53 protein-coding genes, 15 tRNA genes and 1 pseudogene (2 of these 69 running past the window's edge) are annotated in these 57,671 nt (G+C 41.5%); 61 read left to right on the forward strand and 8 right to left on the reverse strand.

The window, feature by feature from the left end; all coding sequences use genetic code 11:
* On the forward strand, positions 1-315 hold the final stretch of the coding sequence (locus INF20_RS01045; protein ID WP_226384539.1) for an aspartate kinase. 1,020 nt of this gene lie to the left of the window's left edge; only the last 315 of its 1,335 coding nucleotides appear in the window; its start codon lies beyond the left edge, outside the window; the stop codon is at positions 313-315.
* Positions 316-812: 497 nt separating this feature from the next.
* Here INF20_RS01045 and INF20_RS08020 read toward each other — a convergent pair whose 3' ends face one another.
* The gene (locus INF20_RS08020; protein WP_226384540.1) at positions 813-941 is read right to left on the reverse strand and encodes a helix-turn-helix domain-containing protein; all 129 of its coding nucleotides are present in this window, start codon (positions 939-941) and stop codon (positions 813-815) included.
* Positions 942-1,254: 313 nt separating this feature from the next.
* On the opposite strand from INF20_RS08020, the gene INF20_RS01055 reads away from it, so the two are divergent.
* Both INF20_RS01055 and INF20_RS01060 read left to right on the forward strand, forming a co-directional pair.
* Complete coding sequence (locus INF20_RS01055; protein WP_226384541.1) at positions 1,255-3,141, forward strand: LPXTG cell wall anchor domain-containing protein; 1,887 nt, start codon at positions 1,255-1,257, stop codon at positions 3,139-3,141.
* Positions 3,142-3,359: 218 nt separating this feature from the next.
* Positions 3,360-4,910, forward strand: a complete 1,551-nt coding sequence (locus INF20_RS01060) for an LPXTG cell wall anchor domain-containing protein (protein ID WP_226384542.1) — start codon at positions 3,360-3,362, stop codon at positions 4,908-4,910.
* 399 nt (positions 4,911-5,309) lie between these two features.
* Here INF20_RS01060 and INF20_RS01065 read toward each other — a convergent pair whose 3' ends face one another.
* Positions 5,310-6,524: an IS30 family transposase gene (locus tag INF20_RS01065; RefSeq protein ID WP_226384543.1), complete on the reverse strand. Its 1,215-nt coding sequence runs from the start codon at positions 6,522-6,524 to the stop codon at positions 5,310-5,312.
* A gap of 229 nt (positions 6,525-6,753) precedes the next feature.
* On the opposite strand from INF20_RS01065, the gene INF20_RS01070 reads away from it, so the two are divergent.
* On the forward strand, positions 6,754-8,013 hold the full coding sequence (locus tag INF20_RS01070) for an LPXTG cell wall anchor domain-containing protein (protein WP_226384544.1): 1,260 nt from the start codon (positions 6,754-6,756) through the stop codon (positions 8,011-8,013).
* 421 nt (positions 8,014-8,434) lie between these two features.
* Here the strand turns inward: INF20_RS01070 and INF20_RS01075 are convergent, their stop codons facing one another.
* Together INF20_RS01075 and INF20_RS01080 are read right to left on the reverse strand one after the other, a co-directional pair.
* Complete coding sequence (locus INF20_RS01075; protein ID WP_226384545.1) at positions 8,435-8,935, reverse strand: SEC-C metal-binding domain-containing protein; 501 nt, start codon at positions 8,933-8,935, stop codon at positions 8,435-8,437.
* Between the two features lie 37 nt (positions 8,936-8,972).
* A complete protein-coding gene (locus INF20_RS01080; protein ID WP_226384546.1) occupies positions 8,973-9,953 on the reverse strand; it encodes a homoserine dehydrogenase in 981 nt (326 codons plus the stop codon).
* Positions 9,954-10,066: 113 nt separating this feature from the next.
* Here INF20_RS01080 and trmL point away from each other — a divergent pair, with 113 nt between their 5' ends.
* The 10 genes from trmL to INF20_RS08025 all read left to right on the forward strand — a co-directional run bounded on the left by trmL (position 10,067) and on the right by INF20_RS08025 (position 20,112).
* Positions 10,067-10,534, forward strand: coding sequence for a tRNA (uridine(34)/cytosine(34)/5-carboxymethylaminomethyluridine(34)-2'-O)-methyltransferase TrmL (trmL, locus tag INF20_RS01085; RefSeq protein ID WP_226384547.1), 468 nt, complete (start codon positions 10,067-10,069; stop codon positions 10,532-10,534).
* A gap of 48 nt (positions 10,535-10,582) precedes the next feature.
* Positions 10,583-11,887, forward strand: a complete 1,305-nt coding sequence (gene rpoN / locus INF20_RS01090; protein WP_226384548.1) for an RNA polymerase factor sigma-54 — start codon at positions 10,583-10,585, stop codon at positions 11,885-11,887.
* Positions 11,888-11,939: 52 nt separating this feature from the next.
* Positions 11,940-12,956 (forward strand): type I glyceraldehyde-3-phosphate dehydrogenase, encoded by a 1,017-nt coding sequence (gap, locus tag INF20_RS01095; protein ID WP_226384549.1) that lies wholly within the window; start codon positions 11,940-11,942, stop codon positions 12,954-12,956.
* 71 nt (positions 12,957-13,027) lie between these two features.
* Positions 13,028-14,212 (forward strand): phosphoglycerate kinase, encoded by a 1,185-nt coding sequence (locus tag INF20_RS01100; protein ID WP_226384550.1) that lies wholly within the window; start codon positions 13,028-13,030, stop codon positions 14,210-14,212.
* A gap of 20 nt (positions 14,213-14,232) precedes the next feature.
* Positions 14,233-14,979 carry a triose-phosphate isomerase gene (gene tpiA, locus INF20_RS01105; RefSeq protein ID WP_226384551.1) on the forward strand — a complete coding sequence of 249 codons (747 nt, stop codon included), beginning with the start codon at positions 14,233-14,235 and terminating at the stop codon, positions 14,977-14,979.
* Positions 14,980-14,988: 9 nt separating this feature from the next.
* A complete protein-coding gene (eno, locus tag INF20_RS01110; protein WP_226384552.1) occupies positions 14,989-16,278 on the forward strand; it encodes a phosphopyruvate hydratase in 1,290 nt (429 codons plus the stop codon).
* Positions 16,279-16,346: 68 nt separating this feature from the next.
* Positions 16,347-16,583: a preprotein translocase subunit SecG gene (gene secG / locus INF20_RS01115; protein ID WP_226384553.1), complete on the forward strand. Its 237-nt coding sequence runs from the start codon at positions 16,347-16,349 to the stop codon at positions 16,581-16,583.
* 165 nt (positions 16,584-16,748) lie between these two features.
* The gene (gene rnr / locus INF20_RS01120) at positions 16,749-18,728 is read left to right on the forward strand and encodes a ribonuclease R (protein WP_226384554.1); all 1,980 of its coding nucleotides are present in this window, start codon (positions 16,749-16,751) and stop codon (positions 18,726-18,728) included.
* 82 nt (positions 18,729-18,810) lie between these two features.
* Positions 18,811-19,836 carry an SPFH domain-containing protein gene (locus INF20_RS01125; RefSeq protein ID WP_226384555.1) on the forward strand — a complete coding sequence of 342 codons (1,026 nt, stop codon included), beginning with the start codon at positions 18,811-18,813 and terminating at the stop codon, positions 19,834-19,836.
* Between the two features lie 18 nt (positions 19,837-19,854).
* Positions 19,855-20,112, forward strand: a complete 258-nt coding sequence (locus tag INF20_RS08025; RefSeq protein WP_404812905.1) for a hypothetical protein — start codon at positions 19,855-19,857, stop codon at positions 20,110-20,112.
* 22 nt (positions 20,113-20,134) lie between these two features.
* On the opposite strand, the gene INF20_RS01135 is transcribed toward INF20_RS08025, so the two are convergent.
* From INF20_RS01135 to trkA, 3 genes are read right to left on the reverse strand one after another with little or no spacing between them, the layout of a single operon-like run.
* The gene (locus INF20_RS01135) at positions 20,135-21,622 is read right to left on the reverse strand and encodes a TrkH family potassium uptake protein (RefSeq protein WP_226384556.1); all 1,488 of its coding nucleotides are present in this window, start codon (positions 21,620-21,622) and stop codon (positions 20,135-20,137) included.
* A 9-nt stretch (positions 21,623-21,631) separates the two neighbouring features.
* The gene (locus INF20_RS01140; RefSeq protein WP_226384557.1) at positions 21,632-23,092 is read right to left on the reverse strand and encodes a TrkH family potassium uptake protein; all 1,461 of its coding nucleotides are present in this window, start codon (positions 23,090-23,092) and stop codon (positions 21,632-21,634) included.
* Between the two features lie 25 nt (positions 23,093-23,117).
* Positions 23,118-24,461: a Trk system potassium transporter TrkA gene (gene trkA / locus INF20_RS01145; protein ID WP_226384558.1), complete on the reverse strand. Its 1,344-nt coding sequence runs from the start codon at positions 24,459-24,461 to the stop codon at positions 23,118-23,120.
* A gap of 160 nt (positions 24,462-24,621) precedes the next feature.
* Between trkA and INF20_RS01150 the strand changes: the two genes are divergently transcribed.
* The 28 genes from INF20_RS01150 (at position 24,622) to INF20_RS01285 (ending at position 38,870) form a co-directional block, all read left to right on the forward strand.
* Positions 24,622-25,242 (forward strand): MBL fold metallo-hydrolase, encoded by a 621-nt coding sequence (locus tag INF20_RS01150; RefSeq protein ID WP_226384559.1) that lies wholly within the window; start codon positions 24,622-24,624, stop codon positions 25,240-25,242.
* Entirely contained in the window at positions 25,239-26,096 is an 858-nt protein-coding gene (locus INF20_RS01155) for a Cof-type HAD-IIB family hydrolase (RefSeq protein ID WP_226384560.1), read from the forward strand. The genes INF20_RS01150 and INF20_RS01155 overlap by 4 nt, the downstream gene beginning before the upstream one ends.
* Positions 26,097-26,258: 162 nt before the next feature.
* Positions 26,259-26,588, forward strand: a complete 330-nt coding sequence (locus INF20_RS01160) for a YraN family protein (RefSeq protein ID WP_226384561.1) — start codon at positions 26,259-26,261, stop codon at positions 26,586-26,588.
* Positions 26,589-26,597: 9 nt separating this feature from the next.
* Entirely contained in the window at positions 26,598-28,148 is a 1,551-nt protein-coding gene (locus INF20_RS01165) for a YifB family Mg chelatase-like AAA ATPase (protein WP_226384562.1), read from the forward strand.
* A 5-nt stretch (positions 28,149-28,153) separates the two neighbouring features.
* A complete protein-coding gene (dprA, locus tag INF20_RS01170) occupies positions 28,154-29,017 on the forward strand; it encodes a DNA-processing protein DprA (protein ID WP_226384563.1) in 864 nt (287 codons plus the stop codon).
* 55 nt (positions 29,018-29,072) lie between these two features.
* On the forward strand, positions 29,073-31,166 hold the full coding sequence (topA, locus tag INF20_RS01175; protein WP_226384564.1) for a type I DNA topoisomerase: 2,094 nt from the start codon (positions 29,073-29,075) through the stop codon (positions 31,164-31,166).
* A gap of 2 nt (positions 31,167-31,168) precedes the next feature.
* Positions 31,169-31,765, forward strand: a complete 597-nt coding sequence (hslV, locus tag INF20_RS01180) for an ATP-dependent protease subunit HslV (RefSeq protein ID WP_226384565.1) — start codon at positions 31,169-31,171, stop codon at positions 31,763-31,765.
* On the forward strand, positions 31,755-33,200 hold the full coding sequence (hslU, locus tag INF20_RS01185; RefSeq protein ID WP_226384566.1) for an ATP-dependent protease ATPase subunit HslU: 1,446 nt from the start codon (positions 31,755-31,757) through the stop codon (positions 33,198-33,200). Before hslV ends, hslU begins: the two co-directional genes overlap by 11 nt.
* Before the next feature lie 135 nt (positions 33,201-33,335).
* Positions 33,336-34,109 (forward strand): GTP-sensing pleiotropic transcriptional regulator CodY, encoded by a 774-nt coding sequence (gene codY, locus INF20_RS01190; RefSeq protein WP_226384567.1) that lies wholly within the window; start codon positions 33,336-33,338, stop codon positions 34,107-34,109.
* A gap of 68 nt (positions 34,110-34,177) precedes the next feature.
* Entirely contained in the window at positions 34,178-35,461 is a 1,284-nt protein-coding gene (gene hflX / locus INF20_RS01195; protein WP_226384568.1) for a GTPase HflX, read from the forward strand.
* Positions 35,448-36,071, forward strand: a complete 624-nt coding sequence (locus INF20_RS01200; protein ID WP_226384569.1) for a YigZ family protein — start codon at positions 35,448-35,450, stop codon at positions 36,069-36,071. Before hflX ends, INF20_RS01200 begins: the two co-directional genes overlap by 14 nt.
* A 93-nt stretch (positions 36,072-36,164) precedes the next feature.
* Positions 36,165-36,240, forward strand: a tRNA-Val gene (locus INF20_RS01205).
* A gap of 8 nt (positions 36,241-36,248) precedes the next feature.
* Positions 36,249-36,325 (forward strand) — tRNA-Asp (locus INF20_RS01210).
* 22 nt (positions 36,326-36,347) lie between these two features.
* Positions 36,348-36,423 (forward strand) — tRNA-Thr (locus tag INF20_RS01215).
* A gap of 5 nt (positions 36,424-36,428) precedes the next feature.
* Positions 36,429-36,513: transfer RNA gene (locus INF20_RS01220), tRNA-Tyr, on the forward strand.
* Between the two features lie 11 nt (positions 36,514-36,524).
* Positions 36,525-36,599 (forward strand) — tRNA-Gly (locus INF20_RS01225).
* Between the two features lie 25 nt (positions 36,600-36,624).
* Positions 36,625-36,698, forward strand: a tRNA-Gly gene (locus tag INF20_RS01230).
* 42 nt (positions 36,699-36,740) lie between these two features.
* Positions 36,741-36,817 (forward strand) — tRNA-Arg (locus INF20_RS01235).
* 21 nt (positions 36,818-36,838) lie between these two features.
* A tRNA-Gln gene (locus INF20_RS01240) sits at positions 36,839-36,913 on the forward strand.
* Positions 36,914-36,936: 23 nt separating this feature from the next.
* Positions 36,937-37,012 (forward strand) — tRNA-Lys (locus tag INF20_RS01245).
* A gap of 23 nt (positions 37,013-37,035) precedes the next feature.
* Positions 37,036-37,124: transfer RNA gene (locus tag INF20_RS01250), tRNA-Ser, on the forward strand.
* 35 nt (positions 37,125-37,159) lie between these two features.
* Positions 37,160-37,251 (forward strand) — tRNA-Ser (locus INF20_RS01255).
* Between the two features lie 4 nt (positions 37,252-37,255).
* Positions 37,256-37,331 (forward strand) — tRNA-Trp (locus INF20_RS01260).
* A gap of 13 nt (positions 37,332-37,344) precedes the next feature.
* A tRNA-Pro gene (locus INF20_RS01265) sits at positions 37,345-37,421 on the forward strand.
* A gap of 13 nt (positions 37,422-37,434) precedes the next feature.
* A tRNA-Ile gene (locus tag INF20_RS01270) sits at positions 37,435-37,511 on the forward strand.
* A gap of 13 nt (positions 37,512-37,524) precedes the next feature.
* A tRNA-Phe gene (locus INF20_RS01275) sits at positions 37,525-37,600 on the forward strand.
* Between the two features lie 89 nt (positions 37,601-37,689).
* Entirely contained in the window at positions 37,690-38,280 is a 591-nt protein-coding gene (locus INF20_RS01280) for an HD domain-containing protein (RefSeq protein ID WP_226384570.1), read from the forward strand.
* Complete coding sequence (locus INF20_RS01285) at positions 38,280-38,870, forward strand: thymidine kinase (protein ID WP_226384571.1); 591 nt, start codon at positions 38,280-38,282, stop codon at positions 38,868-38,870. The genes INF20_RS01280 and INF20_RS01285 overlap by 1 nt, the downstream gene beginning before the upstream one ends.
* A gap of 50 nt (positions 38,871-38,920) precedes the next feature.
* On the opposite strand, the gene INF20_RS01290 is transcribed toward INF20_RS01285, so the two are convergent.
* On the reverse strand, positions 38,921-39,814 hold the full coding sequence (locus INF20_RS01290; RefSeq protein ID WP_226384572.1) for a TIGR01212 family radical SAM protein: 894 nt from the start codon (positions 39,812-39,814) through the stop codon (positions 38,921-38,923).
* 140 nt (positions 39,815-39,954) lie between these two features.
* Between INF20_RS01290 and INF20_RS01295 the strand changes: the two genes are divergently transcribed.
* The 19 genes and pseudogenes from INF20_RS01295 to trmD all read left to right on the forward strand — a co-directional run.
* Complete coding sequence (locus INF20_RS01295; RefSeq protein ID WP_226384573.1) at positions 39,955-40,617, forward strand: epoxyqueuosine reductase QueH; 663 nt, start codon at positions 39,955-39,957, stop codon at positions 40,615-40,617.
* 18 nt (positions 40,618-40,635) lie between these two features.
* A complete protein-coding gene (gene asnA, locus INF20_RS01300; RefSeq protein WP_226384574.1) occupies positions 40,636-41,646 on the forward strand; it encodes an aspartate--ammonia ligase in 1,011 nt (336 codons plus the stop codon).
* Between the two features lie 16 nt (positions 41,647-41,662).
* Positions 41,663-43,663 (forward strand): replication restart helicase PriA, encoded by a 2,001-nt coding sequence (gene priA, locus INF20_RS01305; protein ID WP_226384575.1) that lies wholly within the window; start codon positions 41,663-41,665, stop codon positions 43,661-43,663.
* A 3-nt stretch (positions 43,664-43,666) separates the two neighbouring features.
* Positions 43,667-44,161, forward strand: coding sequence for a peptide deformylase (gene def, locus INF20_RS01310; RefSeq protein WP_226384576.1), 495 nt, complete (start codon positions 43,667-43,669; stop codon positions 44,159-44,161).
* Positions 44,161-45,096 carry a methionyl-tRNA formyltransferase gene (gene fmt, locus INF20_RS01315; protein ID WP_226384577.1) on the forward strand — a complete coding sequence of 312 codons (936 nt, stop codon included), beginning with the start codon at positions 44,161-44,163 and terminating at the stop codon, positions 45,094-45,096. Before def ends, fmt begins: the two co-directional genes overlap by 1 nt.
* Positions 45,097-45,120: 24 nt before the next feature.
* Positions 45,121-45,825 carry a zinc metallopeptidase gene (locus INF20_RS01320; RefSeq protein WP_226384578.1) on the forward strand — a complete coding sequence of 235 codons (705 nt, stop codon included), beginning with the start codon at positions 45,121-45,123 and terminating at the stop codon, positions 45,823-45,825.
* Positions 45,825-47,117 (forward strand): 16S rRNA (cytosine(967)-C(5))-methyltransferase RsmB, encoded by a 1,293-nt coding sequence (rsmB, locus tag INF20_RS01325; RefSeq protein WP_226384579.1) that lies wholly within the window; start codon positions 45,825-45,827, stop codon positions 47,115-47,117. Before INF20_RS01320 ends, rsmB begins: the two co-directional genes overlap by 1 nt.
* A complete protein-coding gene (locus tag INF20_RS01330; RefSeq protein WP_226384580.1) occupies positions 47,114-47,863 on the forward strand; it encodes a Stp1/IreP family PP2C-type Ser/Thr phosphatase in 750 nt (249 codons plus the stop codon). The genes rsmB and INF20_RS01330 overlap by 4 nt, the downstream gene beginning before the upstream one ends.
* Complete coding sequence (gene pknB / locus INF20_RS01335) at positions 47,856-49,778, forward strand: Stk1 family PASTA domain-containing Ser/Thr kinase (RefSeq protein ID WP_226384581.1); 1,923 nt, start codon at positions 47,856-47,858, stop codon at positions 49,776-49,778. Before INF20_RS01330 ends, pknB begins: the two co-directional genes overlap by 8 nt.
* Positions 49,779-49,786: 8 nt before the next feature.
* Positions 49,787-50,656, forward strand: coding sequence for a ribosome small subunit-dependent GTPase A (gene rsgA, locus INF20_RS01340; protein ID WP_226384582.1), 870 nt, complete (start codon positions 49,787-49,789; stop codon positions 50,654-50,656).
* A gap of 21 nt (positions 50,657-50,677) precedes the next feature.
* The gene (gene rpe / locus INF20_RS01345) at positions 50,678-51,328 is read left to right on the forward strand and encodes a ribulose-phosphate 3-epimerase (protein ID WP_226384583.1); all 651 of its coding nucleotides are present in this window, start codon (positions 50,678-50,680) and stop codon (positions 51,326-51,328) included.
* A 38-nt stretch (positions 51,329-51,366) separates the two neighbouring features.
* Positions 51,367-52,434, forward strand: a complete 1,068-nt coding sequence (locus INF20_RS01350; RefSeq protein WP_226384584.1) for a D-alanine--D-alanine ligase family protein — start codon at positions 51,367-51,369, stop codon at positions 52,432-52,434.
* Positions 52,435-52,450: 16 nt separating this feature from the next.
* Positions 52,451-54,193 (forward strand): annotated as a pseudogene (gene thrS, locus INF20_RS01355) (threonine--tRNA ligase); the annotation flags it as partial.
* A 155-nt stretch (positions 54,194-54,348) separates the two neighbouring features.
* A complete protein-coding gene (gene ylxM, locus INF20_RS01360; protein WP_226384585.1) occupies positions 54,349-54,705 on the forward strand; it encodes a YlxM family DNA-binding protein in 357 nt (118 codons plus the stop codon).
* A 15-nt stretch (positions 54,706-54,720) separates the two neighbouring features.
* Complete coding sequence (gene ffh, locus INF20_RS01365) at positions 54,721-56,055, forward strand: signal recognition particle protein (RefSeq protein ID WP_226384586.1); 1,335 nt, start codon at positions 54,721-54,723, stop codon at positions 56,053-56,055.
* Positions 56,056-56,124: 69 nt separating this feature from the next.
* Entirely contained in the window at positions 56,125-56,367 is a 243-nt protein-coding gene (gene rpsP, locus INF20_RS01370; protein ID WP_226384587.1) for a 30S ribosomal protein S16, read from the forward strand.
* 21 nt (positions 56,368-56,388) lie between these two features.
* On the forward strand, positions 56,389-56,619 hold the full coding sequence (locus INF20_RS01375; protein WP_226384614.1) for a KH domain-containing protein: 231 nt from the start codon (positions 56,389-56,391) through the stop codon (positions 56,617-56,619).
* A gap of 57 nt (positions 56,620-56,676) precedes the next feature.
* Positions 56,677-57,186 carry a ribosome maturation factor RimM gene (rimM, locus tag INF20_RS01380; RefSeq protein ID WP_226384588.1) on the forward strand — a complete coding sequence of 170 codons (510 nt, stop codon included), beginning with the start codon at positions 56,677-56,679 and terminating at the stop codon, positions 57,184-57,186.
* Positions 57,176-57,671: the 5' portion of a tRNA (guanosine(37)-N1)-methyltransferase TrmD gene (trmD, locus tag INF20_RS01385; RefSeq protein WP_226384589.1), read on the forward strand. The gene runs 236 nt beyond the window's last position; the window shows 496 of its 732 coding nt (coding positions 1-496); its start codon is at positions 57,176-57,178; its stop codon lies beyond the right edge, outside the window. The genes rimM and trmD overlap by 11 nt, the downstream gene beginning before the upstream one ends.

A 57,671-nucleotide genomic window follows, 5' to 3' on the forward strand; every position in this document is an offset into this window, starting at 1 on the left:
ATGTCTAACGACTCCCTTGACGGCAAGGTCGAAGAACTTGTAGAAGAGTTTGACCGTCAGCTCAAGCCGGACAGCATAGAAGTCTTTGACAACATGGCGTTGATAGCAACAGTTGGTTGCGGTATGGCCTTTAAGACAGGTGTATCAGCTAAGCTGTTTACTGCACTGGCAAAGGCAGGAGTCAACATCAGAATGATAGACCAGGGCTCCAGCGAAATGAACATTATCGTCGGAGTGGAAAACAAGGACTTCGAAAAGGCTATACAGGCCATCTATAACGCTTTTGTTGTGGAAGGCAATGTACCGGCGGTATAGCCGTGAGTGGTGACTAAAATAATAAAAGCAAAGAATAAGTTTATATCAATTCTTCATTATAAACTTATATAAAACATTTGAAGGCAGCATGATAACAATAGTTTATCATGCTGTTTTTCGTTGTAAATTCCGTTAGTTTTAGAGATAACGTCCCAGGTAAGGGGTGCTGTTAATGTGTGAAGCAATAACGTCTGCATCCTGTTGCGAAATACCTGCGAATGAAGTTCCTTTAGGCAAAATGTATCGAATGTAGAGGAACGATAATGTCATTAATTGCAGCGATGGTTTCTTTAGATACCTGAAGTCTGCTGCGTTCCTGTCTTAAAGTCTTTTCGTATTCGTTCTGAGCGATAGAAGCCTCGTATATGTATTGGTTTTGTTTGCAGGATGTTTTGTTAAGGCAGCCATTGCAGACGTAAGGAGGTTTGTCTGGCTTGGTGCAGTCAAGTTTACGCTTGTTGGCTCCCACCTTAAGGAAACGGTGCTTAAGAATTTCTTTAGAGACAGCACGTCGATCTTTTTTTCAGACGATTGGCGATAGCAGCGAAAGAGTAGTTCAATCTGAGAAATTCCTGAATCACATAACGATCTTCGAACTTAAAGTGCTTGTATTTTGGAGTAGTCATAATCTACATCTCCTTTCTACTACTGCATAGCCAAAATACAAGATTATTATACAGCAAAACACCCCTAGGTGCTTTTAGAGGTAACGTCCCGAAAGTGAAAATTCGGGACGTTAAATAAATAATTTACTAGGCGTTCTTGACGGGAACTTTCTTATATGGCATAATAATTATAACTATCGGGGGAGGGGGTATTACGTACCCCGAAACCTCCGAATCATAGTATGGATTCTCGGAGGGACACCCGATGCATTTTAGCTGCGGTAACAGGAATACAGCGAATGATCTCCTTCGAGAGCAAGAAGGAGGTTTTTTTATGAGAAGAAAAGGATGGCTGGGGCTGATCCTGGCCGTGATCATGGTGTTCACAATGACACCGCCGACTGCGTTTGCGGATGACAGCTATGCATGTGAAATCATGACAAAAGATGGGAGAACAACTCAGTATGAAACCGTGAAAGCGGCATGCGATGCCATAAAAGATGGGGATACGTTAAAGCTTTTAAAAGATTATGATTCTTCAGTGGATAGTACAAATAACTTTGGTATCTCTTTAACTGCACGTTACATCACAATTGATTTAAACGGATACAGCGTAACTTCCCATAAGGAAAGTATTAAATATGGCTATGCGCTGAAGGTGGCACAGAAATCTTCGGGAGCGCGTGATAACACTGTAACGATCAAAAACAGCAGCACAACCAGGCAGTCTGTTTTGGCAAGCAGCAGTTACCAGATCATAACCGGCAGCGGGAATGGTAAATACAATCAGATCATCAAAATAGAAGGGAATATAGTATTCCGTGACATAGACGGAGAAACTCCGCTGGGGATAGAACTTGGAACAGGTGCTAAACTGCTAGATACAGATAGCGCGCGTGCGCTGGTTCCTAACGGCGGATTTTCAGTAAAAGAAGCGGACGGCAGCAGCTATATTTACGGAAATCTTTCGAATGCGGCGAGGAGATCGGCAGACGGAAATATAGTTCTTCTGCATGATTATGAAGGAAGCGATAAGATCGCATCCGGCTCTAAGGATTCCGTACTCGATTTAGACGGACATACGTACACTTATACAGGCAATGGATCCGCCATTGATGTAAATTACCCGAATGTAACGCTGACCGTGAAAAACGGTAAAATAGTTGTCACAGATGAAAATACTGCCGGTGCTGTTTTGATAGGTAAGTCGGCGGGAGGCATCGAAAGCAGCGAAGGCAATATGAATAACAGAGGCCTCATACTTGACGGAGTGGAACTGACGGTGCCCGGTGATACATACGGCATCGCTACGAACGGCACCGAAACAGGTAATACGGTGATGCTTAAAAATTCCGTGCTGAATGTAAAAAACGGCCTCGGCATTTACTTTCCGTCCGATGGCGATGTGATCATTGAAGATTCAACGATCAATGCCAAGCATGCAGGCGTGCAGATTTGCGCGGGGAACCTCACAGTAACAGGGGAGACCGTGATCACAGTAACGGGACAGCCTCAGGAAAAAACGGATAACGATGGCGCGATCGCAGACGGCGCTGCCGTATCCATAATCAATCGCGAAGGGTATAAAGACCTGGGAACTGTGAATATAGAAAGCGGTACTTTCAATTCCGCGGCAGATGTGGAAGTGGTCAAGGCGTATTCTTTTAACAATGCAAATAAGACGGAGGACGAATGGGCCGAAGCAGGCGACACTGTGAATGTGAAGGGCGGAAGCTTTTCTTCAGACATTGCGGAAAATATAGTGAAGAGTGATATGAAGGCGACAGTGACTTCCGGCGGTGAAACGACAGTAGTTATCGGAAAGCAGGCGGTGGAAAACGCCATTGCGGAGCTCAAAGCAGGAGATAAGATAGAATTCCAGTCTGTTGCCGATGATACTGACGTTAAAATTCCTGAAGGCGTGGAAGTAACAAATAGCACAGGTTCAGATATGACTATAAATAATGTAACAGTTGCTGATGGTGTTACTGCTATTGTAAAAAAACCTGAACCAACAGAACCAACAAATCCTTCAAATCCATCAACAGACAAACCAACTACAGGAGACCAGGAACAGACAACTGGCGACAAGGTCGATGCAGACAAGGAAAGCGATAGCCCTAAGACTGGCGATGACACAATGGTTCTCGGATATGTTATCATGATGCTCGCAGCTCTTGGTATCGGTGGAACACTTGCAGTAAACAGAAAGAAAAACTAAACTAACCTATATATGACAAACTAATCAAACATACAATATATGATTAGAAACTATACCCGTGGAGAAATCTGCGGGTATTTTTATTTGAGCAAATAGCTCTGACAGAAGCATTTGGTTGAAAACGCTAAACAGTTGAAGTTTTAACATATTGACAAACTGGATAGGGAGGGGGTAACATTAAGAATAGGTTATATATAAGTTAGAATATGGAGGTTAAAATGAATAATAAAAGTCAATCTTATTCAAAGAGGATAATGCTAATCTTTTTAGCATTTGCTATGATAATGGCTTTTATGCCATCAATGGCATTTGCTGAGAATAGTGTATCGGGTACAATGTCCTCTTCTCAGTTCTTAGCAGCAAAAGATGAGAATAATACTATAACTTTAGAAGGAGATGTTACACTTAGTGATAATTTAGTTATTAGTGACGGATCAACTCTGATTATTAATCTCAATGGTAATACATTGAGTGCGAAAAACACAGTTATAAAAATCACTCATGGAAATGTTGAACTTACAGGAGAAGGCGAAGTAAAGGAAAACAGTCCATACTATGCTCCTGTGTTCTTAGAAGGTTCGGCTAATCCGAATGATGAGAACTATACTACAGTAACAGTTGGAAAAGATGTTACACTTACAGGTTGGTCTGGATTGTTTATTGATTATATTGTAGATAATGGCTCAAATGTAGGATATGGTATAGTTGCCAATGTATATGGAACTCTTAACAGTGTAAGAGATACATCAGGTGCTGGAGGACACGCGTTATATGTAAATGGAACGCTTGTAGCTACAGAAGGTAATATACCAAAGATTACTTTGGATGGTGCTAGATTAAATACAGAGGCTGGCAACGGTATATATCTGGCAGGATTTGCTGATACAAGAATAATTAATTCGACTATTACAAGTAATGCGGAGGGCAATACCGGTATTGAAATAAGAGCTGGTAAATTGTATATAGAAAATAGCATTGTAGCCGGAGGAACTGGTGAGTTTACTGTTCAGCCTAATGGTAACGGATCGACAACAAGTAATGTTGCTTTAGCAGTTGTTCAGCATACTACAAAACTTCCGCTTGAAATTACCGTAGCAAATGGTACTTTTACTGGGGGTGCAGCATTATTTGAAGAAAATGCTCAGAAAAATGATGCAGCCGCAATTGATAAGATAAAAGTAGATGTTCAGGATGGTGATTTTGAAGGTATTGTATACAGTCAGAATAAAGAAAAATTTATATCTGGAGGTTCTTTTTCAGAAAAAGTAAATGAAGAATATCTTGATGCTTCTGTTGACACTAAAGCTACATACACTGCTGTAGACGGCTCTATCAGATATATTATTGGAGAAAGAACATTAAAGAATACTTTAAATAATATGTCAGAAGGAGATAAGATTGTTTTTGAGAAGGTGGCTGCAGGAAGTGAATACATCGTTCCCGAAGGTGTGGAAGTAACAAATAGCACAGGTGCAGATATGACCATAAATAATGTTACAGTTGCTGATGGCGTAACTGCGGTTGTTAAAGAACCAGAACCTACAGATCCAAGTGAACCTGTAAATCCTGAAAACCCTCAGGACAAACCTTCAACAGACAAACCAACTACAGGAGACCAGGAACAGACAACTGGCGACAAGGCCGATGCAGACAAGGAAAGCGATAGCCCTAAGACTGGCGATGATACAATGGTACTCGGATATGTAATCATGATGCTCGCAGCTCTTGGTATTGGTGGAACACTTGTAGTAAACAGAAAGAAAAACTAAACTAACCTATATATGACAAACTAATCAAACATACAATATATGATTAGAAACTATACCCGTGGAGAAATCTGCGGGTATTTTTATTTGAGCAAATAGCTCTGACAGAAACATTTGGTTGAAAACGCTAAACAGTTAAAATGGTTAAATCCTAAAATAACGTCTCTATGAAGACACAAAGAGATTTTCATATTTAAAATCCCGAAAAATATGTTTTTTTCAAAGCATTTTTACAAATCAATATGAAATAAATGTATAATGAAGTCATTCTAAAAAGAAAAAATTGCACTCTAACAGGACGGGAATTTTGAAAAAATTAAAAAGAATACAAGTAAATGCCCGCCTAATCGCTTAATAAAAATCTGTTACTTGATACGGGTGATAGTGTTAATTGAGTGTAACTTATCTTCTTAGTAATCTAATAGTGAGATCAATATCGTCATAAGGGATTTGGGTGATATTAAACTTATGGATATTGTTCTCACCAATGAAGCCAATAGCGGCTTCATAAGGTGAATGGTTGTTTAATGACTTCCTTGGCACAGAGTTGATATGCGAAGCAAGAAGATAACAATCTTGTTGTGATAAACCAGCAAAAGATGTACCTTTGGGCAGAACATATCTAATATACTCATGGTTCTTTTCAATAGAGCCCTTTTGCCAAGATGCGTTTGGATCGCAGAAGAAGACATAAGACAACCTTTCTCCATTTATTGAGGAAAATTCAATACTTTCGGGATCAGAGAACTCTGAACCGTTGTCAGTAAGAATAACTTCAAATAATCTTGAAAATTCAAAATCACCGAGAGATTTTTTTAGTTCATTAAATACTTCGGTAACATACTGACTTCGTCTGTAGGGAAGAAGATATATAAGCATAAAATTAAAGTTGCGGAAAAGAAGAGTAAGAAAGCACTTGCCCCCTTTTCCACCAGGAGTACCAATAACAGTATCCATTTCAACAACAGAGGCTTGAGGATCCCATTCGATATAGTCCTGAAAGTCATGATACTGGCGACCAAGACGATATCTGGTATCAATCTTTTTACGAGAATAATCATATTCTTTTTTAATCTTGAATCTAACCTTTCTAGGGAGGTCAATATTCTTAACATTAAAAAGACCTAAATCAACATAGCGATAGAAAGTTGATTTGCTGAAAGGAAGAAGTTCAGGGTGAGAAACATAGACATGATTAACGCTATGATGCTTGTGTATCATGAGAGGAGATATAACCTCATTGATATCAGCAATCTGACTTTTAGTAAGTCTTAAGCGAGAGCGTGTTGAAGAAAGAGTAGAGCGGTATTCATGATCAGCAACAGCGGCATCGTAAAGATATTTGGGCTGCTTGCAGGTTACAAGAAGATTGCAACCGTTACATACATAAGGAGCTTTAGAAAGCTTATTGCATACGACAGTCCTTCTGCCAGAGCAATATCGAACAAAACGATGATGCTTAACTTCTTTAGCAATGGTAGTTCTGTCTTTGTGGATTCTTTTGCCAATGGTGGTAAAAGAGTGTCCATAAGTGAGAAACTCTTGGATTATGGAACGATCCTTGTAAGTAAGGTGTTTATGCTTTTTATTAAAACTCATATTTTTAGAATTATTCATGGTGTATGTCCTTTCTAATCATACCCGTATCAAAGTGAAATAATTCTAACATAAAAAGAATCCCCTAAAGGATTCTCAAAGTAAATTCTCTATAGTACAAAAACGGGAAGTTAATTTAATATTTTAGATAAACAGTTGAGATTTTAACATATTGACAAACTGAATAGGGGGGGGGTAATATTGAGATATAGTTATATATAAGTTAGATAGAAGGAGAGGAATAAATAGGATGACGAAAAGCATTTTAAAAAAGTCAGTAGCTATTTTCTCTGCAGTAGCAGTAATCTTGTCGTGTTGTTTTGTGACAACATTTGCTGCTGAAGGAGATGTAGCACAGATAGGTAATGTAGGATACAAAACATTAAATGAAGCTGTTAAGAATGTAAAAGATGGCGAAACTATTACAGTTTTAGCTGATATTGATAATGCAACAGGCATGGCAGTACCATCCGGATCAAATTTTACAATTGATTTTGATGGACATACATACACTTTAATAGGGCCCGGAGCAGGTTCTACAGGTACGGAAACAAATGGATTTCAATTACTAAAGGACTCAAATATTACATTCCGTGATGGTGTTATTAAAATAGCGCCTAATGCAAATAATATTAAACGTATTATTCAGAACTATGCAAATCTTACATTGGAAAATATGACATTCTATAGTGCTAATCAGGCTGGCGGTGAAAATTACGCATTAAGCTTTAATAATGGAGATATTGTATTTAAAGGAAATACAAGTGTGATATCTTCAAGTGATGATATAATAGCTTTTGATATTTGTAAGTTTGCATCTTATCCAAGTGCAAAAGTAACTTTTGCTGAGGATTATTCAGGCTCTGTCAAGGGTAAGATTGTATATGATAGCCCTAATGCAGATACTCACAAATTAACAATTAATGGAAACGGAAAATTTGGTACGATAGAGGCTACAACTAATTCAACTGAAAATCCAAATATTGATATAAGAGGCGGTACTTTTAAAAATATTAATACTAATGTTAATATAACTGCTACAGAAGTTGCTAAAGTTGAAACTAATGGAAATGTATCTACTGTTGTAGGACTTTCTAATATCAACAATGCATTAACAAATGCTAGTGAAGGTACTGTTGTTACTATGGTAAAAGCATCCGAAGGATTAGAACTGAAAGTTCCAGCTGGTATTGAAGTTTCAAATGATAGTGGAAATAACATTGTTGTTAACGATACAGAATTAGCTCAAGGAGAAACAGTTACTGTAACAGAACCAACTGAACCTACAGAACCTGTAAATCCTGATAATCCTCAGGACAACCCATCAACAGATAAACCTGCAACAGGTGATCAGAGTCAGACAACAGGTGATAAAACTGATGCTGACAAAGTGGCTGACAGCGATTCCCCTAAGACCGGCGATGATACAATGGTACTCGGATATGTAATCATGATGCTCGCAGCTCTTGGTATTGGTGGAACACTTGTAGTAAACAGAAAGAAAAACTAAACTAACCTATATATGACAAACTAATCAAACATACAATATATGATTAGAAAATATACCCGTGGAAAAATCTGCGGGTATTTTTATTTTGATGAAACATTAAATGGAAATTATTGGAAATAACTCAAAGGCGTGATATACTTTTATTGCTGTTATACCAAATCTCTGGCAACGGAGAGGAGGTGAATTCTATGTCGGTTATAATATCTATGTTAAATTCGATCATAGTGGGTGTGATTTGTCATCTCATCTACAAATGGCTGGATCGGAAGCTATAATATAACAGCACAGCATAATAAAAATCCCACGGACTACCACTCCGTGGGATTTTTCCTATGTCGTAATATCTATGTTTTGTTAGCATATTTATCTGCTTAAAAATATTATAACACTTTAATGGTTGATGTCAAATGTTAATAAATACTTACGCATTCTTACCGCAGCAATGCTTATATTTCTTGCCGCTGCCGCATGGGCAAGGGTCGTTTCTACCAATCTTCTTACCTTTAACAACTGTTCTAGAACGTCTGTATTCAGTTGCGATTTCCTGTCTCTTTTCTTCGCTGAAAATGCCGTCCCATTCTTCCAGTGTGAAAAGGTAATCTGCTTCCGCTTTGAGCATGTTAAAGAACAGCTTTTCAAAGTCGATGTCAAGACTGATTTCTGTATCGGAAGTTACGCTGTCAAGGTCTGTTGGCTCGTTGATGCTAGTCTGGATGCCGTCTAAAAAGCCCATGAAGATAACTTCTCTTACACCATATTTTGCAGCCAGGTCGCTAACCTTGCCAGTTACATTGTTCATCTTGTTTGCCAGGATGTCCTTGTAGATGGCAGTTTCGCCTTCGCTGTATTCCTTCCAGAAATCTTCAAAAGTGTCCTTTGTCTGACCATTTAATAGGTTGGTCCATTCTTTGTATAAACCCATTTATATATTTCCTCCTAAATTGAAATCTTGTTATAAATTATTTGCTTTCTGCAATTTCCTTTGCAGCCATAAGTATGTCACCCATAACTGCACTTCCTGTAGGCAGTGGACCTGCACCCTTACCGTAGAACATCAGCTCACCAACTGCGTTACCTTTTACGAATACGGCATTAAACTCATTGGAAACCGAAGCAAGGGGATGATCTGTCGGCAGAGCAACTGGTTTAACTGAATAACTGAGCTTGCCGTCTTCATTTTTTGCAGAAGCGATCAGCTTGATTTTGCAACCATCTGCGGTTGCCTTGTCAATATCGGCCTTGGTGATTTTGCTGATGCCCTCTGTAGGAATATCATCAGGATGTACATAGTGACCGAAGGCAAGAGCCATCATAATAGATAGCTTGTTTGCCGCATCTATGCCTTCCACATCGGCGGTAGGATCTGCTTCTGCAAAGCCCTTTGCCTGAGCATCCTTTAAAACATCGGCATAATCAAGACCGTTATCTGTCATTTGGGTTAGGATATAGTTTGTGGTTCCGTTTAAAATACCCAGGATTTCGTCAAATTTGTTGGCTCCCAGTACTGTGGTGATGGCGTTGAGAATAGGTATACCGCCGGCAACACAGGCTTCCGGTCTCAGGCTTACATCGTTATCTGCTGCGGCCTTAAAAAGCTTATCGTAGTTTGCTGCAACTGCTGCCTTATTTGCCGTTACAACATGCTTGCCGTTGTTAAGCGCTTTAAGCATGTATTCGGATGCAGGCTCAATGCCTCCAAGTACTTCTGCCACAATATCTATTTCAGGGTTATCAATGATGTCTGCTACATTGTCCGTCAAAACACCGTCTGGGGTTACAACCTGACGAGGCTTTGTTACATCGTTTACGAGGATTTTTGAAATTTCCACCGATGCACCGACATGCTTTTCTATGAGTTCCCTGTTCATTTCAAGAGTCTGATATGTTCCAGTTCCTACATTACCGAAACCGAGCATTCCGACTTTAATCGTTTTCATCATATTTACCTCCTTGGTGGTTCATCTATGAAATTATATATCAAAAACGCGGTTTTGTCTTTATATTAAGCTAATTTTTTATTATTATAGAAGGTGCGCGGAAAGGAGAATATTAGATGTTTCATATAGTTTTTGTGGAACCGGAAATTCCGGGAAACACAGGTAATATAGCAAGAACCTGCGCGGCAACCGGAGCAAAGCTGCATCTTGTTAGACCGCTGGGATTTAACATAGACGATAAAACCGTAAAGAGAGCGGGATTGGACTACTGGCAGTATGTGGATTTGGAAGTTCATGATAGCCTTGAAGCTTTCCTTAAAAAATATGCTGGCAGCAGAAAATTTCTGGTAACTACCAAGGGCAGCAGGCTTTATACTCAGCCGGAATACAAAGACGGGGATATGTTCCTGTTTGGCAGAGAAACGGCGGGACTTCCGAAGGATTTTATAGCTGCAAATCAGGAAATGACGGTTAGGATACCGATGAGCAAAGAGACTAGAATGAGGTCGCTTAATCTGGCTAACTGCGGCAACATTATACTCTTTGAAGCACTGCGTCAAATGGGCTTTCCTGGCTTGAAATAACAGGGAAGTTTATTGTATAATAATTTTGATAGACATTTGAGGTGAAAGATGAAACTGGGATACGCGATTGGTACCAAACAACAGCAAAAAATGGTGATGAGTCCTGAACGTATCCAGGCTCTTAATATATTACAGGCAGGTGGAGCGGAGCTAGGAGATTACATAAAGGAAGAACTCCTAACAAATCCGGCTCTTGAGATTGCCGAACCTGCAAGGGAGCTAAAGCCGATTAAAGCGGATGATGTCAAGGACCATATTGCTGAGCGCCAGGCGGCCTTTGAGGAAAGCATGTATGATTTTCTTAAAAGTCAGCTTCGGCTTTCCTTTGAATGCGAACATAAAATATCAATCGGAGAGTTCATCATCGATTCCATTGATCCGTGGGGATATTTAACCATGACGGAATGCGAGATGGCAAAGGCGATGAACGAGGATAGACAATCCGTAGCAGAAGTCCTTTCCGTAATAAGGCAGTTTGATCCACCGGGTATAGCTGCAACGGATCTTAAGGATTGCGTCAGGCGTCAGTTGAAGCAAAAGGGACGCCTTGACCGTATGACAGATAAGCTTGTGGAATATCACTTGGAAGATCTTGCCGAAAATAGGATTGAAAAGATAAGCCGTGATATGGGTATCTCAATAGAAGCGGTCAAGCAGTCGGCTGAGCTGATAAAGAGCATAAACCCAAAGCCGGGCAGTATATTTGCTGCAGACAGCGAAAGGGCATATATCTTTCCCGATGTGATTGTCAAAAAAGATGATGAAGGCAATCTAGTGGTTGAAAACGACAGAACTGTTATTCCGTCTTTATGCCTCAGCTCATATTATGAAAAGCTGATAAGGGATGAATCTCAGGACGGAGTAGTCATGGAATATCTTTCCGAGAGGATTGAAGCGGCAATTCGTCTGATAAGGGCAATAGAGCGTCGTGAAAAGACCATGATGGACATAACATGGGAAATCATACGCTTCCAGGAGGAGTTCTTTAAAAAGGGCGAAAAATTTCTTAAGCCTATGACTATGGGTCAGATTGCCGAAAGCATAGGCATGGCAGAATCCACTGTCAGCAGAGCTATAAGGGATAAATACATACAGTGCCCTTGTGGTGTCTATAAAATGAGATATTTCTTTTCCGCAGGCGTGGAAAACGGTAGCGGTGAAGGCGTTTCTGCGGTGAGCATAAAAAAATACATTGCGGAAATGATAGAAAAGGAAGATGGCACAAAGCCTTTAAGTGATCAAAAACTGGCTTTGGAGCTGGGTAAAATGGGTATGGATATTTCTAGGCGTACGGTGGCAAAATACCGTGAGGAAATGGGCATTGGCTCATCCTCAAAACGCAGGAAGTATTGATATAAATAATTTATAAAATTACTTTTTATTTAAGAGATTTAAGGAGGACAACATGGCAGTCAAAGTTGGTATTAGCGGTTTCGGGCGTATAAGCAGGGTTGTGATACGCGCAGCGTACGGAGACAGCGATATCGATATCTGTGGTATTAATGTGCGTAATGCGGACATCGACTATCTTGTGTATATGCTCAAATATGATTCCACATTCGGAAGATTTCCGGGCAAGGTGGAAAGATATGATAAGGGCATTATGATAGATGGTAAAAAGATTCCTGTATACAGTGAAGAACAGGCGATTAACATTCCTTGGAGTGAATGTGGCGCAGAATACATTCTGGAAGGTACAGGAGCCTACACCACAACAGAAAAGGCTATGGATCATATAAAAGCTGGAGCAAAGAAGGTTCTTATTTCTGCACCGGCTAAGGATAAGGAAACACCTACATTCGTTGTTGGTGTAAACCATGAAGAATATGAAAGCAAGTATCAGGTAGTATCTAACGCTTCATGTACAACAAACTGCCTGGCACCTCTTGCAAAGGTAATACAGGACAACTGGGGCATTAAGGAAGGTCTCATGTCTACAATTCATGCGGCTACAGCAAAGCAGAAGGTTGTTGATGCAAGATCCATGAAAGACTGGAGAACAGGAAGATCAGTATTTGGCAACATTATTCCTACAACTACAGGAGCTGCTAAGGCCGTTGGTCTGGTTATTCCTCAGCTGCAGGGCAAGATGACAGGTATTTCTTACAGAGTGCCTACTGCAGACGTTTCCCTTGTTGACCTTAACCTGATTCTTGAAAAGCCGACTTCCTACGAGGAAATCTGTGCTAAGGTTAAGGAAGCATCCGAAACATATCTGAAGGGTATACTGGAATATGTGGACGATGAGGTTGTATCCGGAGACTTTATCGGTGATCCATGTACATCCATCTTTGACGCCAGACAGGGTATCGAGCTTAATGAACATTTCTTTAAGCTGGTTGCCTTCTACGATAATGAATATGGTTATTCCTGCAAGTGCCTTGATATGATGAAGCACATGAACGAGGTTGATAACAAATAAGTATAAAAAAATGCTATGCCGTACCGGATTTGCCGGCACGGCATTGCTTGCGTTGAGAGGATTTTTTTACAATGAAAAAGACAGTAAAGGATATCGAACTTAAAGGTAAGAGAGCGCTGGTAAGATGCGATTTTAATGTTCCTATGAAGGACGGAGCAATCACAGATGACACCCGTATCAGAGCGGCTCTGCCTACAATAGAGTATCTCCGTAACAGCGGAGCTAAAATCATCATCATGTCCCACATGGGAAGACCAAAGGGAGAAGCGGATATGCAGTACACTCTTGCACCGGTTGCAAAGAGACTGGGCGAGCTGCTGGGCTGTGATGTTATATTTGTAACTTCTCCTCAGGTTGTGGATGATGCTGTAGTAAAGGCAGCAGAAGGACTTTCTGAAGGCCAGGTTATGCTTCTTGAAAACACAAGATTCAGAAAGGAAGAAACCAAAAACGAAGAAGCCTTCTCAAAGCAGCTGGCTGCTCTGGGAGATGTATTTGTAAACGATGCCTTCGGTACTGCCCACAGAGCTCACTGCTCTACAGCAGGGGTTGCTGATTATCTGCCGGCAGTTTCCGGATTCCTTATTGAAAAGGAAGTTGAATACTTGGGAAGTGCGGTGGACGATCCTAAGAGACCTCTTATTGCCATTATGGGCGGTGCAAAGGTAGGAGATAAAATCAAGCTTATCGAAAACCTTTTAAACAAGGTGGACACTCTGCTCATCGGCGGAGGTATGGCATATACATTCCTAAAAGCTAAGGGATATGAAATAGGTACATCAATTCTTGATGAAGAGAGCATAGACCTTGCTGATAAGCTTATGAAGGACGCTGAAAGCAAAGGCGTAAATATGCTTATTCCAGTGGATGTGGTATGTGCCAGCGAGTTTTCCAACGATGCAGATAAAAAGACAGTAAGTGCTGACAGCATCCCTGCTGATATGATGGGAATGGACATAGGACCTGAAACAGTTAAACTCTTTGCAGGAGAAGTAGCTAAGGCTGCTACAGTAATTTGGAACGGACCTATGGGAGTCTTCGAAATGCCTAACTTTGCAGTTGGTACTGAGGAAGTCGCAAAGGCACTGGCAGCAAGCAGCGCAGTTACGGTAATCGGCGGTGGCGACAGTGCAGCTGCAGTTAAGCAGTTTGGTCTTGAAGATAAGATGACCCATGTATCCACAGGCGGCGGTGCTTCCATGGAATTCCTTGAAGGTAAGGAGCTTCCTGGAATTGCAGTGCTGGAAGACAAATAGACGGATAAAAGGAGGATTACATGAGAATACCTTTTATAGCAGGCAACTGGAAGATGTTTAAAACAAAGGCTGAAGCTGCTGAGTTTGCAAAGGAATTTGTAAAGCTGTATCAGGGAACAGATGTGAGAACGGCAATATGCGCGCCTTTCACAGACCTTGAGCTGTTGGTTGAAGCCTTTAAGGATACAAACATAGGAGTGGGAGCGCAGAATGTTCACTTTGAAGATGAGGGTGCTTTCACAGGAGAAATTTCCGTTAAAATGCTTGAGGAAATCGGTGTTGACTACTGTATTGTAGGTCACAGCGAAAGAAGACAGTACTTTGGGGAAACAGATGAAACTGTAAATAAGAAACTTAAAAAGCTCTTTGAAACGGATATAGTGCCGATTATGTGTGTTGGTGAGCTTTTAGAGGAAAGAGATGCGGGAAAGGCCTTTGAGGTTGTTGGAAGACAGCTTGAAGAGGGACTTTCCGGAATTTCAAAGGAAGATGCTTCTAAGCTTGTAATAGCTTATGAACCTGTATGGGCCATAGGAACCGGCAGAACCGCCACACCTGAGCAGGCTGAGGAGATGTGTGCCTTTATAAGAGAAGGCCTTGAAAAGCTGTACGACGAGGACACTGCGGACAGCGTTATAATACAGTACGGCGGAAGCGTAAAACCTGCCAACGCCACCGAGATAATGAATATGCCTGAAATAGACGGAGCCCTGGTGGGCGGTGCCAGCTTAAAGCCGGTGGATTTCATGGCAATCATAGATTTTTAGGAGGAAAAAATGTTTTATATCGAAGATGTGATTGCAAGGGAAGTACTGGATTCCAGAGGAAACCCTACAGTGGAAGTTGAAATGATGTTAAACGACGGTACTGTTGGAAGAGCCATTGTGCCTTCCGGAGCTTCCACAGGAGTACACGAAGCAGTTGAATTAAGAGACGGCGATAAGTCCAGATATCTGGGAAAGGGTACTCTTAAAGCAGTTGAAAATGTAAATACAATCATAGCTGAAGAAATCATCGGTATGAATCCGATGGATCAGGTTGGCCTTGATATGTTCCTCATCGAGCTGGACGGAACAGAAAACAAGGGTAAGCTGGGTGCAAACGCTATACTGGGCGTTTCCATGGCGGCAGCAGATGCCTCTGCAAAGGCTCTCGGTCTGCCACTGTTTAAATATCTTGGCGGAGTTAACGGCAAGATGCTTCCTACACCGATGATGAACATCCTTAACGGTGGTTCCCATGCGGACAACACTGTGGATATTCAGGAATTTATGATTATGCCTGTAGGTGCACCATCCTTTAGAGAAGGCCTGAGAATGGGTGCTGAAGTATTCCATAGCCTCAAGAGCGTGCTTAAGGAAAAGGGCATGAATACAGCGGTAGGTGATGAAGGTGGCTTTGCTCCAAATCTTTCAACCAACGAAGAAGCTATTTCTGTTATCATTGAAGCTGTTGAAAAGGCAGGCTATAAGCCTGGCGATGATATTAAAATCGCCCTTGATGCAGCGGCCAGCGAATTTTACGATGCAGATGAAAATGTATATAAGCTGACAGGCGAAGGCGTTACAAGAACTGCAGCTGAAATGGTTGAATACTACCAGATGCTTTGCGACAAGTATCCTATTATCTCCATTGAAGATGGTCTTGCAGAAGACGACTGGGATGGATGGAAGCTTCTCACAGATACTTTGGGCAGCAAAGTGCAGCTGGTTGGAGACGACCTGTTTGTTACAAACACAAAGAGACTTGCAGAAGGTATTGAAAAGGGTATTGCTAACTCTATCCTTATCAAGGTAAACCAGATAGGTACTTTAACAGAAACCTTTGATGCCATCGAAATGGCTAAGAAGGCTGGATATACAGCAGTAGTATCCCACAGATCCGGTGAGACTGAAGATACTACAATTGCAGATATTGTAGTTGGTCTTAACGCAGGTCAGATAAAGACAGGTTCTCTTTCTAGAACTGATAGAATTGCAAAGTACAACCAGCTTCTGAGAATTGAGGAAATGCTTGACGGAACTTCTCAGTATGCAGGCAATGATGCCTTCTACAACCTGAAATAACATACTTGATTATGCCAAAATGCTATGATATACTATCATAGTTAATTGACTGAAATGGGAGGATAGATATGACATTCCTAATGGTAATACTGGCGATAGCGTCGGTTGTGCTTATCTTCAGCATACTGATGCAGTCCAGCAACAGCGACGGATTATCCGGTTCCATCGGGGGCGGTGCCGAGCAGCTGTTCGGAAAAAAGAAGAGCAGAGGTTATGATGCCATACTCAGCAGAATATCGCTGGTAGCGGCTGTATTATTCATAATACTGTCTCTTGTTATAGTCACTTTGGAAGTGAGAGGTTAAGAAATCGCTAAGGACGGTCAAACGACCGTCCTTATTTATTATGACCTATCCCGATTTATCTTTGATAAATCGCGGAAGGTCAAACGTCAGAAATTACGCTGATAGTGCGCTTGTGCCCGGAACGGGTATGGCACTCTACGGCGAATGACCTAACCCAATTTACATTTGATAAATCTGAATGGAAGGAAAGACATGGCAAAGAAAAAAAGCAACAGATCCGTTGCAACAGGAACATTAAAAAAGCATAGAAAAGGTTTCGGCTTTGTAATTTTGCCGGAGGATTCTCCATATAGTGAGCTAGGAGATATATTTATTTCGCCGGGCAGCATGCACGGAGCCATGGATGGAGACACCGTTGAAATCGATCTTATACCGGAATACCTTTGGGGTAATTCGCCGGAAGGAATCGTAACGAAAATCGTAAACAGAAATCTGGCGGAGGTTGTTGGGACTTTTGAAAAGGGTAAAAAGTTCGGCTTTGTGGTGCCTGACGATAGAAAAATCCGAGACGATGTATTTATAAGGAAAAAGAATTTCGGTAAAGCTAAAAACGGAGATAAGGTAGTTGCCAAGATAATTAAATATCCTGAAGGAAAAGACAGTGCCGAAGGAAAGATAAGCGAGATAATAGCGAGAAAGGGCGAAAAAAATGCCGATGTTAAGGCTATTATAAGAGGCAGCGGAATAAATACAGTATTTCCTAAAAATGCAGCTGAGCAGGCGTCTAAAGCACAAAAGGAAGGTATCACCGAAGATGAGATAAAGAAAAGAAGAGACTTAAGGGATGTTTTCACGGTTACCATTGACGGAGCTCACAGCAAGGACTTTGACGATGCTGTTTCCGTTGAAAAGCTCAGCGACGGCTCATATAAGCTAGGTGTTCATATAGCCGATGTGGCTCACTATGTAAAAGAAAATTCTGCTCTCGATAAGGAAGCCTTTGAGAGAGGTAATAGCGTATATGTGCTAGATCAGGTTGTTCCTATGCTTCCGGAGGCTCTTTCCAACGGAATATGCTCTTTAAATCCTGAACAGGACAGGCTTACGCTTACTTGCGAGATGATAGTTGACGAAAAGGGTAGAATAAAAGAACACGAAATCTATGAAAGTGTTATCCGTTCCCATAAAAGACTTGTGTACGATGATGTTTCAGATATCATCGAAAGCGGTAACAGAACTGAAGAAAACGGATATCTGTTTGATATGGCCGAGCTTGCGGCAATTCTTCGCCAAAAGAGAGAGGCCAAAGGTAGCATAGACTTTGATATAGACGAAGCGGAAATATCCTTAGATGATAAGGGCAATGTGGCGGATATAAAGGTGGCAGAAAGAAGAGTTGCCAACAAGCTCATTGAGGAATTTATGCTGGCGGCAAACATGACAGTTGCAGAGCATTTTTTCTGGATGTCGGTTCCATTTGTATATAGAGTACATGAAAGACCTTCCATCGAAAAAATGGAAGAGCTGAGGACCTTTTTAAGAAGCCTTGGGATTACATTGAAAGGAGATTTATCCCAGATAAGGCCTGATGCACTTAGTGCAGTGCTTAAGGAAATATCGGGAAAATCCTATGAAAATGTAGTAAATACCGTGATGCTGCGCTCCATGCAAAAGGCTACCTACGAAACGGAATGTAGCGGACACTTTGGACTTGCCCTTAAATATTATTGTCATTTTACCTCGCCTATAAGAAGGTATCCGGATCTTATGATTCACAGGGTAATTAAGACAATATTAAAGGGTAAGCTGGATGAAAAGGGAATTAAGATGTTTGCAGAAAAGTGCGCAGCAGCTGCAGAGCATTCTTCGGCAACTGAAAGAAAAGCCATAGAAATAGAAAGAGAAGCCGAAAGGCTTAAAATGGCTGAATATATGCTAGAACGCGTGGGCCTTGAGTACGACGGCATAATCAGCGGAGTTACCGGCTTTGGAATTTATGTGCAGCTTGATAACTGTGTTGAGGGAATGGTAAGATATGAGACCATGAGGGATGACTATTACGACTACGAGCCTGAAAAATACAGGGCTATAGGGGAAAGAACCCATAAGACCTACACCCTTGGCGACAGAGTCAGAATAAAGGTCGATAGCGTATATATCAGAGAAAGAGAAATAAATTTCATCATGAGGGATATTGACAAATAATCCGCATGAGATATAATGATGATATCAAAATGATATCATATATTAAATTGCGTACGCCTATAAGATTTAGGAGGATATTAAGATGAATGATGAAATAAGAAAGACCAACACAGGCTCTGGCGGTGAAGGAATTGTGGAAAGAGAGTTAAAGCCGATATCCGGCATGGGAATGCTGTTTTTATTGATACTGGGAGTTTTGGCATCCATTGCATTGGTTGCAGCGGGATTTGCAGTATTTGAAGGCGGACTAACTATTATAGCGGTAATAGTCGGAATCGTACTGTTTGTGGTATTTTTGGTGCTTATGGCAGGACTTAAAATTGTAAGACCTAATGAAGCTTTGGTACTCACATTGTTCGGTAAATACCACGGCACCATTAAAAAAGAAGGCTTCTTTTATGTAAATCCTTTTACAACAGCCTTTAATCCTGCAGCAAAGTCCTGGGCAGATGAGATTGCAGAGGAACTTGACAAAAGCAAGAAAAAGGATAAAACCGGAAAACACACAAGTACCGGTAAAGGAGTTTCTCTGAAAACCATGACACTCAACAATGCTCAGCAAAAGGTAAACGATGTAAACGGCAATCCTATAATCATCGGTGCGGTGGTTATATGGAAGGTTGTAAATCCTACAAAAGCAGTATTTAATGTGGAAAACTACGAGGAATATCTTTCCATACAAAGCGATTCCATTATAAGAAACACTGCAAGAGCATATCCATATGATGATTTTGAAAGCGATGATGTGGAGCTGACTCTCAGAGGTTCAAGTCTTGAAATAGCCGATAAGATGAAAAAGGATCTTCAGGATAAAGTTGAAAATGCAGGTCTTGAGATAATGGAAGTTAGAATTACTCATCTTGCATACGCAGAGGAAATTGCTGCAGCAATGCTGAGAAGACAGCAGGCAACGGCAACTATTGCAGCAAAGGAAAAGATTGTGGAAGGTGCTGTCGGAATGGTTAAGATGGCATTAGAGCAGCTTGAGGAAGACCAGCTTGTAATCCTCGATGATGAGAGAAAGGCAGCAATGGTTTCAAATCTCCTGGTTGTACTCTGCGGTGATAAGGATCCTCAGCCTATCGTAAACAGCGGTAGCATTTACTAAAAAGGAGGTGTGCCCGAGTTGACTGATATAGATAAAAAAGAAGAACTGCTCGAGGCGCGCCTCGAACGGATAAAAAAGCTGGAAGAAGAGATAAAGAAGCGTGAAAAAAGCGTAAAAGAAAAGGAGAAGTCCAAAAAGCAGATGCTTTTAAGACTTTCTCCGAGTCTTTACAACGAGATTGCAGCCTGGGCTGAAGAGGATTTTCGCTCCGTCAACGGCCAGGTTGAGTATCTTCTCAGCGAATGTGTTAACGCCAGAAAGAAGAAAAACAAATAAATTATTGACAATGAGCGGACATTTATGCTTTTACAACATGATGTCTGCTTTTTTTATTTGGTTTCCAAAATGACGGCAGGAATATAAGCAGCATGGTCATAAGACCAAGTCTTCCTACTATCATTAAGAAGCACAGATATATCTTGAGAAGCGGATGGAACATGCTGTAGTCGCCTCCCATACCTATCTGACCAAAGCTGATACCGTCATTGGAAATCGTGCCTATAACCGCTGAAAAAGATGTTTCCAGGTCTATATTTTGCAGACTTAATATAACGGTACTTATTATTATAACTGCCAGATAAAGTATTGCAAAGGATGTTACAGAGCTTGCAGTATCTGCGCTGATTGTACTGTTTCCGACCTTTACGGCGCGCACTGCTCTCGGATGCATATGCTTTAAGAAACCGCGTTCGATAAGCTTTTCAACTATTAGAAGTCTAATGACTTTAAAGGCACCTGTAGTTGAAGCAGAGCATCCTCCAATGAGCATCATAAGCATAAGTACAAAGCAGGCTGCCGATGGCCATGCGGTATAATCCTCTAAAGCAAAGCCTGATGTAGTGATAAATGATGCTGTCTGGAAGAAGCTATCTCTAAGGGAAGTGACAAAATTCTTTCCCGTATTTGAGAAAAACAGTATCAAAGCTATGATAAATGTGCTGACAACTATAATTCCTATAAAAGCTCGAATTTCAATATTTCGTTTAACTTCACTGTAATGCTTTTTAATAATGTGTATATACAGTACAAAACTTATGGAAGAGAGAATTGTAAATATTGATACTCCAGTTTCCACAAGAAAGCTGTCGTAGTAGGAGATTCCCTCAGGATGTATAAGAACACCTGATGTACTGGTCGATGCCAAAGCCAACATCACAGCATCAAATGGAGCGTCACAACAAATCATAAAATATACAAAGGCTATTACTGTAAAGCCTGTATAAATACCGATAATATATTTTGTTATAAGTGATGATTTAGGTGCAATTTTATTTATATATGTGCCGTGGGATTCTACAGTACTTATCTGCTGGTCTCCAAGGCCGAACTGAGGCAGAAGAGATATTATAAAGATAAGCACGCAAAGCCCGCCAATCCAGTGTTCTATGGCTTTCCAAAGCATCATACTATAAGGAAGCGATGGCTCGTATAAAACTGAAGCACTGGTAGTTGACAATCCGGCAGTGGATTCAAATATGGCATCAATCGGTCCGCATTCGGGAATACCTAAGAAATAAGGAACAGCACCGGCTATGGCACTTATAAACATGATGATAAATATATTCAGATATCCGTCTCTAATCCATATATGTCCGTTAGGAGGCTTTACGGCAAATCGCATAATTAGCCCCAGTAAAAGCATAATGGATACCGGTATGGCAAATGCTCTTACACATACTAGATCATCGGTAAAAAAAGCATATAAAAGGGAAGGTACCATGAATAAAGCCACCCCGATAAATGTATATCCGGTTGTTCGGATTATTCTTCTTCTGCTTATGTTCATAAATCCTCCCTATCTGAATGGTCTCCAGAATCTCTTGGTAAAAAGTACAAGCAATGTAAACAGCTCCAATCTTCCGGCTATCATGGTGAAGGCCATCACAATTTTTGAGAAGTCGGAGAATATACCAAAGTTGCCGGAAGGACCAACCTCATTAAAACCGAGTCCAATGTTACCAAGGCAACTGAAGGCTGCACTTATATTTGTCATAGCATCAAATCCATCAAATGATATTATAAATGTGCACAAAACACCTACTCCTATGTAAAGGAACAGAAAGCCTGACATATGGGAAACCGTATCTCTGGAAACCTGTCTGTCGTTAACCTTTATAGGAACAACGGCATTTGGATGTAATCTTAACACAAGAGAGCGTTTAACCATTTTTGCAAATACGAGAATACGCAAAACCTTTATACCACCGCTTGTGGATGATGTGCTTCCGCCCACAAAGAAGAGCAGAAATAAAATGCTCTGACAAAATACCGGCCACAGCATATAATCAGCGGAAGCAAAACCAGTTGTGGTTATAACTGTGACATTCTGAAAGAAGGAATGTCTCAAAGCATCTCCTAGACCATAGATTCCTGTTACATATAAAGGAATTGCTACTATCAGTGTACAACAGGCAACTATGCCCACATAAAGCTTCCATTCCCCGTCCTTAATAAAGGCGCTTATGCCGTTTCTGAAAAATATAAAGAACAGATTAAAGTTCATTCCAGCAAGGAACATAAAGAGAGCTAAAACGACCTCTATATATCCGCTTTGGAAATGCATTATGCTGTTATTGTAGTTAGAGAACCCTCCTGTACCAAGGGATGAAAAAGAATGACACAACGCGTCAAAAAGACTCATGCCTCCGAACATCAGAAGTACAGTTTCAGCCAGAGTCATCAGTATATAAAGAATATAAAGGTATCTGGCTGTATCTGATAGCTTAGGCGTAATCTTTGAAAGAGTAGGCCCTGGCATTTCTGCAGAGGCCACCTGCTGTCCGTCCATTCCCAGGGCAGGCAGAAGTGCTATGGTAAATATAAGTATTCCCATACCTCCCAGCCAGTGTGTCAGCGCTCTCCAAAATAGGACTGCTTTCGGAAGACTTTCGATATCGCTTACCACAGTTGAACCGGTTGTGGTAAATCCGGAAGCTGTTTCAAAGAATGCATCGGCAAAATTGGGAATACTTTCTGTCAGCATAAATGGTATTGAACCTATAAGGCTGAAAAGTATCCATGTTACAGACACTATAAAAGCACCGTCGCGCATTTTAAGGGCTTTTTTCTTGCTTTTGATTAATTTCATAAGCATAAGACCAATGATGGCAGACGGTACAATTACTTGGGCGAAGGCAATGATACAGTCACTTTCGCCATAAATTACGGCTACGATAAGTGGCAGCATCATTGCAAGGCTCATTACAAGCATTATAGCGCCGAATATTTTAAAAGAATTTCTGTAATTTATGTCCATTTAAGGAACAACCTCCGATATGATATCAGTTTCTGGTGTAAGCGGCCATTTCAGGAAGGGCAGACAGCAGTGAGAATATAAGTACTCTGTCGCCTTCTTTAATGACAGTGGAGCCGTCAGGTATCATAACATCTGTACCTCTGTGAATTGCTCCGATGATTACACCGTCAGGCAAATCCAGCTCACGAATAGGCTTGTTTGCAATTTTCATATTGTGGCTGGCGATTATCTCAGTGATTTCGGCCTGTCCCTGTATAAGCTGATTTGAGACAATTTTTCTCTTACCCTGAATCATCTTTGCCAGGTTGCTTGTGACGATGTCGATAGGGTTGATTGCCATATCCACACCAAGCTTAGATACCAGTTCGGTATAAATGCCGCGGCTCACCTTGGCTATAACATCAGGTATGCCGTATTCCTTGGCTGTGAGGGCCAAAAGCAGATTATCTTCATCATATCCAGTTGCCGTTACAAAACCATCCATATCATGAATGTTTTCCTCTTCAAGAAGCTGGTTGTCGGTTCCGTCACCGTTTAATATCATTACGTTTTCAAGACGCTCTGCCAGGTAGTGGCATCTTGCCATATCTCTTTCTATGATTTTTACAGCTACTCCAAATTCGGAAAGCTGTTTTGCCAGATAAAAACCGGTTTTACCTCCGCCTATAATCATGACCTTTGTTATATCATTGTATTTTCCGGATTCGTGTACCTTGGAATTAAGTTCTATGATAGGATTGCGTTCTCCGATGACATATATAGCATCTGAAAGTTCCAACACATCATCGCCGCGAGGCATGATAACTTTACCCTTACGGGAAATTCCAACAACCAACATATTGTCTAAAATGTTGCCGACTTCACTGATTTTCCTGCCGGCGAGAATGGAATAATTCTTTACTTTAAATTCTATAATAGATACTTTACCTGAAGAAAATACACCGTTGCTTAATGTGTATTTTTCAACTAGATATTTATATATTTCATTACTTGCTGCCATATCAGGATTTATAAGATGGTCTATATGCATTGCATCTCTGATAAAGTCAAACTGACGCATATGCTCAGGATCTCTTACTCTTGCTATAACATAACGACAGCCTAGCTTTTTTGCAAAGGATGCTACTGTCATGTTCATTTCATCATTTCCTGTGGTGGCTATGAGATAGTCGTAGTCGGAAATGTTGGCTTCATTTAGGACGGATACTTCCTTGGCATTACCCACGAGGGTCATAATATCCATCTGGAGAGCCATTTTCTGAAGATTTTTTTCGTTGGTGTCTATTACCGTAACATTGTGATTTCCGTTTAGGAGGGTGTACGCAAGCTTTTTACCAAGCTTTCCCGCTCCCACTATCGCTATATCCATTTTTTTGATTACCTCTCACTTATACATAATTTATAATTGGAAATAATATTAAGCTACATACACATTGTATAGCATTTGCCGAAGATTTCAACAGGAATTTACATGACTTATTAAAGAAAATGCAATATAATAAAAATGACGCGACAGGAGGGCGTATATTATGGAAATAAAAAGATTTGAAGCAGGTCAGCTTCTGTCCAACGGCTATGTTGTATATGACCATGAGGGCGGCGACTGCTGGCTTATAGATACGGGATATGAACCTGATAATTTCATCGGATTTGTAAAGGAAAAGAAGCTTAATGCTTTAGGAATTATCTTTACACATCATCACTATGATCATATTACGGCTGGACCAAAGGTGGCAGAAGCTCTTAACTGCGATATGTATATTGAGAAAAGGGATTTTGAAAGGGCGGAAAAAACCTTAAAGGATGGAGCTGCAAGACTCAAGGCTTTTAATGCTGGAGATGAATTTAAGGCTGGTGATATAAGACTTGTCAGCCTTTTAACTCCCGGCCATACAAAGGGCGGAGTTTGTCTAATTGACGAAGGAAATAAACTGGCATTTACGGGAGATACTGTTTTTGCCGTAGAAATAGGAATTACAAATCTTGATGACGGAAGTCCAGAGGAAATGGCTCAAAGCTGTGTATATATCAGAGATAATTTTGCTGATGATATTACAATTTATCCCGGCCATGGTCCTTCCGCTACAATGAAGGAAGTTAAGGAAAATAACCCGGAATTTAAAGACGCATTGGAGTACGCAAAGAGATGAGCAATGTAAATAATGTGAGCAAGGAAAGGAATATTAAGCTTATAGCCCTTGACCTTGACGGTACAACACTTAAAAACGATAAGGAAATTTCCCAAAGAACGGTGGATGCCCTTGAAGCGGCACATGACAAGGGAGTGCATGTGGTAATTGCCACAGGCAGAGGCTTTAAGTCTGTACCGAATAATGTTAAAAGCGTAGAGGGAATCGAATATGTTGTATGTGCCAACGGAGCTAATATAAGGAGAGCAGCAGACGGCGAGTTAATATATCAGTCCCTTATAGGGGAAAAAGAAACTATGGATATAGTTGAGTACCTGAAGCAAAGCGGACGCAGTGCTGAGGTCTTTATAGATGGGAGAGCATACATAGGGCAGAAGGAATACGACGATGTGGTAACAGGCCGTGTGACATTCAGGTCAAAGGATTATGTGACCAAAACGAGAATCCCTGTGGATGATGTGGTAGCCCTTGCAGAAAAGCATGCCGGAGAAATTGAAAATATAAGCATATTCTTTGAAAATATCGATGAAAAACCTATTATATGGGAAGAACTTTCCGTTTTGAAAAATGTTACGGTTACATCTTCCTTTCCGTACAATATTGAGATTGGAGGGGAAGGTACAAGCAAGGCGTCGGCTCTGGCTAAGCTGGCGGAGCAGCTTGGTGTAAAAAAAGAGGAAATGATGTGCTGCGGTGACAGCTTAAACGACATGGCCATGTTAAAGGTGGCTGGTCTGGCGGTTGCCATGGCAAACGCAGAGCCGGCGGTAAAGGGAGTTGCAGACTATGTAACGGATACCAATGAAAATGATGGTGTCGCCAAGGCAGTGGAAAAGTTCGTACTTGGAATGTAAAAATACTAAGGTAAGAAAGGCGTTAAGGCGCCTTTTTTATATGCAGAAATGATGGAAAATATTAACAAACCCACAGCGAGGATATTGACAATTAGATGGTAAATAATGTAAAATTTTGATATAAAAATGGTAAAATATGACATTTGTGTTTTGGAGGAAGTTATGAATAAGAAGGAATTAGGTAAATTTGGAGAAGAGGCGGCAGCAGAATATCTGAAGCTTCAGGGCTATGAGATACTTGCTTTGAATTTCAGGTGCAGATTGGGAGAGGTAGACATAATATGTAAAAAGGACAACCAAGTTGTGTTTTGTGAGGTTAAGACTAGAACCACCGATGCCTGCGGAACTCCAGGAGAGGCAGTCACAGAAGCAAAAAAGGACAAGATAAGAAAGGTTGCTGCGGTTTATATGATGTGGGAAAAGGTGACAAATTATCAAGTTGGCTTTGATGTTATAGAAATAAACTGCAATCACATAGAAAACGCATTTTAGGAGGTATTGATGTTTGCAAGAACATATACAGCTTTTCTGTCCGGGATTCAGGGAAGAATGACAGCTGTTGAAACATATATTTCAAATGGTCTTCCTGGATTTCATATTGTTGGACTGACTGATACTGTTATCAAGGAATCTGCGGAAAGAATAAGGGCAGCCATTAACAGCTCCAATCTCGGTTTTCCTATTAGAAGGATTGCCGTTAATCTTACTCCTGCAGATAGACGGAAAAGCGGAGGCCATTACGATCTTGCCGTTGCCATGTCTCTTTTAAAGGCGGCAAGGGAAGATATTGATTTTGTCGAAGAAGATTTTGCCTTTTTTGGTGAGCTTTCCTTGGACGGTAGCATAAGAGGCGTACCTGGTATATTACCACTTGCCATGTGTGCAGAAGAAAACGATATTAAAAATATCATCGTACCTGAAGAAAATATATGTGAGGCATCCTTTGTAAAAAATAGCAGGGTGATAGGCGTTTCGTGCTTGTGGGATGCTATTGATGCTGTAAAAGGCAGACTGTCAAACATGGACAGTTTAGGTGAAATAAAGAATCGAAAATCAAAAGAGGAGATGTCAGAGTTGGATTTTTCCCAGGTGTTTGGTCAGGAAACTGCCAAAAGGGCGGCTCTGCTGGCCGCCGCAGGCGGCCACGACATGCTCATGATGGGAAGTCCTGGAGTGGGAAAGAGCATGATCGCAAGACGGCTGCCGGGGCTTTTGCCGGCGATGACCTATGAGGAATGTAGAGAAGTTACGAAAATTTACAGCATCGCTGGGCTGCTGGACAGGGAAAGGCCTGCGATATTTGAAAGGCCTTTCAGAAAACCCCACGGCAGCGTCAGCAGAGCCGCCCTTATTGGAGGCGGAGCTAAAATAAGACCGGGCGAAATATCCTTAGCTCATCTGGGTGTACTTTTTTTAGATGAACTTAATACCTTTCAAAATGACTGCTTGGAAGCCTTAAGACAGCCTGTGGAGGAGCGCAAAGTGCAAATTATAAGAAACCGTGAAAGCGTGGTGTTTCCGGCAGACTTTATTCTCGTATGTGCCGTTAATCCATGTCCATGTGGATATCTGGGAAATGATGAAAGGATTTGTCAATGCACTGAAACACAGATTTCATCCTTTAGAAGAAAGCTGTCGGGACCTTTACTGGATAGAATCGATTTACATGTAACTATGGCACCGGTGAAATATGAGGAAATCGGCATCAGGCGAAATGGTATGGACACCAATACCATGAAAGAAAAGGTGCTTCTTGCAAGAAGAATGCAGAAGGAAAGATACGGGGAAAATCTTTTGAATGGCCGATTGGATGATGATTTAGCACGAGAAAAAATAAAGCTGGGTAAAGAAGAAATAAATTTTATAAAGGAAGCCGGAGCAGGCTTTGGAATGAGCGCTAGATCCTTAAATAAACTAATCCGCATCGGAAGGACTGTGGCTGATGTTGAAGGCAGCTTTGATGTAAAAGTAGAGCATTTGGCAGAAGCCTTAAGCTATAGAAGTTTCTTTGATATGTACGGCTCCGGTGAAATGTCGGTAAAAAACAGGTGATTGATATGGCTGATATACAAATCATAAAATACGGTGACGACAATTATCCAAAGAGGTTGATGGAGATGAGTGATCCTCCGGAAAAACTATATTGTATGGGAGATATTTCACTTCTGGAAAACAGAATGGCTGCTATTGTCGGTTCCCGTAAAAGCAGCACCTACGGGAAATGGGCCGCCGAAAGTATAGCAAAAGCCTTAAGTGACAGTGGCATTACGGTGATAAGCGGTATGGCAAAGGGCATTGATACTGCAGCTCATCTGGGAGCAATCGACGGCAGAGGTAAAACCGTAGCTGTACTTGGGTGTGGGATAGATATGTGTTATCCAGCTGAAAACCGAAATCTTAAGAGGGATATTGTGGCATATGGCCTTGTTATAAGCGAATATCCGCCGGGAACAGAAGCAAAACGGTGGACATTTCCAAAGAGAAACAGAATAATAGCAGGACTGTCCGAGCTTGTTGTGGTGGTGGAAGCCGGATTAAACAGCGGAGCGCTTATAACGGCAGAGCTGGCTGCAGCAGGTTATGGTAAAGTTATGGCGGTTCCGGGAAATATAAACAGTCCGTACAGCATAGGTTCAAACAAGCTTATATCCGACGGTGTAGCACCAGTGGTTGTTATAGGGGATGTGCTGGAAAGCATGGGGATATATGAAGTGGATAACGGTGATAACAATTTAGAAAACGTACTTGGAAACGCAGAAAAAGAGGTGTATATGGAAATAAAATTCGGCGGAGAAATATCGGTGGATGAGGTTTGCAGAAGGGTTAAAAGAGCGCCGGGTTATGTCAACGGTATTATAGCAGTCCTTGAAATGAAGGGGCTTGTGCGCACTTCCATGGGAAAAGTTTTTGTTGCAAAATAAACTAAAAAAGCATATAATTTTGCGATATAGAAATCACAATGGAGGTAGAGTGCTTATGGCACAGGCAAAGAAAAAGCAAACCAGAAAGAAAAACCTTGTCATAGTGGAATCGCCGTCCAAGGCTAAAACCATTGGAAAATTCCTTGGAAGCAACTATAAGGTGATAGCTTCGGTGGGACATGTAAGAGACCTGCCAAAGAGCACCATGGGTATTGATATAGAAAATGATTTTGAACCGAGATATATAAACATAAGAGGAAAGGGAGATGTAATAAAGTCTCTTAAAAAAGAAGCAAAAGCGGCAGGTAAAATATACCTTGCAACGGACCCGGACCGTGAAGGTGAGGCAATTTCATGGCACCTTGCTTATCTTCTGGGCATTGATCCCGAAGAGCCGTGCAGGATAGTGTTCAATGAAATAACTAAGACAGCCGTTAAAAATGCCGTTAAAAATCCTCGAAAGATTGATATGGGTCTTGTGGATGCACAGCAGGCCAGAAGAGTTCTGGACAGAGTTGTGGGATATTCCATAAGCCCTCTTTTATGGAGAAAGGTAAGAAGAGGACTTTCCGCCGGCAGAGTACAGTCTGCTGCCCTTAAACTTATATGCGACAGAGAAAATGAAATACTGGAATTTAATCCCGTTGAATATTGGAACATATTTGCGGACTTAAAGGGAGAAAAAACCTTTGAGTCAAAACTGACTCTATATAAAGGAAAGAAAATTGAAAACGGAACCATCGGAACAAAGGCTGAAAGCAACAGTATAATAAAGGAAGTAAAGGCTGGAGAGTTTACTGTTGCTAAGGTGGAGGAAAAGACGAGAAGCAGAAAGCCTCAGGCTCCGTACACCACAAGCAGCCTTCAGCAGGATGCGGCAAATAGAGTCAACTTCAATACCAGAAAGACTATGCAGATTGCACAGCAGCTTTACGAAGGTGTAGAAGTTAAAGGTCATGGTACCATAGGTCTTGTTTCATATATCAGAACGGATTCCACAAGAATCTCAGAGGAAGCAAGAGCAGCTGCAAAGGAATATATAACCGAAAAATTTGGAGCCGATTACTATGGTGGTATCATATATGTTAACAAAAACAAGGATGCTCAAGATGCCCACGAAGCCATCAGGCCTTCCAATGTAGCGTTGGATCCGGAAAGCATCAAGGACTCTCTGACAACAGATCAATATAAACTGTACAGCCTTATTTGGAGCAGATTTGTTGCCAGTCAGATGACAAATGCCGAATATTTCGGAGTTACTGCGGACATAGAAAACGGTCAGTGTATATTCAGAGCCACAGGCTCAAAGCTAACCTTTGATGGTTTCCTTAAGGTGTATTCAATGTCAGATATTGACGAGGATAAAATGCTTCCAGATCTTAAGGAAGGGCAGAAGCTTAAAGCTGAAAAAATAAGAGGCGAACAGAGCTTTACGCAGCCGCCGGCAAGATTTACGGAGGCTTCTTTGGTAAAGACTTTGGAAGAACTTAACATAGGAAGACCAAGTACTTATGCTCCGATTGTAGCTACACTTACAGACAGAAGGTATATTAAAAAAGAAGGTAAAAGCCTTAAACCTACGGATTTAGGCTTTACGGTTACTAACCTTCTCTCAGAATACTTTAAAGAAATTGTCGATGTGGGTTTCACAGCGGAAATGGAAGACAAGCTTGATGAAGTTGGCGTAAGCATCAGCGATTGGAAACAGATTTTAAGAGATTTTTACGGAGACTTTGAAAAGGAACTTAAAGAAGCCGATGAAAATATAGAAAAAATGGACGATGAAGAGATCACCGATATTAAGTGTGAGCTGTGTGGAAAATATATGGTTAAAAAGCACGGTAGATATGGTGAATTTTTGGCGTGCAGCGGATATCCTGAGTGTAAAAACACAAAACCTGTGGTAAAAGAAATAGGTGTGGATTGTCCTAAATGCGGTAAACCTATAGTGGAAAAGAGAAGCCGCAGAGGCAGAATCTTTTACGGGTGCAGCGGGTATCCTGAATGCGATAATTCCTATTGGAATAAACCGGTAAATAAAAAGTGTCCTAAGTGCGGTGCACTTTTAACGGAAAAAAAGACAAAAAGCTTTGAGGGGCTCGTATGCTCCAACAGTGAATGTGGATATAAAGAAAAAACGGAGGTGTAAAAATGGTAGAATTTCACGCAACGACCATATGCGCAGTAAGGCGCGGACCTGATGATATCTGTATCGGGGGAGACGGACAGGTAACAATGGGTGAAACGGCCATTATGAAAAACAACGCTAAAAAGGTGAGAAAGATCTATAAGGATAGAGTGCTGACAGGCTTTGCAGGTTCTGTGGCAGATGCTTTCTCCCTTACGGAAAAGTTTGAAAAGAAGCTGGAAGAACACAGCGGCAATCTGAAAAAGGCAGCGGTTTCCTTGGCACAGCTCTGGAGATCAGACAAGGGCATGAGAGGCCTTGAAGCTCTTATGATAGCTGCAGATAAGGAGAGCATGCTGCTCATTTCCGGTAACGGTGAAGTTATTGAACCGGATCAGGACTTTATTGCAATAGGCTCCGGCGGTAATTATGCGTATTCGGCAGCTAACGCTCTGTTCAATCATACAGATATGGATGCAGAAGCCATCGTGAGGGAATCCCTTGAGATAGCAGCTTCCATTTGCGTATATACGAATAATCATATATCCGTAGAAAAACTTGAGCCGGAACATGAAGCCAAGGAAGAAACAAAAGCTCTGGAGGTGCGTGATGGCGAATAAACTCTACAACATGACGCCAAAGGAAATTGTGGCGGTGCTAGATAAATACATAATCGGTCAGGATGACGCTAAAAAGTCCGTGGCTGTAGCATTGAGAAACAGATACAGAAGAAGTCTTCTTTCTGAAGAGCTTCAGGAAGAAATCACTCCTAAAAACATCTTGATGATGGGACCTACAGGTGTAGGTAAAACTGAAATAGCAAGAAGGCTGGCAAAGCTTATGGATGCTCCTTTCGTAAAGGTTGAGGCAACTAAGTTTACGGAGGTTGGATATGTGGGCCGTGATGTGGATTCAATGATAAGAGATTTGGCTGAAGCGGCTATCAGACTGACAAAGCAGTCTAAACTTGAAGAAAAATATGCCGTAGCAGATCAGATGGCTGAGGACAAAATTATTGAAGCTATTATTCCTAGCAAGAAATCATCTACAGGAAAGGGAAGTCCAAGCAATCCATTTGACTTCATACTCAGCAGCGGAGGATATGTAAGCCAGAAGCAGCAGTATGAGGAAAGTCAGGCTGAAAAGGAAAGAAGTCAGAACCCTCAAGATGAGCAGGATGTTCAGCTTGCTAGAGAACAGGTAAGAGAGCAGCTTCGTGCAGGCCAGCTTGAAGATCAGTATATTGAAATTGAAGTGACAAGCGCTCCTAAGGGAAATGAGCTTGATATGGCAAATGAAGGTATGACTATTGCCATAGGAAATATTTTTGGCGATATGATGCCTAAAAAGACAAAGAAAAAGAGAGTTACCGTAAAGGAAGCTAGAAAGATTTTAAGAGAAGAAGAAGCACAGAATCTTATCGATATGGATGAAGTTGTGGATGAAGCTCTTAGAAATGCGGAGCAGAACGGTATAGTTTTTATCGATGAAATTGACAAAATTGCTTCAGGTCAGGGATACAGAGTCGGTGCAGATGTTTCCAGAGAAGGAGTTCAGAGAGATATCCTTCCTATTGTTGAAGGAAGCGTAGTAAACACTAAGCACGGCCCTGTAAAAACGGATCATATCCTGTTTATAGGTGCCGGAGCCTTCCAGACATCAAGCCCTACTGATCTTATTCCTGAACTTCAGGGTAGATTCCCTATACGAGTGGAGCTGGAAAGCCTTACAGAAGAAGATTTCCTTAAGATTCTTACTGTACCTGAAAACGCTGTTATAAAGCAGCAGAAAGCTCTTTTGGAGACAGAAGGCGTGGAGCTTGATTTCACCGATGATGGTGTTGCGGAAATAGCAAAAATTGCTTTCCTGATGAACGAACAGACGGAAAACATCGGAGCAAGAAGACTTCACACTGTTCTTGAAAAACTTCTTGAAGATGTTTCATTCAACATACCTGATGTTGAAGAGGATAAAATCGTCATAGATAAAGACTATGTGGCAGAACGCTTTTCAGATACTATTCACAGCGAAGACTTGGATAGATACATTCTTTAGAATCGTTTATGAATCGCTGAATATTTTAAAAATTTTGAAAAGATACAAAAAGTCTATTGGAATAGCATCTAATAATATGGTAAAATACCGACAGATATATATTTGTCGGTATTTTTTAAGATAAAGGAGTTTTTTATGGAAAAAAATATTCTGAACAAAGTCAGAAAGCTGAACTGGGTGCTGCAGGAATCACCTAAAGGTGTTTTTTCATTCAATCAGCTTTGCGAAATACTCAGTGAATTGACGGATTCCAATATATACCTGACCAATAAAAACGGAAAGCTTCTGGGATACCATCTGCTTATTGCGGAAGATGGTATTTCAATGTTGGAAAAGAAAAACGGAGCAGATTATATTCCTGAAGAATATAATAAAAATCTTATGGAAATTGGAGAGACCTTTGCAAACTTCCAGGGCGATAAGGTAGTTGAGATTCTCCCTAATGAAGCGGATACAAAGGATAAGTGGCATATGATTATTCCTGTTCTCGGCGGTGGAGAAAGATGGGCGACGCTTCTTTTAACAAGATACGAACCTGAATACAGCGAAGAGGATATTGCACTGGCTGAAATAGGAGCCACAACCATAGGAATCGAAATTCAGCGTAAAAAGAACATTGAAGCTGAAGAGGATGAAAGAAACGAGGAAATGGTAAAGATGGCCATTGGCACTTTATCCTATTCTGAAAACGAAGCCGTAAAGCGTATCTTTGAAGAGCTTGATGGCATGGAAGGAATCCTGGTCGCAAGCAGGGTTGCCGATAAATCCAGCATAACAAGATCGGTAATCGTAAACGCTTTAAGAAAGCTTGAAAGTGCCGGCGTTATAGAGTCAAGATCCCTTGGCATGAAGGGCACACATATTAAAGTAATCAATGAAAAACTTCTAGAATATCTTAAAGAAAACTGATAACTGCTATATTTAAATAAGTTTAAAAGCACCTTGACCTTTAGGCCGGGGTGCTTTATTGTTTAATCATGATTAGATTTGACGAAGAAAACAGAACAGTAAAAAAAGAAGAATGCAGAGCCGTACTGGCGGGCCTCGATTTGGGAAGGGGTAATATCGAGCATTCCATGGAGGAACTGGAAGGACTTGCCGAAGCAGCCGGTGCCGAGGTTATCGGTATTATGGTACAGAAGGCAGATAGGGTTAATCCAGCAACTTTTATGGGAAAGGGCAAGATAGAAGAGCTGACGCTTATGTGCGAAAATACAGGCGCTGATACGATTATATTCAACAATGAACTTTCCGGCATGCAGATGAGAAATTTAGAGGACATGACCGGAATGAAAATCGTTGACAGAACTGTATTGGTGCTTGACATATTTGCTTCCAGAGCCACCTCAAGGGAGGGCAGACTCCAGGTTGAATTGGCTCAGTTAAAATATAGAATGCCGAGGCTTATGGGTTTTGGTAAAGCTCTTTCGAGGCTGGGCGGTGGTATAGGTACAAGGGGTCCGGGCGAAAAAAAGCTGGAAACCGATAGAAGACATATAGCCAGACGCATGGATGATATAGAGGCGGAAATTGAGCATGTTAAAGCCACAAGGGATGTTCAGAGAGCAAAGAGACAAAAAGCTGGAGTTCCCGTGGTGGCTTTAGTCGGATATACAAATGCCGGCAAATCCGCACTTATGAACAGACTCCTAGGCGAAGCAGGAAGAGAAGACAAGCAGGTGTTTTCTGAGGATATGCTTTTTGCAACCCTTGATGTGCGCCAAAGACGCGTCGAAAGGGAAAACGGAAAAAGCTTTGTACTGACAGATACCGTGGGATTTGTAAGCGACTTGCCCCATGCCCTTGTAAACGCCTTCAGGGCGACACTGGAGGAAGTGGTTTACGCAGATTTGCTGCTTCATGTGGTGGATGCTTCCTATGAGGACTATGATTTTCAGATAGAAGTTACTGAAAGTGTATTAAAGGAACTGGGAGCGGAAGGAAAGAATACTGTAATCGTCTACAACAAAATCGATCTTATAAGGGACGAGCTAGTGGATGCCAGTGGCAGAGAGCATATATATGTTTCGGCTAAGACCGGGTACAACATGGACAAGCTGCTTGAAATCGTAGATGAACAGCTCTTTGGAAAAGAGATAGAAGGCGAGTTCCTTGTGCCCTACGACAGAGGTGATGTCGTATCGTATATATGCGACAGAGGCGTTGTAGTTGAGACGGATTACACGGAAAAAGGGACAAAAATCAGAGCCAGGCTTTCTCAGGAAGCCTACGGAAAGGTAAGAGAGTATGATACTTTATAAAACGGTGAGAAAGGAAGCGCAGGCTGAACAGGTGATTGAACGATCGAGATTTATAGCTCATGTTAAGCCTGTGGAAACAAGAGAAGAAGCCGAAGAATTTATAAAGGAAATTAAAAGCAAATATAAGGATGCCACACATAATGTGCCTGCCATGGTAATTGGTGATAAGCAGCAGATACAGTGGGCCAGCGATGATGGAGAACCACAGGGCACTTCCGGAGCACCTATGGTGCAGCTTATGGTAAATCAAGGTCTAACAAATCTTGTTATTGTGGTAACAAGGTACTTTGGAGGTATAAAGCTCGGCACAGGCGGACTTGTACGGGCATATACGGGAAGCGCAAAGGCTGGACTAGAGGAGGCCGGTATCTGCGAAGTGGTTGAAATGGCTTCCGTTAATATTAAAATGGATTATACTTATCTACAAAGAATACAGAATGCTGCCAAAACTCAAAACTTCTCTTTAGGTGAGATAAAATACGAGGAAAAAATTACTGTTGAGTTCTTGACAGAACCGGAAAATGTTGCTAATATAATAGAGCATGTTGCAGGCATTACAAATGGTACTGCACAGGTTCTAGAGCAAAGCATTTCGACTGTTCGCAGATGAAATAATAAAGTTTTGCCAGAACAATAAAAAGTGTTGACAAACTATTGGAACTGCTGTATAGTAAATAAATGTGTTCGCAAGAACATTCAACAGGGGCGCTTAGCTCAGCTGGGAGAGCATCTGCCTTACAAGCAGGAGGTCATAGGTTCGAGCCCTATAGCGCCCACCATATTATACGGTCCGGTAGTTCAGTTGGTTAGAATGCCAGCCTGTCACGCTGGAGGTCGTCGGTTCGAACCCGATCCGGATCGCCAATTTTTATTAAATAGTTCATATGCTGGCATAGCTCAACTGGTAGAGCAGCTGATTTGTAATCAGCAGGTTGGGGGTTCAAGTCCCTCTGCCAGCTCCAAATTAGGAGGAGTGCCCGAGAGGCTAAAGGGGGCGGACTGTAAATCCGTTGACTGAGTCTACAGTGGTTCGAATCCACTCTCCTCCACCAACTAAATATTTGCGGAAGTGGCTCAGGGGTAGAGCATCGCCTTGCCAAGGCGAGGGTCGCGGGTTCGAATCCCGTCTTCCGCTCCATAGGCGAAAGCCATAACATATTTATGCGGATGTGGTACAATGGTAGAACCTCAGCCTTCCAAGCTGATGACGTGAGTTCGATTCTCATCATCCGCTCCATTTTTTTCAACTTCCTGTGGTATACAGGTTGGCATACAGCGTGGGTCCATAGCTCAGTTGGATAGAGCAACGGCCTTCTAAGCCGTGTGTCCGGGGTTCGAATCCCTGTGGGCTCACCATTTTATTTTGACAGGGGACGATGGGGTATAGCCAAGTGGTAAGGCACCGGACTTTGACTCCGTCATTCGCAGGTTCGAGTCCTGCTACCCCAGCCATGAATGACTAACAACATGGATGAGACCCATTAGCTCAGGCGGTAGAGCACTTGACTTTTAATCAAGGTGTCCGGAGTTCGAATCTCCGATGGGTCACCAATTAACCTCAGTAGAATCCACATGGAGGGGTGTCCGAGTGGTTTAAGGAGCTGGTCTTGAAAACCAGTGATTCCGAAAGGGACCGTGGGTTCGAATCCCACCCCCTCCGCCAAAACGGACAAGCAGGACAATTTGAATCGCCGATTTGGAGAAGTACTCAAGAGGCTGAAGAGGACGGTTTGCTAAATCGTTAGGGCTCGTTAAGGGTCGCATGGGTTCGAATCCCATCTTCTCCGCCATCATAGGGGTATAGCTCAGTTGGTAGAGCAGTGGTCTCCAAAACCACGTGCCGTGGGTTCAAGTCCTACTACCCCTGCCATCTAATTTAATATCGGGGTGTAGCGCAGTTTGGTAGCGCAACTGGTTTGGGACCAGTGGGCCGCGGGTTCAAATCCTGCCACCCCGACCATTTTTTTAAACTGGGGCCATTAGCTCAGTTGGTCAGAGCGTCCGGCTCATAACCGGCAGGTCCGGGGTTCAAGTCCCTGATGGCCCACCAAATTTTATATTATGCCCAGATAGCTCAGTAGGTAGAGCAGAGGACTGAAAATCCTCGTGTCCCTGGTTCGATTCCGGGTCTGGGCACCATCAAGAAGCTTCTCTGTTAATTCAGAGAAGCTTTCTGCATATTGCGATATAAAAATGCATTTATGGATTTTCGAAGCAAGAGGTATAATATGGATGATCGTATAAAAAGGCAACTGGAATTTTCTCTTGAAATAGATAAAGTAAAGAATATTTTTCGTCAGACCCATTTGTCCGGCGGCGGCAGGCAGGAAAACGATGCTGAGCATTCCTGGCATATGGCGGTAATGGCTTACCTGTTAAAGGAATATGCTAATGAACAGGTGGATATAGCAAAGGTCATGATAATGTGTCTTATTCACGATATAATCGAAATTGATGCAGGAGACACCTATGCTTATGATGAGGATGCATTAAGCACGCAAAAGGAAAGAGAAGATGCTGCCAAGGAAAGGATATTTTCAATATTGCCTCAAGACCAGAAAAAAGAGCTGATAGCTCTTTTCGATGAATTTGAAGCCTATGAAAGTCCAGAGGCGAAATTTGCCCATGCCCTTGATAATCTGCAGCCTTTATTGCTCAATGATAGCAACAATGGAGGCGACTGGAGGGAGCATTGTGTGACATCGACTCAGATATATAAGAGACATAATAAAACTAAGCAGGGATCTGAAAAACTCTTTGAGATTTCGGATCAGATAATTAGAAATAATATTAAGAAGGGTAATCTTAAGGAGGAATAATGGCACAGCTATTTTATAAGTACAGTACAATGAATGCCGGTAAGTCCATTGAGCTTATAAAGGTGGCATATAATTACGAGGAAAGAGGCAAAAGGGTTTTATGTCTTACCCCGAAAACCGATACTAGGTATGGTGAAGGCGTTATAACTTCAAGGGTAGGACTTCAGAGACAGGCTCTTCCTATCGCTGAAGACACAAATATCTTAAGCCTTTTTATGAGAGAAAATGAAAAACATGAGATTGCCTGTGTTCTTGTGGATGAAGGACAGTTTTTAAAGAAGCATCATGTACTGCAGCTGGTGGAAATCGTAGATAGCTGCGATGTGCCTGTAATGGTATACGGTCTTAAAAATGATTTTAAAAACGAGCTCTTTGAAGGATCATATTATCTGCTTGTATATGCAGATAAAATTGAGGAGATTAAGACAATATGCTGGTGCGGCAAAAAAGCCACCATGGTTGCCAGAATAGTTGATGGAAAGTTTGTAAAGGAAGGCGAACAGATTATGGTTGGCGGAAACGATATGTATGTTTCCCTGTGTCGAAAGCATTATAATGACGGCAGGTTTAAGCCCGATGATGAATATTAAAATGATAAAACGCGGATTTTGCTCCGCGTTTTTGCTATATTAGCCTATTTTTATGAACGGCAGCTTTTTATGCCTTGAAAGCTGTCGCGGTTTTTTAATTCGCGCTGAATCCCGTTGAGAATAGTTCTTTTCTTATAACTCCATTCCGGTGCGATAAGAAGAGGCCTTGGCACATCGCCTGTAAGCCTATGTATTGTTACATCTGAAGGTATTATTTCAAGGAGGTCACATACTAAAGTTATATACTCGTCTATACTCTCAAAGGAAGTGTATCCAGGATACAATGTTTCCATGGTTGAGCCCTTAACGGTATTAAGCATATGCAACTTTATACCGAAGATGTCATTTTGGCATACATAGCGAACGGAGCTTATCATATCCTGTTTAGTTTCGCCAGGAAGTCCAAGAATAAGATGGGTGACATATCTGATGCCAAGCCGTGTCAAATCACTGACCGCCTTATCGTAAACCTTAAGATCATAGCATCGATTTATTATTTTAGCTGTATCATCATTTATGGTCTGGAGACCAAGCTCGACCCAAAGGAAATGAGTTTTATTTATTTCATCCAAAAGTTCAAGGACATCGTCATCTAGACAATCAGGTCTTGTAGCTACTGCGATTCCCACTATATCGTCGCGCTTAAGCACATCGTAAAAACGTTTGCGTAAAACCTCGACTGGATCATATGTGCTAGTGTAGCTTTGAAAGTATGCCAGATGTTTATGAACGTTTGGCCACTTTTCTGAAAGCAGGGCAATCTGCTCATCTATATCTCCTGCCATATCTCCTGAGCCGCTTTCGGAACAGAAAATGCAGCCTCCTGTGCCCTTTGAGCCGTCACGGTTGGGACAGGTTGTGCCGCCGGGAAGGGACAGCTTTGCAATTTTAGTATTGAACTTTTCCTTAAGATAATCATTTATAGTATAAATTCTTCTTGTCATTGTTTTCCTTTTGTTTTGAAATTTGAAAAATGTTACAACTCTCTTATGTTATATCAGCCGTTTAAATATAGTTATTTGACAATAAATATGATATAATACTTGCTTGTAAAAGTACAAGTTTTTTCCGGAGGAAAAAAGCTATGAAGTATGAAAAAAAGCCTGCACCGGCTGTATCTATGGGACGGGCAAGCGTGGAAAACAACCTTACATATGCAGACCTTGGAGGAGAAAAAGAACTGGCACATCCTAAGCTTCTTTTGCACAGCTGCTGCGGACCATGCAGTACGGCGGTAATAGAAAGACTTATGAATGAATATGAGGTGACAGTGTTCTTTTATAATCCCAATATTACCGATAGAGACGAATATGTAAAAAGGAGACATGCACAGCTCAGCGTTATAGATAGGTTTAACGAAATGACGGAATGTACCAATAAAATAGGTTTTATGGAAGGTCGTTATGAGCCGGATGCTTTTTACGAAAAGGTAAAAGGCTTTGAAAATGAACCGGAAGGTGGCAAACGGTGCGGACTGTGTTTTTCCATGAGATTGGAGGAAACAGCTCTTACTGCTCGAATGAACGGCTTTGATACTTTTACTACCACTCTTACAGTAAGTCCACATAAGGACTACGAAACCATCAGTCGTATAGGAAATATGCTGGCGGTAAAGTACGGAGTAGGTTATCTTGACGGTAATTTTAAAAAGAAGGATGGCTTTAAGCGAAGCATCGAACTGTCGAAGCAATTCGGCATATACAGACAGAACTATTGCGGATGTGAGTTTTCCGTATGGGATAAATGAGAGAAAAGGAGAGGAATTATGTCAAAACTGCTTATACCCAAGGATTATACCCCGGTTATAGACTACATGGAAAGTCAAAGAGCCATAAAAAAGATTAAGGACTTTTTTCAGCAGGAGCTGGCCTATGGCCTCAGATTAAGAAGAGTTTCTGCTCCACTTTTTGTTACCCCGCAGAGCGGTCTTAATGACAATCTTAACGGCGTAGAAAGAACTGTGGACTTTACTATAAAGGATATGGATGAAGCAGAAGTTCAGATAGTTCAGTCGCTGGCAAAATGGAAGAGAATGGCTCTTGGCAGATATAACATAAAGCCGGGCTATGGTATATATACGGACATGAACGCCATCAGAAGAGATGAAGAACTGGATAATATTCATTCCGTGTATGTGGATCAGTGGGACTGGGAAAAGGTTATAAGAAAAGAGGACAGAAACGAAGAATATCTTAAGGAAGTAGTGGATAGAATTTATCTGGCTCTTAAAAACCTCGGAGATTTTGTAAACAGACATTATCCTGAATTAAGAACTGAGCTTCCTAACGAAATTTTTTACATAACATCCCAGGAACTTGAAGACATGTATCCTGAAATGACTCCTGAGGAAAGGGAAAAGGCGATAACAGAAAAGGAAAGAGCAGTATTTATTTCCAAGATAGGAGGAAAACTCAAGTCGGGGGAAAAGCATGACGGTAGAGCTCCTGACTATGATGATTGGGAACTCAACGGAGATATTATCCTCTGGAACGATATACTGGAGGATTCCTTTGAAATATCTTCCATGGGTATAAGGGTAGATGAGGAATCCATGGAAAGACAGCTCAAGCTAGCAGGAGATGAAGAAAGAAAGAATCTGGATTTCCATAAAGCAATTTTAAAGGGAGAGCTTCCATACACAATAGGAGGCGGTATAGGTCAGAGCAGACTTTGCATGTATTTCTTGCGTAAGGCCCACATAGGAGAAGTACAGGTATCTGTATGGCCTGAGGATATGATAAAGCAGTGCGAGGAAAACGATATATTCCTGCTGTAAAGGCGGTCTGTTTAATATGAAGTATGTTGATGTCGTAATTGACAACAAAAATGATAATACCGATACCCTTTACACCTATGGATGCCCTATAGAAAATGTCGAAACAGGCAGCAAGGTATATGTGCCATTTAATCGAGGCAATAAAATAAAAGAAGCCTATGTTTTTTCAGTCAGAGATGACCTTGAAAAAGAAATTGCCAATCTTAAAACTGTGGAAGAAATTGATGAAGATGTATATCTTACTGAAGAAGCAGTTACCACTGTCAAGTGGATGAGAAAAAGGTATTTTTGCAGATATATTGACGCCGTAAAACTTTTTCTTCCCGTTGGTAGCAAGGCCAAGCGCAGAGAAATAAAAGAGCCGGTAGATGAGTTTGAAGGAGAAAGACAGGACATAGAAAGACTTACATTTGAGCAAGAAGCTGCTATGGCACAAATAATTGCTTCCATGGAAAAGGGAGGAGATAGATTTCTTCTTCAGGGTGCCACGGGAAGCGGTAAGACTGAAATATATATGAGGTCTGCATCGGAATGTATAAAAAACGGAAAAACCGTTGTTGTAATTGTTCCGGAGGTTTCTCTGACAGGTCAGCTGATAGAAAGATTTATTGCAAGATTTGGCAGAAAAAACATAGCAATTATGCACAGCAGACTTACGGCAGGGGAAAGATACGACCAGTGGCAGAAGATAAAAAACGGTGACATTAAAATAGTAATCGGTGCCAGATCTGCTGTTTTTGCACCTGTAAAAAATATAGGTCTGATAGTTCTTGATGAGGAACATGAGGCCTCGTATAAGTCGGATATGAGCCCTAAATACGACACAGCCGAGGTTGCCGCTAAAAGAGCGGAATATTACGGAGGATGCGTCATTATGGGCAGCGCTACACCGTCTGTATCAAGCATGAAAAAGTGTGAAGACGGCATATATAAAAAGTTGGTCCTTAAGGAAAGATATAACGGTATGCCGCTTCCACAGGTATTTGTAGAGGACATGCGAGCAGAACTAAAAGAAGGAAACCGTTCAGTTTTTAGTAGAAGGCTATATGACGAAATAAAAAACACTCTTGCCGGGGGAGGACAGACAATACTCCTTATAAACAGGCGAGGATATTCGTCCTTTGTTTCGTGTAGGCAGTGCGGCTATGTGGTTAAATGCGAAAAATGCGGAATACCTATGACATATCATAAGGATAGAAATAAGCTTGTGTGTCATTATTGCGGTAAAACCGCTGAAATTCCTGACATATGTCCTGAATGCGGCAGCGGATACATTAGGTTTTTTGGAACAGGTACGGAAAAGATCGAAGCTGAAACGAAAAAACTTTTTCCTGATGCTGTAGTTGACAGGTTGGACTTTGATACAGCTTCAAAGAAAAGCGATATGAACAGAATCCTGAAAAACTTCTCAAAGGGTAAGACTGATATACTGGTAGGTACACAGCTGATAGGAAAGGGACTAGATAACAGAAATGTCGACTTAGCCGGAATTCTTGCTGTGGATACGATGTTAAATCTTCCAGATTACAGAGCTTCGGAAAGAGCCTTTCAACTAATTTCTCAGGCTGCTGGGAGAACAGGCAGAGGGGAAAAGCGAGGAAAGGTAATAGTACAGACATATCAGCCGGACAGCTTTGCCGTAAGATGCGGAGCTGAACAGGATCCTGATAAATTTTATAAAAACGAAATAAGAATCAGAGAGCTTATGGGGTATCCACCTTTTGGAGTTTTCGGTCAGTTTTCAATAACCGGAAAATCCGATGAAGCCGTTAATGGGATTGCAAAATTGTGTCTTAATTCCACTGAAAAAAGCTTTGGTAAAGATGCGATTGTAGGCGTTAAAAAGCATGCAAGAAGCAAAGAAGACTTAAGGGTGATGATTCTTATAAAGTTTTCAAGGAAACAATATGACAAATTCGCTCAAATGGCGGAGGAATTAAAAGAATATATGAGAAATAACAGAACGGGAGTCGCTCTTATTATAGATACGGACCCGTACACATTATGGAGGAATTGATTTATGGCTCTGAGAAATGTTGTAAAAAGAGGAGACGCTATATTGACAAAGCACTGCAGAGAGGTGACGGAAATAAATGACCGTATAATAACTCTGCTAGATGATATGGCTGAAACCATGAGAGAGGATATGGGTGTTGGCATAGCAGCACCTCAGGTGGGCGTAGCAAGAAGAGTATGTATTATAGAACCTGAAGAAGGAAGACTTGTGGAATTTATCAACCCTGAAATTCTTGAATCAGAGGGTGAACAGCTTTCTACGGAAGGATGTCTTTCCGTTCCTGGGATGATAGGTGATGTGGTAAGACCTCAGCGATTGGTAGTTAAATATCTTGATAGATATGGCAACGAAAAGACTGAAGAATTCACTGATTTTGAAGCGGTTGTGGTAAGCCATGAGACAGATCATCTTGACGGGGTACTCTTTGTGGATAAGGCCACAAATGTGCGTGAAGCAGGCGAGGAGCCTCAGGAAGATATGACAGAGGTGGAAAACTAATGAAGATTGTCTATATGGGTACGCCGGATTTTGCTGTACCTGCTCTTGAAGCTTTGGCAATCTCCGGCAATGAGATAGGCTATGTGGTAAGTCAGCCTGATGCGGCAAGGGATAGAGGTAAAAAACTGAAGCCTACACCGGTAAAGGCAAAGGCTATGGAACTGGGACTTACAGTGCTGCAGCCTGAAAAAATTAAAAATAATGAGGAGTTTTTGCAAACTTTAGAGGATTATGCTCCGGACTTAATAGTTGTGGCAGCTTACGGAAAGATAATCCCTAAAGAGATATTGGAGCTTCCAAGATGCGGATGCATCAATATCCATGGATCGATTCTTCCAAGATGGAGAGGTGCTGCGCCTATTCAAAGAGCGGTTATGGAAGGCGATACGGAAACAGGAATTACTCTTATGTATATGGCCGAGGGACTGGATACTGGAGATATGATAGCCGTTGCTAAAACTCCAGTTGCTGAAAAAACTTCGGGACAGCTTCATGATGAACTCGCAAGACTTGGGGCTGAGCTGCTAGTATCAAAGCTTGATGACATCGATAAGGGCAGAATAACAGCCGAAAAGCAGGATGACAGCCTGTCTTGCTATGCACCGATGCTTTCAAAAAAAGAAGGCAAGTTGGATTTCGGTAAAGATGCCAAAAAGTTGGCATGTGAAGTAAGAGGACTAGATCCGTGGCCGGGAGCCTTTACATATCTAAACGGTGAGCTGTTTAAGATATGGCAGGCTAAAGCAGTGGAAAATGCAGATGCGAAGGGTTTAAAACCGGGTACTGTTCTGGCAGCAGATGCGTCAGGTATAGATATAGCAACCGGCAAAGGAATTTTAAAGGTTATGATGCTTCAGGTGCCGGGAAAAAAGAGAATGAGTGTTGAAGATTATATGAGGGGCAATAAAATTGAAATCGGAACAGTTTTAGGATAAAATATCTATTATGGAGGAAGCCAAATGTTTTACGGATTTTACGGCCCATACCCTCTGCTCCTTTTGGCATCTTTGCTCTTTAGCATGTACGCCAGTGCAAAGGTAAAGAGGGCATATTCTAAATATTCTAGAATAGGAAATAAAACAGGAATGACAGGAGCTCAAGCGGCAAGGAAGATACTTGACGCCAATGGACTTACAGATGTCAGGATAGAATTGACACCAGGAGTTATGAGCGATCATTACGACCCTTCAAAGAGAGTAATGAGACTTTCAGAAGGAGTGTACAATGCGAGCACTTTAGCAGCCATAAGCATAGCTGCCCATGAAAGCGGTCATGCCATACAGCACGGCGAAAAATATGGACTTTTATCCTTGAGAAATACCATAGCGATACCTGTTGGCTGGGCCAGTAAACTCGCATGGGTATTCATTATAATAGGAATATTGCTGACTGGAACTTCCATGTATATGGAGGGAAACTGGCTTTTGGATATAGGTATCATAATGTTTGCTGCAGTGGTGGTTTTCCATTTGGTAACACTGCCGGTGGAACTTGATGCCAGCAAAAGAGCACTTGTTCAGATGCGTGAGCAGGGCATAATGTTTAAAGATGAAACAGAAGGAGCCAGAAAAATGCTTAAGGCAGCGGCTATGACATATTTGGCGGCCTTGGCAGCGGCACTGGTACAGCTGATAAGACTTCTTGCAATCAGAGGAAGGAACTGATGGATATAAACAGAAAGACCGCATACCTTGTTTTAATGGCGGTGGAAACAAAAAAGCAGTATTCAAATATTGCTCTTAATCACAATATAAAAAGGGAAAAGCCAACATCAGAAGCCTTTGTAAGGGAACTGGTATATGGAGTATTAGAAAATAAAAAGCTTTTAGATTATGTTATTTCAAAACTTATAACAGGAAAGCTTAAAAATGTCAGAACGCCGGACCTTACAATCTTGCGCATGGGTATATACCAGATAGCAAAGATGTCGTCGGTACCTGAGTATGCAGCGGTGGATGAAAGTGTGCAGCTGGCAAAAAAATATGCTAGAGGCAGGGATAAGTTTATTAACGGCGTGCTGCGCTCATATATAAGAGACAGGTACAACATAACCCTTCCGGATAGGGAAAAAGAATTGGTAAAATATCTGTCGGTAAAATATTCCTACGAGGAATGGATAATAAAGCTGTGGATGGAGGAATTTGATGCCGAATTTACAGAGAGCCTGTTGGCTGCTGGAAATCAGACACCACCTCTAACAATAAGAACTAATACAGGTAAAATATCAAGGGACGAGCTTATAGCAGAGCTGAAAAAAGAAGGCTTTGAAGCTGAAAAATGCAGTTTGGCCGAAAAAGGCATAAAGGTTATTGGAGAAGGCCTTTTAGAAACGGAGGCATATAAGAAGGGAAAGTTTTCAGTGCAGGATGAAGCTTCCCAGGTGGCAGTGCAGCTGCTGGATCCAAGACCCGGAGAACTTGTTATTGATGTATGTGCTGCGCCGGGAGGAAAAACCTTAGCCAGTGCAGAGAGAATGGACGGACACGGAACTGTAATGGCACAGGATATATATGCCGGTAAAACCGACATAATAGAGAGAGAGGCAAAGAGGCTCGGTCTTCTAAATATAAAAACTAAAACATGGGATGCCACAAGACTCAGACAGGAGCTTTGTGGTAAAGCTGATAAGGTTATTGTGGATGCACCATGTTCTGGACTGGGAGTTGTAAGACGCAAGCCGGAAATTAAATATAAAAAAAATAACGAGCAGATGGCATCGCTTCCGGTAAAGCAGCTAGCTATACTGGAAACTGCTGCAAATTATCTTGTGGATGGCGGACTGCTCATGTACAGTACATGTACTGTTAATCACTACGAAAACAGAAGAGTAGCGGAGGACTTTGTACGAAGAAATCCGGAGTTTAAAATTGAAGACAGAATTCAGCTGTTGCCTAATGTTAACGGCACAGACGGATTTTACATATGTCTGATGAGAAAAGAGGCAAAGAAAAAATGATTCACGCGGGTTTTAAAAGCGATATAGGCATGAAAAGGAAAAACAACGAGGATTCGTGTTTTATGATGCCGCGGGAGCAGGTCTATATGGTGGCAGACGGTGTTGGAGGCAACAACAGCGGTGAAACTGCCAGCGGACTTGCGGTTTCCACAATTGCAGAGAGAATAAAAAAGAAAAGTCCCCTCTCCGTGAAAAAAGACGAAGATGTTATAGGGATTTTAAAGGACTGTGTTGAACTTGCCAATAGGAAAATAATAAACTACGGGATAAAGCACCCTGAAAACAAGGGCATGGCTACAACAATAGTAATGTGCTGTGTTAAAGGTAATAAGGCTTATTTTGCAAATGCCGGAGACAGCAGAGCGTATATTTTAAGAGGCGGTGAGCTTTGTCAGATTACCGAAGATCACAGCTTTGTAAATAGCCTACTTAAAAAGGGAGCCATCAGTCCAGAAGAAGCTATGAGCCATGAAAAGAGAAATATGATAACAAAGGCTCTTGGCGCTGAGAATCAAGTGGGAGCTGATTATTATCAGACAGATATTAAAAACGGGGATATAATACTGCTCTGTACCGACGGACTTTATGGAGAAGTGCCGGAGGAGGAGCTGTGTGAAGCAATAGAAAAAACAGATGATATGAGCGAGCTTGCGGCTACGCTTGTGGAAATGGCTAATTGCCATGGCGGCAGAGATAATGTAACTGCTGTATGTTTAAAGGTCGAAGGAGGATATTTCAATGAGTGAAAGAAATGTTCTGGCAGGAAGATATGAGCTTATAGAAAAAATCGGTGATGGGGGAATGGCCATCGTTTATAAAGCAAAGGACAGACTGCTGAAACGTTTTATCGCCGTAAAGATACTTAAGCCTGAATTTGTTCAGGATATAAAGTTTGTGGAAAATTTCCGTAAGGAATCCCATGCGGCTGCCAGCCTTTCCCACCCAAATATCGTAAGCATCTACGATGTGGGCCAGGAGGGCAATATAAACTATATTGTTATGGAGCTAGTAAGCGGTAAGACACTCAATGAGCTTATAAAAGAGGAAGCTCCTATGGATTACAGAAAAGCAGCCGACATTGCAAAACAGGTGGCGGCGGGACTTTCTGCGGCTCATAAAAAGGGCATTGTCCACAGGGATGTTAAACCTCATAACATACTGATGACAGAGGACGGCATTGCTAAGATAACAGATTTTGGTATCGCAAAGGCAGTTACAAACACTACTATTGTGGATTCCGGTAAAGACAATGTCATGGGTTCTGTTCATTATTTCTCACCGGAACAGGCAAAAGGAGCCAATGTTGATGAAAAATCGGATATATATTCTCTGGGCATAGTTCTCTATGAGATGCTTACAGGAAAGGTGCCTTTTGATGGAGATAATCCTGTAACGATTGCTCTGATGCAGATTAATGAACCGGTTACTCCGCCTTCGGTGTTTAACCACAATGTGCCACCGGGACTGGAAAGAATCGTTATGAAGGCCGTTGAAAAGCAGCCTAAGAATAGATTTGATTCTGCTGATGAGATGATTGATGCTCTGGATAAAATGGAAGTGGTAAATCGTGTTGTGGGCGATTCCATATATGACGGAGCAGAAGAACTCAATGAAGCGTATGACAACTACGACAATTACGATACATATAGTTTCGGCCGTGAGGAACTGAATAAGGAAGCCGGCAGAAACAAAAAGAGCAAAGGCAAAGGCTCTAAAAACAAAAAGAAAATCGCAATAATAGCTGCTGCCGTAATTGTAGCTTTGGCTGCACTTGTAGGAATAGGATTTGCTACCGGACTTTTTGATAAAAAGGATATAGAAGTGCCTGATTTTAGGGGCATGACTATAGAAGAGGCTGAAGATAAAGCTGAAGATCTGGGCATAGAAGTGAAAATCGGAAAATATGAATTTTCAACTGAATATGAACAGGACCAGATAATGGATCAGGATCCTAACCATGGCGAAATGGTAGCCAAAGGAGATACGGTGACTGTAGATATTTCCAAGGGCGGTGAAAGAGGTGTGATTCCGAATCTCATCGGAAAGAGCGAAGAAGATGCTAAAAAGATGATAGAAGATTACGGATTTGAGTTAGGTACTGTTAAAGAAAAGGAAAGCCACGAGGAAAAGGGAACCGTTATTGAACAGGATCCTTCTGCCGGAAGCGAAGGTAAGCAGGGAGATACAATCAACATCACAATAAGTGACGGAAGCGGCAAGGAAATGGGAGAAGTTCCTTATGTTCTCGGTATGAGCGAAGATGAGGCAAGAGCTGCTATAGAGGAAGCTGGCTTTAAAGTTGGAGATATTTCTGAAGGTGTAAGTTCAGCCTATGATAACGGACAGGTTATGTGGCAGGAGTATGATGCGGGAACTTCCGTTGAAAAAGGAACTGCCATAGATATCAGAATAAGCGGAGGACAGACTTCTACAAAAACTATAGAAGTTCCATTATCTCAAGCTAAAAATGATACAACAACTTTAACAATTGTGGTTACAGATGAAAGCGGCAATGTAATATGGAGAGATAAAGTGTCTAATGTGGACTCTTCAGATAAATATTCAAATTATCCTGTAAATGTAATCGGGAAAGGACGCTGTACAGTGAGAGTTTATTTTGATAGTGACCCAGAACCAATAGTACAAAAGATAGATTTTTAGGAGAATAAATGAAAGGTCTCATAGTCAAAGGTGTCGGCGGGTTTTACTATGTGGAAGACGACGAAGGCAGACGCATTCAGTGCAGGGCCAGGGGCGTATTTAAGAATGAAGGCATAACGCCCTATGTGGGAGATGAAGTTGAATTTTCTATGGTAGATGATGAAGAAGGCGTTGTGGAAAAAATTTATCCGAGAAAGAATTCCTTTATCCGCCCACCCATATCAAATGTCGATCTTATAGCTGTGGTTGTATCGGCTTCCAAACCGAAATTCAATCCGTTTATAACTGACAGATTTCTGGTTATGGCTGAAAAAAGCAGCACTGAAATTGTCATCTGCATAAATAAATGTGACACAGCAAAAGAAAAAGATATTGAGAAAATTGCAAAAATTTATGAAAAAATATATACTGTTATTAAAATCAGTGGAAGCACAGGTGTCGGGATAGATGAACTCCGTGAAGTGACAATGGATAAAAAGACAGCATTTGCGGGACCGTCGGGAGTAGGAAAATCCACGATTATAAATGCACTTCAGCCTGGATTTTCTCTGGAAACCGGAGAAATAAGCGGCAAGACAAAGAGGGGCAGACATACTACGAGGCATGTGGAAATTTTCCATACGAATTACGGGGCCATGGTATATGATACACCGGGATTCACTTCCTTTGATGTACTTGAAGCAGATGAAGCAGAGCTGCAGCATTATTATCCGGATATAATGGAATATGCCGGAAACTGCAGATATGATAACTGTATGCATATAAAGGAACCTGAGTGCGGAGTTTTGAAAGCGCTGTCTGAGGGTAAAATAAATCAGAGCAGATATGATTCATATAAGAACCAAATAGAAGAAATAAGAAATAAAAAAAGATATTAAATAGAAAATAGAGAGGATAAAATGAAAAAACTTGCTCCATCCATACTTTCAGCTGACTTTGCCCAGCTGGGAGCAGAGACGGAAAAAATAGAGAAGGCAGGAGCCCATATTATACATGTAGATGTGATGGACGGACATTTTGTTCCGAACATAAGCTACGGAGCAACCGTTATGAAAAGCCTTTTAGGCAAGACAAAGCTGCCGTTTGATGTGCATCTTATGATAGAAAATGCTGATAAGTATATTCCGGATTTTGTAACGGAAAATACAGGATACATTACAGTGCATCAGGAGGCATGTACACATCTTGACAGAACGATTGAATTTATAAAATCATTTGGTGTAAAGGCAGGAGTTGCGCTAAATCCTGCAACGCCTCCACAGACTCTGGAGTATGTGGCAGATAAACTGGATATGGTGCTGGTGATGTCTGTAAATCCGGGATTTGGAGGACAGAGCTTTATAGATAATGCTCTTACAAAGATAAAAAAACTGGATGATTTTCGTAAAAAAAATAATCTGGATTTTGAGATAGAAGTAGACGGAGGCGTTAATCTTTCCAATGTGAGAGAGATATGCGATGCCGGAACGGATATCATTGTAGCCGGTTCCTCGATATTCGGTGCTGAAGACATCGGAAACAGAGTAGGGGAATTTTTAGAGCTGCTTTAATATAGTAAGTTAATTTTCAGAAACCAAAGGTGGTCGATATGGACAGGAAACTGAAACTGTTGATTCTTTTCGGTGGAGTATCCAACGAACATGAAGTGTCGCGCATGAGCACGGCATCCATTCTGGATGCCATCGATAAAGAAAAGTACGAGATAACCAAGGCAGGCATCACTAAAACCGGTGAGTGGTTTGTAACCTGCGCAAGTCCGAGTGATATTAAAAGCGGTGCATGGGAAACCGACAGATCAAATGTGAGAGTCACGGTAAATCTGACGGGCACTTGTAAAGGACTTCGAACGGTTGATGGTGAGGACATACCTATTGACTGCGTATTTGCTGTTATGCACGGCAGAAATGCCGAAGACGGAAGTATGCAGGGACTTTGGCAGATTGCTGGTATTCCGTGTGTAGGACCGGGGGTCATGGCATCGGCAGTGGGTATGGACAAAGTCACGGCAAAGCTTGTAGCGGCTTCCACGGGAGTCACGCAGGCGGCGTACTATGCTACTGACAGATACAGATTTTCCAAGAACCCTTTGGGCGAAATCGAAAATATAAAGAAAAAATTCAATGGAGAGTATCCGCTCTTTGTTAAACCGTCCAACAGCGGTTCTTCTGTGGGTGTAACTAAAGTAAACGATGAAAAAGAACTCTTTGAAGCTATAAAACTGGCGGCGGAGATAGATCATCGAATACTTGTGGAAGAAACCATAACAGGAAGGGAAATAGAAGTTGCTATACTTGGCAACAAAGATGCGAAGGCGAGCCGTATCGGAGAGATACTTTCAGCTAATGATCAGCTTTACGATTATGAGGCAAAATATCATAACAGCGCATCGAAAACAGTTATAGTAGATGATCTGCCTGAAGATGTGGAAAAAGAGATAAGACAGACAGCGGTAGACATTTTTAACGCTTTTGACTGCCGCGGACTTTCCAGAGTTGATTTTTTCTACACCGATGAAGGTAAAATCGTATTTAATGAAATAAACACCCTGCCTGGCTTTACAAGTATAAGTATGTATCCTCAGCTGTGGCAGGACATGGGCATCAGCTATAGTGAGCTGATAGATAAACTGATATATTTTGCAATGGAGGAATTTTAAAATGGCTAAAGAGAGAATTGATTTTGCTGATGAAAATGTTAGAGATAAATACAGACATACTACTTCACATATAATGGCTCAGGCTATTAAAAACATCTGGCCTGAAGCAAAGCTGGCAATAGGACCTGCCATTGAAAACGGATTTTATTATGATATAGATCTGGAACACAAATTCACAGACGAGGATTTGAAAGCTATCGAAAAGGAAATGAAAAAAATCATTAAGGCTGGATACCCTCTGGAAAGATTTGAACTTCCAAGAGATGAAGCAATAAAATTCATGGAAGACAGAAACGAAGACTACAAGGTTGAGCTTATTAAAGACCTTCCTGAAGGTGAAGTTATTTCCTTCTATAAGCAGGGAGACTTTGTAGACCTGTGTGCAGGCCCTCATATGGAAAAGACAAGCGACATTAAGGCTGTTAAGCTGGAAAGCGTTGCTGGTGCTTACTGGAGAGGCGATAGCAACAACAAGATGCTTCAGAGAATTTATGGAACAAGTTTCCCTTCCCAGGAAGAACTTGATGAGCATCTTCACAGAATAGAGGAAGCAAAGAAGAGAGACCATAGAAAGATTGGTAAGGAAATGGATCTGTTCGACCTTATGGAACAGGGTCCTGGATTCCCATTCTTCCTGCCAAACGGTATGGTTCTAAGAAACGAACTGGAAAACTTCTGGAGACAGGAGCATAAAAAGAGAGGATATGTGGAAATCAAGACTCCGCTTATCTTAAATGAAGAACTGTGGCATACTTCAGGTCACTGGGATCATTACAAAGACAATATGTACTTTACAGAAATCGATGGTGAAGCTTATGCCATTAAACCGATGAACTGCCCAGGCGGTTGTCTTGTATATGCCAGAAAGCCACACAGCTACAGGGAATTCCCAATGCGTGTTGCAGAACTTGGACAGGTACACAGACATGAACTTTCCGGAGCGCTTCACGGACTGTTCAGAGTAAGAACATTCACTCAGGACGATGCTCATATCTTTATGCTTCCTGAACAGATTAAGGATGAAATCAAAGGCGTATTTGACTTTATCGATTACATGTACAGTGATGTATTCGGATTTAGCTATCATGTTGAGCTGTCCACAATGCCTGAAGACCATATCGGAACTCTTGAACTTTGGGAAAAGGCAACAAATGCTCTGAGAGAAGCCATGGAAGAAAAGGGTATTGAATATGTAATCAACGAAGGTGACGGAGCATTCTACGGTCCTAAGCTGGATTTCCATCTGGAAGACTCCATCGGCAGAACATGGCAGTGCGGAACAATCCAGCTCGACTACATGATGCCTGAAAGATTTAATCTTGAATACACTGGAGCAGACGGAGAAAAGCACAGACCTATCATGATTCACAGAGTGCTCTTAGGCTCCATCGAAAGATTTATCGGTATCCTGACTGAAAACTATGCAGGTAAGTTCCCAGTATGGCTGGCCCCTGTTCAGGTTAAGCTTCTGACAGTAACAGAAAAAAATGCAGAATATGCTCATAAGCTGGCAGAAAGACTTGATGAAAAGGGCATCAGAGTTGTTGTTGACGATAGAAACGAAAGCATCGGCTACAAGCTCAGAGAAGCTAGAAACGAAAGAGTTACTTACATCGCAGTTATCGGTGACAAGGAAGAAGGATCTGATACTCTCAGCCTGAGACATAACATCAAGGGTGAAATAGGTGAAATGAGTATTGATGATTTCGAAGAAAGAATTCTTGATGAAATCGAATCTAAGGTAGCGTATACTGAATAATCACCTAACAATTATAGACTTAAACCGGTCCGAAAGGGCCGGTTTTTTTATATGCTGTTCAGCAATTTTACTTGACACACCACGCTGTCTGTGCTATCTTATCAGAGTGACAAGTTTCAAAACTTGACACATATCATTAAAAAGTGGTAAAAACTATGTTTGATGAAGTAACCAAGATAAATCTTTTATATGATTTTTACGGTCAGCTGCTTTCATCAAGACAGGCTCAGGTGATGGATCTGTATTACGGAGAAAACCTTTCTCTTTCGGAGATAGCAGGAGAGCTTGGCATAAGCAGACAGGGCGTACATGATGCCCTTAAAAACGCCGAAAAGTCTCTGACCGGATATGAACAAAAGTTAGGTCTAGTAAAAAGATTTGAAGAAACAAAAAAGGCCGTCGATGATATAGACAGACTTATAGATGAAATCGTTGGAGCAGGTACTGCAGATGCAGCTATCAGAGAAAAGCTCCTTAGGGTAAAGGCCATAATAGACGGGCTTGAAGAATAGCCCACGGAGGTAATAATGGCATTTGAAGGATTATCCGAAAAACTGCAAAATGTCTTTGCCGGACTTAAAGGCAAGGGTTCACTGACTGAAGCCGATATAGATACTGCCATGCGCGAAGTCAAGCTGGCACTCCTTGAAGCTGATGTAAACTTCAAGGTTGTTAAGGAGTTTGTGGCTTCCGTAAAGGAAAAGGCCATGGGCGCGGAGGTTATGTCATCTCTGACACCTTCTCAGCAGGTAATAAAAATCGTTAACAGCGAGCTTACCGAGCTTATGGGTGGTGTCAACAGTAAACTGACATATTCGCCGAGCGGCTTTACGGTGCTTATGATGGTCGGTCTTCAAGGTACAGGTAAAACTACAACTTCCGGTAAGCTTGCCGCATGGCTTAAGCAAAACGGTAAAAAGCCTATGCTTTGTGCTTGTGATATATACAGACCGGCGGCTATAGATCAGTTGGAAGTTGTGGGACAGAGTGTAAATACACCGGTATTTACAATGAGAGACTGCAAGGACCCGGTAAAAATTGCAAAGGCAGCACGAAAAGAAGCTGAGATTAAAGGCTACGATGTGCTTATCGTCGATACGGCAGGTAGACTGCAGATTGATGAAGAGCTTATGGACGAACTGGCCGATATAAAGAAAGAGATTAAACCCCATGAAATACTTCTGGTGGTGGATGCTCTTACCGGTCAGGACGCCGTTAATGCAGCTGTAGGCTTTAACGAAAAACTCGGAATAGACGGTATCATCATGACTAAAATGGATGGTGATTCCCGTGGCGGTGCTGCACTTTCCGCAAAGAAGGTAACAGGCAAGCCGGTTAAATTCATCGGTATGGGCGAAAAAATGGATGCCCTTGAACCTTTCCATCCGGAAAGAATGGCCAGCAGAATCCTCGGCATGGGAGATATACTTTCCCTTATTGAAACTGCCGAAGCTGCCTATGATGAAGAGCAGGCTAAAAAGCTTGAAAAGAAGTTAAAAAAGAATCAGTTTACTTTAGAAGACTTTTTGGAACAGATGGGTCAAATTAAAAAGATGGGCGGACTTGGTAAACTTATGGGCATGATGCCAGGAATGGGCAACGCCGGTATCAAGGACGAGGACATCGAAAAGGGTGAAAAAGAATTCCGTCAGATGGAAGCCATCATCTGTTCAATGACAAAGGAAGAAAGAAACGATCCTAAGATATTAAACGCCAGTAGGCGTAAAAGAATAGCCGCAGGTTCCGGACAGCCCGTAAGCAAGATAAACAATCTTGTAAAGCGCTATGAGGAAGCCAGAAAGATGATGAAGCAATTCTCAAAGCCAGGGGCTAAACTTCCGAGAATGTTTAGAGGCATGTAAGTTAATAATTCAATAAGGTTTACAATTTTAGTTTATAATTAAATGATATATTAGAGGAGGAAATTTCAAATGGTAAAGATTAGACTTAAGAGAATGGGAGCTAACAAAAAGCCTTTTTATAGAGTGGTAGTAGCTGACTCAAGATCTCCAAGAGATGGAAGATTTATCGAGGAAGTTGGATATTACAATCCTCTGACTGAACCACCTGTAATCAAGATTGATGAAGAAAAGGCAAACAAGTGGTTGGCAAACGGTGCACAGCCTACAGATACCGTAAAAGCTCTTTTCAAAAAGGCCGGCATTATAAAATAACTAAAGAAAGCGGTGAGACTAATGGTAGAACTGGTTGAAGTGATCGCAAAAGCGCTCGTCGACGATCCGGATGCCGTTGAGGTGACCAGAAAAGACGAGAGACAGGCCACTGTTGTTAGGCTCAAAGTTGCGCCGGATGATATGGGAAAAGTAATAGGCAAGCACGGCAGAATTGCCAAGGCTCTGCGTACCGTAGTAAAGGCTGCGGCTTCAAAGACCAACGAAAAGATAGTGGTTCAGATAGTTCAATGATTTTAAGGAGCACATATATTTTTATATGTGCTCTTGGCATATAGGTAAAAGAAGTATATGGATAAGATTGTTATAGGAAAAATCGTAAATGTGGTGGGCCTTAAAGGCGAAGTAAAGGTTTATAGTTACGCTGAGGAGCCGGACAGATTTGAACGACTTGAAAAAATCTTTCTTGGAACCGAGGAAAAAAACACTGAATATGCAGTTACAAAGGTTAGATACAAAGGGGATATGGTGATTCTTACTTTGGATGGCGTAACCGACAGAAATGCTGCAGAAGCCCTTAAAGGATTAATGGTTCTTATGGATGAAGCAGATTTGGAAGAGCTTCCGGAGGGTGTGTATTATATCAAGGACCTTATCGGTATGAAGGTGGTTTCGGACAGTGGAGTCGAACTGGGAACCTTAAAGGATATAAATACCAATACGGCTCAGAGGGTGTATGAAGTTGCAAGACCGGGAAAACCGGATATTCTCATTCCCGGAGTGGATGAGTTCATACTTGATACTGATATGGACAATAGAGTTATAACGGTAAAGGTGATAGAGGGACTTTATGAAGATTGATATACTCACTTTATTTCCTGAGATGTTTTCTGCTTTAAAGGTAAGTATGCTAGGAAAAGCGGAAGAAAAGGGAATTCTGGATATAAATACTGTGGATATAAGGGACTATACACTGGACAAACATAATAGAGCTGATGACTATCCCTTTGGAGGCGGCGTGGGGATGCTTATGATGGCAGAACCTATATTCAGATGTCTGGAATCTGTAGAAGCAGAAAAAAAGAAAATCGTATATATGTCACCTAAGGGAAAAATCCTAAATCAGGAAACAGCAGAGCGACTTTCTAAGGAAGAAGAGCTTGTGATATTATGCGGTCATTATGAAGGAATAGATCAGAGAGTACTTGATGCTTGGGATATAGAAGAAATATCGATTGGCGATTATATACTTACAGGCGGGGAGCCTGCGGCAATCGTTTTGGTGGACGCTGTATCAAGATTGGTACCCGGAGTCCTTGGAGATGAAGAATCCGTCAGAGATGAGT

Source organism: Gallibacter intestinalis (assembly GCF_014982745.1).
Classification (GTDB): Bacteria; Bacillota; Clostridia; order Peptostreptococcales; family Anaerovoracaceae; genus Gallibacter; species Gallibacter intestinalis.

What these genes read in the sequence shown, in the direction of transcription:
- INF20_RS08020 (WP_226384540.1), bottom strand. Translation starts at nt 941, where the DNA reads ATGACTACTCCAAAATACAAGCACTTTAAGTTCGAAGATCGTTATGTG.
- dprA (WP_226384563.1), top strand. Translation starts at nt 28,154, where the DNA reads ATGGCTGATATACAAATCATAAAATACGGTGACGACAATTATCCAAAG.
- INF20_RS01280 (WP_226384570.1), top strand. Translation starts at nt 37,690, where the DNA reads ATGGATGATCGTATAAAAAGGCAACTGGAATTTTCTCTTGAAATAGAT.
- INF20_RS01155 (WP_226384560.1), top strand. Translation starts at nt 25,239, where the DNA reads ATGAGCAATGTAAATAATGTGAGCAAGGAAAGGAATATTAAGCTTATA.
- INF20_RS01330 (WP_226384580.1), top strand. Translation starts at nt 47,114, where the DNA reads ATGATTCACGCGGGTTTTAAAAGCGATATAGGCATGAAAAGGAAAAAC.
- INF20_RS01285 (WP_226384571.1), top strand. Translation starts at nt 38,280, where the DNA reads ATGGCACAGCTATTTTATAAGTACAGTACAATGAATGCCGGTAAGTCC.
- INF20_RS01080 (WP_226384546.1), bottom strand. Translation starts at nt 9,953, where the DNA reads ATGATGAAAACGATTAAAGTCGGAATGCTCGGTTTCGGTAATGTAGGA.
- trmL (WP_226384547.1), top strand. Translation starts at nt 10,067, where the DNA reads ATGTTTCATATAGTTTTTGTGGAACCGGAAATTCCGGGAAACACAGGT.
- INF20_RS01060 (WP_226384542.1), top strand. Translation starts at nt 3,360, where the DNA reads ATGAATAATAAAAGTCAATCTTATTCAAAGAGGATAATGCTAATCTTT.
- codY (WP_226384567.1), top strand. Translation starts at nt 33,336, where the DNA reads ATGGAAAAAAATATTCTGAACAAAGTCAGAAAGCTGAACTGGGTGCTG.
- secG (WP_226384553.1), top strand. Translation starts at nt 16,347, where the DNA reads ATGACATTCCTAATGGTAATACTGGCGATAGCGTCGGTTGTGCTTATC.
- INF20_RS01055 (WP_226384541.1), top strand. Translation starts at nt 1,255, where the DNA reads ATGAGAAGAAAAGGATGGCTGGGGCTGATCCTGGCCGTGATCATGGTG.
- hslV (WP_226384565.1), top strand. Translation starts at nt 31,169, where the DNA reads ATGGTAGAATTTCACGCAACGACCATATGCGCAGTAAGGCGCGGACCT.
- INF20_RS01140 (WP_226384557.1), bottom strand. Translation starts at nt 23,092, where the DNA reads ATGGACATAAATTACAGAAATTCTTTTAAAATATTCGGCGCTATAATG.
- eno (WP_226384552.1), top strand. Translation starts at nt 14,989, where the DNA reads ATGTTTTATATCGAAGATGTGATTGCAAGGGAAGTACTGGATTCCAGA.
- INF20_RS01100 (WP_226384550.1), top strand. Translation starts at nt 13,028, where the DNA reads ATGAAAAAGACAGTAAAGGATATCGAACTTAAAGGTAAGAGAGCGCTG.
- hflX (WP_226384568.1), top strand. Translation starts at nt 34,178, where the DNA reads ATGATTAGATTTGACGAAGAAAACAGAACAGTAAAAAAAGAAGAATGC.
- INF20_RS01165 (WP_226384562.1), top strand. Translation starts at nt 26,598, where the DNA reads ATGTTTGCAAGAACATATACAGCTTTTCTGTCCGGGATTCAGGGAAGA.
- rpoN (WP_226384548.1), top strand. Translation starts at nt 10,583, where the DNA reads ATGAAACTGGGATACGCGATTGGTACCAAACAACAGCAAAAAATGGTG.
- INF20_RS01375 (WP_226384614.1), top strand. Translation starts at nt 56,389, where the DNA reads ATGGTAGAACTGGTTGAAGTGATCGCAAAAGCGCTCGTCGACGATCCG.
- INF20_RS01200 (WP_226384569.1), top strand. Translation starts at nt 35,448, where the DNA reads ATGATACTTTATAAAACGGTGAGAAAGGAAGCGCAGGCTGAACAGGTG.
- INF20_RS01135 (WP_226384556.1), bottom strand. Translation starts at nt 21,622, where the DNA reads ATGAACATAAGCAGAAGAAGAATAATCCGAACAACCGGATATACATTT.
- rpe (WP_226384583.1), top strand. Translation starts at nt 50,678, where the DNA reads ATGAAAAAACTTGCTCCATCCATACTTTCAGCTGACTTTGCCCAGCTG.
- INF20_RS01065 (WP_226384543.1), bottom strand. Translation starts at nt 6,524, where the DNA reads ATGAATAATTCTAAAAATATGAGTTTTAATAAAAAGCATAAACACCTT.
- INF20_RS01070 (WP_226384544.1), top strand. Translation starts at nt 6,754, where the DNA reads ATGACGAAAAGCATTTTAAAAAAGTCAGTAGCTATTTTCTCTGCAGTA.
- ylxM (WP_226384585.1), top strand. Translation starts at nt 54,349, where the DNA reads ATGTTTGATGAAGTAACCAAGATAAATCTTTTATATGATTTTTACGGT.
- tpiA (WP_226384551.1), top strand. Translation starts at nt 14,233, where the DNA reads ATGAGAATACCTTTTATAGCAGGCAACTGGAAGATGTTTAAAACAAAG.
- INF20_RS01125 (WP_226384555.1), top strand. Translation starts at nt 18,811, where the DNA reads ATGAATGATGAAATAAGAAAGACCAACACAGGCTCTGGCGGTGAAGGA.
- INF20_RS01350 (WP_226384584.1), top strand. Translation starts at nt 51,367, where the DNA reads ATGGACAGGAAACTGAAACTGTTGATTCTTTTCGGTGGAGTATCCAAC.
- INF20_RS01075 (WP_226384545.1), bottom strand. Translation starts at nt 8,935, where the DNA reads ATGGGTTTATACAAAGAATGGACCAACCTATTAAATGGTCAGACAAAG.
- topA (WP_226384564.1), top strand. Translation starts at nt 29,073, where the DNA reads ATGGCACAGGCAAAGAAAAAGCAAACCAGAAAGAAAAACCTTGTCATA.
- rsmB (WP_226384579.1), top strand. Translation starts at nt 45,825, where the DNA reads ATGGATATAAACAGAAAGACCGCATACCTTGTTTTAATGGCGGTGGAA.
- rsgA (WP_226384582.1), top strand. Translation starts at nt 49,787, where the DNA reads ATGAAAGGTCTCATAGTCAAAGGTGTCGGCGGGTTTTACTATGTGGAA.
- asnA (WP_226384574.1), top strand. Translation starts at nt 40,636, where the DNA reads ATGTCAAAACTGCTTATACCCAAGGATTATACCCCGGTTATAGACTAC.
- trkA (WP_226384558.1), bottom strand. Translation starts at nt 24,461, where the DNA reads ATGGATATAGCGATAGTGGGAGCGGGAAAGCTTGGTAAAAAGCTTGCG.
- INF20_RS01160 (WP_226384561.1), top strand. Translation starts at nt 26,259, where the DNA reads ATGAATAAGAAGGAATTAGGTAAATTTGGAGAAGAGGCGGCAGCAGAA.
- gap (WP_226384549.1), top strand. Translation starts at nt 11,940, where the DNA reads ATGGCAGTCAAAGTTGGTATTAGCGGTTTCGGGCGTATAAGCAGGGTT.
- INF20_RS01320 (WP_226384578.1), top strand. Translation starts at nt 45,121, where the DNA reads ATGTTTTACGGATTTTACGGCCCATACCCTCTGCTCCTTTTGGCATCT.
- def (WP_226384576.1), top strand. Translation starts at nt 43,667, where the DNA reads ATGGCTCTGAGAAATGTTGTAAAAAGAGGAGACGCTATATTGACAAAG.
- ffh (WP_226384586.1), top strand. Translation starts at nt 54,721, where the DNA reads ATGGCATTTGAAGGATTATCCGAAAAACTGCAAAATGTCTTTGCCGGA.
- pknB (WP_226384581.1), top strand. Translation starts at nt 47,856, where the DNA reads ATGAGTGAAAGAAATGTTCTGGCAGGAAGATATGAGCTTATAGAAAAA.
- rimM (WP_226384588.1), top strand. Translation starts at nt 56,677, where the DNA reads ATGGATAAGATTGTTATAGGAAAAATCGTAAATGTGGTGGGCCTTAAA.
- hslU (WP_226384566.1), top strand. Translation starts at nt 31,755, where the DNA reads ATGGCGAATAAACTCTACAACATGACGCCAAAGGAAATTGTGGCGGTG.
- INF20_RS01290 (WP_226384572.1), bottom strand. Translation starts at nt 39,814, where the DNA reads ATGACAAGAAGAATTTATACTATAAATGATTATCTTAAGGAAAAGTTC.
- fmt (WP_226384577.1), top strand. Translation starts at nt 44,161, where the DNA reads ATGAAGATTGTCTATATGGGTACGCCGGATTTTGCTGTACCTGCTCTT.
- INF20_RS01295 (WP_226384573.1), top strand. Translation starts at nt 39,955, where the DNA reads ATGAAGTATGAAAAAAAGCCTGCACCGGCTGTATCTATGGGACGGGCA.
- priA (WP_226384575.1), top strand. Translation starts at nt 41,663, where the DNA reads ATGAAGTATGTTGATGTCGTAATTGACAACAAAAATGATAATACCGAT.
- INF20_RS01150 (WP_226384559.1), top strand. Translation starts at nt 24,622, where the DNA reads ATGGAAATAAAAAGATTTGAAGCAGGTCAGCTTCTGTCCAACGGCTAT.
- rpsP (WP_226384587.1), top strand. Translation starts at nt 56,125, where the DNA reads ATGGTAAAGATTAGACTTAAGAGAATGGGAGCTAACAAAAAGCCTTTT.